50 protein-coding genes and 1 pseudogene are annotated in these 57,671 nt (G+C 61.9%); 28 read left to right on the top strand and 23 right to left on the bottom strand.

The features are described 5' to 3' along the window. Positions 1-526: pseudogene (locus QZ564_RS05655) on the bottom strand (GGDEF-domain containing protein); the annotation flags it as partial. 215 nt (positions 527-741) lie between these two features. Here QZ564_RS05655 and QZ564_RS05660 point away from each other — a divergent pair. Further along, the gene (locus tag QZ564_RS05660) at positions 742-3,261 is read left to right on the top strand and encodes a glycoside hydrolase family 2 protein (RefSeq protein ID WP_297106022.1); all 2,520 of its coding nucleotides are present in this window, start codon (positions 742-744) and stop codon (positions 3,259-3,261) included. Positions 3,262-3,359: 98 nt separating this feature from the next. After that, the gene (locus QZ564_RS05665) at positions 3,360-4,274 is read left to right on the top strand and encodes a DMT family transporter (RefSeq protein WP_297106025.1); all 915 of its coding nucleotides are present in this window, start codon (positions 3,360-3,362) and stop codon (positions 4,272-4,274) included. On the opposite strand, the gene QZ564_RS05670 is transcribed toward QZ564_RS05665, so the two are convergent. The 3 genes from QZ564_RS05670 to QZ564_RS05680 all read right to left on the bottom strand — a co-directional run bounded on the left by QZ564_RS05670 (position 4,271) and on the right by QZ564_RS05680 (position 7,502). Beyond that, a complete protein-coding gene (locus QZ564_RS05670) occupies positions 4,271-5,560 on the bottom strand; it encodes an NAD(P)/FAD-dependent oxidoreductase (RefSeq protein WP_297106028.1) in 1,290 nt (429 codons plus the stop codon). The genes QZ564_RS05665 and QZ564_RS05670 overlap by 4 nt on opposite strands. A 45-nt stretch (positions 5,561-5,605) precedes the next feature. Then, entirely contained in the window at positions 5,606-6,979 is a 1,374-nt protein-coding gene (locus QZ564_RS05675; protein WP_297106031.1) for an FGGY family carbohydrate kinase, read from the bottom strand. A 73-nt stretch (positions 6,980-7,052) separates the two neighbouring features. After that, the gene (locus tag QZ564_RS05680) at positions 7,053-7,502 is read right to left on the bottom strand and encodes a universal stress protein (protein WP_297106034.1); all 450 of its coding nucleotides are present in this window, start codon (positions 7,500-7,502) and stop codon (positions 7,053-7,055) included. A gap of 168 nt (positions 7,503-7,670) precedes the next feature. Between QZ564_RS05680 and dusA the strand changes: the two genes are divergently transcribed. After that, positions 7,671-8,693 (top strand): tRNA dihydrouridine(20/20a) synthase DusA, encoded by a 1,023-nt coding sequence (gene dusA / locus QZ564_RS05685; protein WP_297106037.1) that lies wholly within the window; start codon positions 7,671-7,673, stop codon positions 8,691-8,693. Here dusA and QZ564_RS05690 read toward each other — a convergent pair. Beyond that, entirely contained in the window at positions 8,690-9,376 is a 687-nt protein-coding gene (locus QZ564_RS05690; protein WP_297106040.1) for a TIGR02281 family clan AA aspartic protease, read from the bottom strand. The two genes, dusA and QZ564_RS05690, sit on opposite strands and share 4 nt — an antisense overlap. A 62-nt stretch (positions 9,377-9,438) precedes the next feature. Beyond that, on the bottom strand, positions 9,439-10,290 hold the full coding sequence (locus QZ564_RS05695; protein WP_297106043.1) for an adenosylcobinamide-GDP ribazoletransferase: 852 nt from the start codon (positions 10,288-10,290) through the stop codon (positions 9,439-9,441). Positions 10,291-10,354: 64 nt separating this feature from the next. On the opposite strand from QZ564_RS05695, the gene cobT reads away from it, so the two are divergent. Beyond that, on the top strand, positions 10,355-11,374 hold the full coding sequence (gene cobT, locus QZ564_RS05700; RefSeq protein ID WP_297106045.1) for a nicotinate-nucleotide--dimethylbenzimidazole phosphoribosyltransferase: 1,020 nt from the start codon (positions 10,355-10,357) through the stop codon (positions 11,372-11,374). 70 nt (positions 11,375-11,444) lie between these two features. On the opposite strand, the gene QZ564_RS05705 is transcribed toward cobT, so the two are convergent. Together QZ564_RS05705 and QZ564_RS05710 are read right to left on the bottom strand one after the other, a co-directional pair. Continuing rightward, positions 11,445-12,113 carry a DUF6683 family protein gene (locus QZ564_RS05705; protein WP_297106048.1) on the bottom strand — a complete coding sequence of 223 codons (669 nt, stop codon included), beginning with the start codon at positions 12,111-12,113 and terminating at the stop codon, positions 11,445-11,447. 74 nt (positions 12,114-12,187) lie between these two features. Next, a complete protein-coding gene (locus tag QZ564_RS05710; RefSeq protein ID WP_297106051.1) occupies positions 12,188-13,705 on the bottom strand; it encodes a HAMP domain-containing sensor histidine kinase in 1,518 nt (505 codons plus the stop codon). Positions 13,706-14,033: 328 nt separating this feature from the next. Here QZ564_RS05710 and QZ564_RS05715 point away from each other — a divergent pair, with 328 nt between their 5' ends. Both QZ564_RS05715 and QZ564_RS05720 read left to right on the top strand, forming a co-directional pair. Beyond that, a complete protein-coding gene (locus tag QZ564_RS05715) occupies positions 14,034-14,513 on the top strand; it encodes an Lrp/AsnC family transcriptional regulator (RefSeq protein ID WP_297106222.1) in 480 nt (159 codons plus the stop codon). Between the two features lie 9 nt (positions 14,514-14,522). Then, positions 14,523-14,924, top strand: coding sequence for a VOC family protein (locus QZ564_RS05720; protein ID WP_297106054.1), 402 nt, complete (start codon positions 14,523-14,525; stop codon positions 14,922-14,924). Here the strand turns inward: QZ564_RS05720 and moaA are convergent. Beyond that, entirely contained in the window at positions 14,921-15,934 is a 1,014-nt protein-coding gene (gene moaA / locus QZ564_RS05725; RefSeq protein WP_297106057.1) for a GTP 3',8-cyclase MoaA, read from the bottom strand. The two genes, QZ564_RS05720 and moaA, sit on opposite strands and share 4 nt — an antisense overlap. Before the next feature lie 91 nt (positions 15,935-16,025). Further along, positions 16,026-16,619 carry a L,D-transpeptidase gene (locus tag QZ564_RS05730; protein ID WP_297106060.1) on the bottom strand — a complete coding sequence of 198 codons (594 nt, stop codon included), beginning with the start codon at positions 16,617-16,619 and terminating at the stop codon, positions 16,026-16,028. A gap of 248 nt (positions 16,620-16,867) precedes the next feature. Here QZ564_RS05730 and rpiA point away from each other — a divergent pair, with 248 nt between their 5' ends. The 6 genes from rpiA to gltX all read left to right on the top strand — a co-directional run bounded on the left by rpiA (position 16,868) and on the right by gltX (position 24,189). Then, a complete protein-coding gene (gene rpiA, locus QZ564_RS05735; RefSeq protein WP_297106063.1) occupies positions 16,868-17,566 on the top strand; it encodes a ribose-5-phosphate isomerase RpiA in 699 nt (232 codons plus the stop codon). 20 nt (positions 17,567-17,586) lie between these two features. Beyond that, positions 17,587-18,114: a DUF2059 domain-containing protein gene (locus tag QZ564_RS05740; RefSeq protein WP_297106065.1), complete on the top strand. Its 528-nt coding sequence runs from the start codon at positions 17,587-17,589 to the stop codon at positions 18,112-18,114. Between the two features lie 130 nt (positions 18,115-18,244). Then, the gene (gene gor / locus QZ564_RS05745) at positions 18,245-19,618 is read left to right on the top strand and encodes a glutathione-disulfide reductase (protein WP_297106068.1); all 1,374 of its coding nucleotides are present in this window, start codon (positions 18,245-18,247) and stop codon (positions 19,616-19,618) included. 78 nt (positions 19,619-19,696) lie between these two features. After that, on the top strand, positions 19,697-21,073 hold the full coding sequence (locus QZ564_RS05750) for a class II 3-deoxy-7-phosphoheptulonate synthase (protein WP_297106071.1): 1,377 nt from the start codon (positions 19,697-19,699) through the stop codon (positions 21,071-21,073). Between the two features lie 123 nt (positions 21,074-21,196). After that, entirely contained in the window at positions 21,197-22,864 is a 1,668-nt protein-coding gene (locus QZ564_RS05755; RefSeq protein ID WP_297106075.1) for an NAD+ synthase, read from the top strand. Further along, positions 22,861-24,189, top strand: coding sequence for a glutamate--tRNA ligase (gene gltX, locus QZ564_RS05760; RefSeq protein ID WP_297106079.1), 1,329 nt, complete (start codon positions 22,861-22,863; stop codon positions 24,187-24,189). The genes QZ564_RS05755 and gltX overlap by 4 nt, the downstream gene beginning before the upstream one ends. On the opposite strand, the gene QZ564_RS05765 is transcribed toward gltX, so the two are convergent. Beyond that, entirely contained in the window at positions 24,134-25,273 is a 1,140-nt protein-coding gene (locus tag QZ564_RS05765) for a DUF2865 domain-containing protein (RefSeq protein WP_297106083.1), read from the bottom strand. The two genes, gltX and QZ564_RS05765, sit on opposite strands and share 56 nt — an antisense overlap. A gap of 162 nt (positions 25,274-25,435) precedes the next feature. On the opposite strand from QZ564_RS05765, the gene QZ564_RS05770 reads away from it, so the two are divergent. The 10 genes from QZ564_RS05770 to QZ564_RS05815 all read left to right on the top strand — a co-directional run bounded on the left by QZ564_RS05770 (position 25,436) and on the right by QZ564_RS05815 (position 36,194). Next, complete coding sequence (locus QZ564_RS05770) at positions 25,436-26,443, top strand: fumarylacetoacetate hydrolase family protein (protein ID WP_297106088.1); 1,008 nt, start codon at positions 25,436-25,438, stop codon at positions 26,441-26,443. A 109-nt stretch (positions 26,444-26,552) separates the two neighbouring features. Beyond that, positions 26,553-27,002: a cytochrome c gene (locus tag QZ564_RS05775; RefSeq protein ID WP_297106092.1), complete on the top strand. Its 450-nt coding sequence runs from the start codon at positions 26,553-26,555 to the stop codon at positions 27,000-27,002. Positions 27,003-27,333: 331 nt separating this feature from the next. Next, on the top strand, positions 27,334-28,713 hold the full coding sequence (gene cysS / locus QZ564_RS05780) for a cysteine--tRNA ligase (RefSeq protein WP_297106095.1): 1,380 nt from the start codon (positions 27,334-27,336) through the stop codon (positions 28,711-28,713). Between the two features lie 66 nt (positions 28,714-28,779). Beyond that, positions 28,780-29,163 (top strand): VOC family protein, encoded by a 384-nt coding sequence (locus QZ564_RS05785; protein ID WP_297106099.1) that lies wholly within the window; start codon positions 28,780-28,782, stop codon positions 29,161-29,163. Next, positions 29,150-29,629: a GFA family protein gene (locus tag QZ564_RS05790; protein ID WP_297106102.1), complete on the top strand. Its 480-nt coding sequence runs from the start codon at positions 29,150-29,152 to the stop codon at positions 29,627-29,629. The genes QZ564_RS05785 and QZ564_RS05790 overlap by 14 nt, the downstream gene beginning before the upstream one ends. Further along, positions 29,622-30,104, top strand: coding sequence for a GFA family protein (locus QZ564_RS05795; RefSeq protein WP_297106104.1), 483 nt, complete (start codon positions 29,622-29,624; stop codon positions 30,102-30,104). The genes QZ564_RS05790 and QZ564_RS05795 overlap by 8 nt, the downstream gene beginning before the upstream one ends. Positions 30,105-30,123: 19 nt before the next feature. Continuing rightward, positions 30,124-31,767: a citramalate synthase gene (gene cimA / locus QZ564_RS05800; RefSeq protein WP_297106107.1), complete on the top strand. Its 1,644-nt coding sequence runs from the start codon at positions 30,124-30,126 to the stop codon at positions 31,765-31,767. 149 nt (positions 31,768-31,916) lie between these two features. After that, positions 31,917-33,842, top strand: coding sequence for a LysM peptidoglycan-binding domain-containing protein (locus QZ564_RS05805; RefSeq protein ID WP_297106110.1), 1,926 nt, complete (start codon positions 31,917-31,919; stop codon positions 33,840-33,842). A 136-nt stretch (positions 33,843-33,978) separates the two neighbouring features. Beyond that, on the top strand, positions 33,979-34,299 hold the full coding sequence (locus QZ564_RS05810; protein WP_297106113.1) for a metalloregulator ArsR/SmtB family transcription factor: 321 nt from the start codon (positions 33,979-33,981) through the stop codon (positions 34,297-34,299). Next, complete coding sequence (locus QZ564_RS05815) at positions 34,299-36,194, top strand: ABC transporter ATP-binding protein/permease (protein WP_297106116.1); 1,896 nt, start codon at positions 34,299-34,301, stop codon at positions 36,192-36,194. The genes QZ564_RS05810 and QZ564_RS05815 overlap by 1 nt, the downstream gene beginning before the upstream one ends. A 34-nt stretch (positions 36,195-36,228) precedes the next feature. Here QZ564_RS05815 and QZ564_RS05820 read toward each other — a convergent pair whose 3' ends face one another. Continuing rightward, on the bottom strand, positions 36,229-36,636 hold the full coding sequence (locus QZ564_RS05820; RefSeq protein WP_297106118.1) for an MAPEG family protein: 408 nt from the start codon (positions 36,634-36,636) through the stop codon (positions 36,229-36,231). A 95-nt stretch (positions 36,637-36,731) separates the two neighbouring features. On the opposite strand from QZ564_RS05820, the gene QZ564_RS05825 reads away from it, so the two are divergent. Beyond that, positions 36,732-37,568, top strand: coding sequence for a LysR family transcriptional regulator (locus tag QZ564_RS05825; RefSeq protein ID WP_297106121.1), 837 nt, complete (start codon positions 36,732-36,734; stop codon positions 37,566-37,568). Continuing rightward, complete coding sequence (locus tag QZ564_RS05830) at positions 37,561-38,037, top strand: GNAT family N-acetyltransferase (RefSeq protein ID WP_297106124.1); 477 nt, start codon at positions 37,561-37,563, stop codon at positions 38,035-38,037. The genes QZ564_RS05825 and QZ564_RS05830 overlap by 8 nt, the downstream gene beginning before the upstream one ends. Before the next feature lie 54 nt (positions 38,038-38,091). On the opposite strand, the gene QZ564_RS05835 is transcribed toward QZ564_RS05830, so the two are convergent. From QZ564_RS05835 to QZ564_RS05870, 8 genes are all read right to left on the bottom strand, one after another. Continuing rightward, positions 38,092-41,427, bottom strand: coding sequence for an efflux RND transporter permease subunit (locus QZ564_RS05835; protein ID WP_297106127.1), 3,336 nt, complete (start codon positions 41,425-41,427; stop codon positions 38,092-38,094). A gap of 11 nt (positions 41,428-41,438) precedes the next feature. Further along, positions 41,439-42,704 (bottom strand): efflux RND transporter periplasmic adaptor subunit, encoded by a 1,266-nt coding sequence (locus QZ564_RS05840; protein ID WP_297106130.1) that lies wholly within the window; start codon positions 42,702-42,704, stop codon positions 41,439-41,441. Between the two features lie 15 nt (positions 42,705-42,719). Then, positions 42,720-43,268, bottom strand: a complete 549-nt coding sequence (locus QZ564_RS05845; RefSeq protein ID WP_297106133.1) for a PadR family transcriptional regulator — start codon at positions 43,266-43,268, stop codon at positions 42,720-42,722. 186 nt (positions 43,269-43,454) lie between these two features. Then, positions 43,455-44,276, bottom strand: coding sequence for a 3'(2'),5'-bisphosphate nucleotidase CysQ (gene cysQ / locus QZ564_RS05850; RefSeq protein WP_297106136.1), 822 nt, complete (start codon positions 44,274-44,276; stop codon positions 43,455-43,457). Beyond that, positions 44,276-45,151: a carboxylating nicotinate-nucleotide diphosphorylase gene (nadC, locus tag QZ564_RS05855; protein ID WP_297106139.1), complete on the bottom strand. Its 876-nt coding sequence runs from the start codon at positions 45,149-45,151 to the stop codon at positions 44,276-44,278. The genes cysQ and nadC overlap by 1 nt, the downstream gene beginning before the upstream one ends. An 82-nt stretch (positions 45,152-45,233) precedes the next feature. Further along, on the bottom strand, positions 45,234-46,019 hold the full coding sequence (locus QZ564_RS05860; protein ID WP_297106142.1) for an SDR family NAD(P)-dependent oxidoreductase: 786 nt from the start codon (positions 46,017-46,019) through the stop codon (positions 45,234-45,236). A 71-nt stretch (positions 46,020-46,090) separates the two neighbouring features. Continuing rightward, the gene (locus QZ564_RS05865) at positions 46,091-47,347 is read right to left on the bottom strand and encodes an AGE family epimerase/isomerase (protein ID WP_297106225.1); all 1,257 of its coding nucleotides are present in this window, start codon (positions 47,345-47,347) and stop codon (positions 46,091-46,093) included. A gap of 113 nt (positions 47,348-47,460) precedes the next feature. Further along, the gene (locus tag QZ564_RS05870; RefSeq protein WP_297106149.1) at positions 47,461-48,408 is read right to left on the bottom strand and encodes a class 1 fructose-bisphosphatase; all 948 of its coding nucleotides are present in this window, start codon (positions 48,406-48,408) and stop codon (positions 47,461-47,463) included. 339 nt (positions 48,409-48,747) lie between these two features. On the opposite strand from QZ564_RS05870, the gene QZ564_RS05875 reads away from it, so the two are divergent. The 4 genes from QZ564_RS05875 (at position 48,748) to QZ564_RS05890 (ending at position 51,639) form a co-directional block, all read left to right on the top strand. Continuing rightward, on the top strand, positions 48,748-49,530 hold the full coding sequence (locus QZ564_RS05875; protein WP_297106151.1) for a transporter substrate-binding domain-containing protein: 783 nt from the start codon (positions 48,748-48,750) through the stop codon (positions 49,528-49,530). A 69-nt stretch (positions 49,531-49,599) separates the two neighbouring features. Then, a complete protein-coding gene (locus tag QZ564_RS05880; protein ID WP_297106153.1) occupies positions 49,600-50,268 on the top strand; it encodes an amino acid ABC transporter permease in 669 nt (222 codons plus the stop codon). Further along, complete coding sequence (locus tag QZ564_RS05885; RefSeq protein ID WP_297106156.1) at positions 50,268-50,927, top strand: amino acid ABC transporter permease; 660 nt, start codon at positions 50,268-50,270, stop codon at positions 50,925-50,927. The genes QZ564_RS05880 and QZ564_RS05885 overlap by 1 nt, the downstream gene beginning before the upstream one ends. Beyond that, positions 50,905-51,639, top strand: a complete 735-nt coding sequence (locus tag QZ564_RS05890) for an amino acid ABC transporter ATP-binding protein (RefSeq protein ID WP_297106161.1) — start codon at positions 50,905-50,907, stop codon at positions 51,637-51,639. The genes QZ564_RS05885 and QZ564_RS05890 overlap by 23 nt, the downstream gene beginning before the upstream one ends. A gap of 12 nt (positions 51,640-51,651) precedes the next feature. On the opposite strand, the gene QZ564_RS05895 is transcribed toward QZ564_RS05890, so the two are convergent. From QZ564_RS05895 to QZ564_RS05905, 3 genes are all read right to left on the bottom strand, one after another. Then, positions 51,652-56,325: an NAD-glutamate dehydrogenase gene (locus QZ564_RS05895; RefSeq protein ID WP_297106163.1), complete on the bottom strand. Its 4,674-nt coding sequence runs from the start codon at positions 56,323-56,325 to the stop codon at positions 51,652-51,654. Positions 56,326-56,730: 405 nt separating this feature from the next. After that, positions 56,731-57,009 (bottom strand): hypothetical protein, encoded by a 279-nt coding sequence (locus QZ564_RS05900; protein ID WP_297106166.1) that lies wholly within the window; start codon positions 57,007-57,009, stop codon positions 56,731-56,733. An 88-nt stretch (positions 57,010-57,097) separates the two neighbouring features. Then, positions 57,098-57,649, bottom strand: a complete 552-nt coding sequence (locus QZ564_RS05905; protein ID WP_297106169.1) for a flavin reductase family protein — start codon at positions 57,647-57,649, stop codon at positions 57,098-57,100. Positions 57,650-57,671: the final 22 nt, after the last annotated feature.

Consider the following 57,671-nt stretch of genomic DNA (forward strand, 5'->3'; position numbering starts at 1 on the left):
AAATGGCGACCAGCGTCTCTTCGCCCGAAGATATGAAAAACGCGGTGAATGGGACGAGGACGCAAAGGCCCACGGCGAGAGCCGCGACGCGAACATGCATGAGGCAGAACATGCAGCCGATCGTGGTAATCCCCATGTAGAACGCAATTTGCGATCTGAGATAGGCATCTCCATAAGGGAACAGGCTGAAGCTCCAGCTTGTGAATCCCAGTGCCAGCGCCGCTCCGATCCAGATCATTGCCCGCAGATTGGCACGAGCTTTCGAAGGCTGGGGAATCCTGTGGCGGGTTCGCCACCAGACTACCGTTCGCACCGCGCACAAGACGGCGAGCGCCCCTGGAACATAAAGCGTCAATTCGATCGGGGCCACGCGCATATGCGTCCAAGCCAGGATCAGGGTATTCGACACCAGCATGATGTAAAGCAGCGGTATTTGCCGGCTGAGGGCGCGCCACTGTGCGAGGACGAGTTCGGGCGTGTCGGCTGGAGCCGAGACTATCCTGGAAAATCGCCTGAGCAGGGACATCAAGCACGCCTTTCGTGCGGGGAGCCTATGCGGAGAAGTCCTAATTTATCCGTAAAAACGTTTTCGACAGTTCGCATATGGTGGAACGTTTCCTCGGCGCCCTCCAATTGTCGTCAGTCCACCGAAGCTCGTTTGTAACGTTGCATTGAAATCGATTGCATTGGCTGGTAATTGGCCAACTTGCTTCGGCCCACGCCGAAATCGGAGGAACGCTCATGCCCGTACCAACTCACAATTCTGCCCTCGGCCTGGGCGGCGAATTCACGCTGACCGCAATCGGGCGTGACATTGCCACGACGATGTCCCTGCCGGGCGATGTGCATCACGCATTGCTGGCCGCCAACCTGATCCCCGATCCCTATTTCGGCGAGAACGAAAAGCAGGTGATGTGGGTCAATGAAACCGCATGGGTGGTCGAGCGCCGCTTTGTCGCGACGGAGGCTGACATCAATGGCTATCTGACCCTGACGCTGGCCGAAGTCGACTGCATCGCCACCATTTTTCTCAATGGCGAGGAGATCGCCCGCACCGACAACAGCTTCGTGCGAAACGACTTGGATGTGACCGGCAAGGTGCACGCGGGCGAGAACACCCTGCGGATCGAGTTTGGTATCGCGCCGGATGTCGCCAAGGCCCGCGCCGACGCCCATCCCTTCCCGATCCCCTTTACCAAGAACTACCAGACCAACGGGCTGAAGGGCATCCACATGAACTTCATCCGCAAGGCGGCCTGCCATGCCGGCTGGGACTGGGGCATCTGCCTGATGCCCATCGGCGTCTACGGCACCATGAGCCTCCGCAAGGCGCGCCTCGCCCGGCAGGAGAGCGTGCAGGTCGACCAGGTCCACGGGCAGAACAGCGTCGAACTCTCGATAAAGACTCTCCTTTTCGCCTTTGCTCATGGCGAGGTTGAACTCGAACACACGATCGACGGGCAGGTCATTACCGACAAGGTGGTAGTCCAGAAGGGCGAGAATCTCTTCACCCACAATGTCACCATCCGGGACCCAAAGATCTGGTGGCCGGCAGGGCAGGGTGCCCAGCCGCTCTACGAAATGTCGACCAATCTTGAAGGCGAAGTCACGACCCGCAAGATCGGCCTCCGCCGGCTCGACTGGGTGGTCGAAAAGGACGAGATCGACCACACCTTCAAGTGCCGCATCAATGGCCGAGACATCACCATGATGGGTGCCAACTGGATTCCGGCCGACGCCATTCCCAGCCGCGCCACGCCCGCCGTGGTGCGCGATCTGCTCGAAAGCGCCAAGGCCGCGAACATGAACATGCTGCGCATCTGGGGTGGCGGCCAGTATGAACCCGATTGGTTCTATGACCTCTGCGACGAGCTCGGCATTCTCATCTGGCACGACTTCATGTTCGCCTGCATGAGCTATCCGTCCGACCGCACCTTCCTCAAGAGCGTTGAAACCGAAATCACCCAGCAGGTGCGGCGCCTCAGCCACCACGCCTCGATTGCCCTATGGTGCGGGGACAACGAAGTCATCGGCTCGCTCACCTGGTATCCCGAGACCAAGGCCGACAAGGAGCGCTACATAGCAAACTACGACCGGCTGAATTCGATGCTGCATCGCATCGTCGAAGATGAAGATCCGGTCCGCCGCTTCTGGCCCTCTTCACCATCGCTGGGCTATATGGATTTCTCCGATGGCTGGCATTCCGACACCCGTGGCGACCTGCACTATTGGGACGTCTGGCACTCGGCCAAGAGTTTCGAGGCCTATCGCACGGTCAATCCGCGCTTCGCCTCCGAATTCGGCTTCCAGTCCTTCACCTCGATGAATGTCATCGAGACATTCTCGGAGCCGAAGGATCGCAACCCGTCCTCGCCGGTGATGGAGAACCACCAGCGCAACGCCGGCGGCAATGCGCGCATCCTTGAAACGATGACGCGCTACTTCCGCTTCCCGCGCGATTTCGATCAGATGGTGTTCCTCTCCCAGATCCAGCAAGGGCTCGCCATCAAGACGGCCATCGAATACTGGCGTTCCACCAAGCCGCGCTGCATGGGCACGCTTTACTGGCAGATCAACGATATCTGGCCGGTGGCGAGCTGGTCGAGCCTGGACTACGGCGGGCAGTGGAAGCTTATGCATTATATGGCGCGTCGCTTCTACAATCTGGTCAACGTCGTCGCTGTTCCCCAGATCACCGAGGTTGAGACCAATTCACGCGGTACGCCCGTCGAAGGCCAATTGCCCGATCAGATCGCATTGCGCGCCATCAACGATACCGGTCGCCCTGTCTCGATCAGCCTGGAGGTCATGGCGGTGAAGGTGACAGGGGAAAGCCGCACGGTTTTTTCCGGCAATTCGGCGGTGAGCGCGGACGCCGCAATCACAGTCACCGAAATTCCCTATGCTGACCTCGAAGAGGATGAATTCCTTTACTTCAGTTGGAAGGATGCTCACGGCAACCACCTGGGCAGCAACGATTATTTCCCCAAGCCCTACAAGGCCTATGAGCTGGTTGGTGCGGATATCCGCGCTGAATGGTCCGATCGCGATGGCAAGGCGGTTCTGTCATTGACGGCAGACCACCCGGCCTTCTTTGCGACGGCCTCGGTCGACGTTCCCGGCTATTTCTCGGACAACGCGCTGACCCTGTTGCCGGGACGAACGGTAGAGCTGGTGTTCGAGCCTCGAAACGGCGCCACCGTCTCGTCCGCAGAGCTGGCCGGGTCGCTGAAGTTGCGGCATCTGGCGGAGACCTTCTAGCTTCCATACAAGTTTTTGAGCGCGCCGCATTGACTTGCGGCGCGCTTCTGTTCAGCCTTTCTGGTGGCCGCCATTCTTGCCCGGCCACTGGAATAGCCATGTCACAACCCTATACCCCGCCTGCCGAGAGCCGACTGCTCGGTATCGGTTTGGCGCTGCTCGCCTATTTGATGTTCACCGGCATCGATTCCTCAGCCAAATGGCTGGGTCTGGTCGGTATTTCCTTCGTGCAAATCGTCTTTTTGCGCTACGCCGTTCACCTTGTGCTTGTGGCTGTGGTTCACCTCCCGCGGCACGGGCGCGCCATGCTTCGGTCGGCCAACACCAGGCTACAGATCTTTCGCGCACTGGCGCTGCTCGGCGCGACGGGCTGCAATTTCCTGGCCGTGCAATACCTCCCGCTGACCGTGACCGGCTCGATCGCCTTCACCGTGCCGTTGCTGATCTGCGCATTGTCGGTGCCGCTCCTGGGCGAGCAGGTCGGCTGGCGCCGGTGGAGCGCAATAGCTGTTGGTTTCCTGGGTGTGCTGGTTATCGTGCGGCCGGGCACCGACGCCTTCCATCCGGCCACGCTCCTCTCCCTGACAGCGGCCCTCAGCACGGCCTTCTACATGCTGCTCACCCGCAAGGTGGCCAGCTATGACAGCGCGGCGACCAGCCAGTTCTATGTAGGCATCTTTGCCACGGTCTTTCTGATGCCGGTCGTGCCCTTCTTCTGGTCGCTGCCGACCTCGCCGGATGGTTGGTTCGTTTTCTTCTCGATCGGTGCCTTTGGCTTTCTGGGGCATCAACTGATCACGGTCGCATCGAGCCTGGCGCCGGCGACGGTGCTGGCGCCGTTCTCCTACTTCCAGATTTTCTTCCTGGCCGCTGCAAGTTGGCTGATCTTCAACCAGCCGCCCGATATCTGGCTCTATGTCGGTGCCCCGATTGTTATTGGCTCGGGACTGTACATCTGGCTGCGCGAGCGCACGCTTGCCCGGCCACAGACCGTCATCGGTCCGGAACGTTAGTCTTCGTCCACTTCGTCCAGCGGCTTTTCGGTGGGCGCTGACCCATGGGTGATCAGCCGCGCGCTGCGCTGGCCGGTCAGGTAGATCCACAGCCAGCTCATGGTGATGAAGATGCGTGTGCGCGTCTCTACCAGGAAGTAGATGTGCGCGATGCCCCAGAGCCACCAGGCCGGCCAGCCCTTGACCTTGGTAAAGCCGAAATCGATCACCGCCGAGCTCTTGCCGATGGTAGCCAAGTCTCCGACATGCTTGTAGGTGAATGGCTCGATGGGGCGTCCCGCAAGCTTGTTGCTGATGGCCTTTGCCACATATTTGCCTTGCTGTTTGGCGGCCGGCGCCAATCCCGGCACCGGCTTGCCGTTCTTCTGCGTTATGCTGGCAACATCGCCAATGACGTAGACATTCTCCGGGCCTGCCACCGTCAGGTCTTCTTGCACCGGCACGCGGCCTGCCTTGTCGGCCTCAATGTCGAGCCATCGGGCCACTGGCGACGCCGCAACCCCCGCTGCCCAGATGACTGTGTGTGTTTCAAGCCTCTGCTTGCCGAAGGTGACGCCTTCGGCATCGATGCCGCTGACCATCTGCCCCAACTCGACCTCGACACCCATCTCCGTCAGCGCCTCGAGCGTGTAGGCCGAGAGCACTGGATCGAAGTTGAGCAGGACGCGATCACCGCCCTCGATCAGTACGACGCGGAGGTCCTTAGGATCGAGCGTATGGAATTGGCCCTTGATACTGGTACGTGCCAGTTCGACGATTGCCCCTGCCATCTCCACACCTGTGGGGCCGGCGCCAATGATTGCAAATGTCAGAAGCGCGCGCCTGCGTTCATCATCCGGTTCACGCTCGGCCGCTTCCAGCGCCAGCAGCAGTTTCCGGCGGATCGCCGTCGCGTCCTCGATTGTCTTGAGGCCCGGAGCGAAACGCTCCCATTCATCATGGCCGAAATAGGCGTGTTGCGCACCCGTAGCCAGGATGAGGCTGTCATAGGTCTCGCGACCGCCGTCCTTCAACTGCACCTGCTTGGTCGTGATGTCGACCCCCTTCACCGTGCCCATGAGCACGCGGACATTATCCTGCCGCCGCAGCAGGTGACGGATCGGCCAGGCCACTTCCGATGGGCTCAGAGCAGCGGTGGCTACTTGGTAGAGCAGCGGTTGGAACAGGTGATGGTTGCGCCGATCGATCAGCACGACGTCGACATCAGCCTTCGCCATTGCCTTGGCCGCTGCCAGACCGCCAAATCCACCACCCACGATCACGACACGATGTCTGGTGGCAGGCATGGACAGTCTCCTCAGCGTATTCGGGCGGCGCGGCAGGTCACAGATTCACTCTGCCGCTCGCTGTCTCCACCTCTCGACATAGGCATCCCAGCCTTCGGCTTGCAGTACCGGCAGCGCATGGCTGTCATCGCCAATGGTCAATGCCCCACCGAACAACAGGCTGGCCCCCAGGCTTGTTCCCGTGGCATCGCCGGAGGCCATTACCGGCACGCCTGCCAGTTGCGCCAATGCCGCACCAAACAAGCGGTTGCGCGCCAGCGGCCCCTCCAGCGTGATGCTGCGCCCCAAGCCGCAGAGCCCGAGGCAGGCCTCTGCCATTAAGGCGAGGTAGAGAGAGGCAGCTGCCGTCCTTTGCCCCGGTGTCAACGCATCGGGATCGACCGTCCAATTTCCCCGGCGTCGCCCGAAGGCCCCCACACCCGGCACAAAGCTGGGCAGCGCCTGCACATCATGGTCAATCACATGGGCCAGATCGGCCTCGGTCGGTTCGGCAATTTCGGGTACCAGCATGTCGAACTCGCGCCCGCCCATGAATCGCGCTGTCGGGACTGGCCGCCCATAGGCATCCACATTGGCCAGGCTGTCCTTGTTCGGGTCCAGGCTTCCAGTATCACCTCCCACCGTCATCAGGATTGTCCAGGTGCCGGTGGAGACGATGGTGAAGGGTGCTTCGTGACGGCCCAGATGTGACAGAAGGGAAGCATTCGAATCGTGAATACCGCAGGTCACCGGCGTTTCGGCCGGCAAGCTGGTCGCTGCCGCGAGCTCGGGCCTGAGCGTTCCCAATATAGTGGTGGCGGGCAAGACGTCCGGGAAGAGTGCACGCCAACCCAGCCCGTCGACCATGCTGGAAAATGTGCGGTGGTCAGGTGCCCAGAGGTCTGTATGGCAACCTAGCGACGTTACCTCGCTTGCGAGCTTGCCGGTCAGCCGCCAGGCCCAATATTGCGGATAGGGAACGATAGCTGTGACGCGCGCGAAAGCCTCGGGAAACTGCCGCGACTGCCAGAATAATTGTGCCCCCCAATTGAGCCCGTTTGGCAGCTTTGGCGACAGGCTCTCGGCAAACTCCGGACGCACCGATGCGTAGCTCTCGGTTACGCTTTCCGGGCCTTCGAACTCGTAGTCCAGCACCGGCAATGCCAGCTCGTCCCCTGCCAGCAGCGCGCCTGTGGCGCCATGGGTGGTGATCGAAATGCCATCCACGCCAACTTCGGTATGCAGTGCAGACAATGCTCCAATCATGAACTGCCAGAGCATATCTACGTCAGCGTGAGGATATGGCCCGTCCGTCCGGATGGTATTGGCAGTACTCCGCGCCCCCAACTGCTGGCCGGATTGCGTGTCTATCACGACTACCTTGGCGTTGGTCTTGCCAATATCGATAACGGCGACGCGACGCGGAGTGGTCTTGGTCATGACGTTCCCTTGGCGGATGGACACCAAGGGCTTAGACCATTTTTCGTCCGCGCTCCACCACTGACATGTTAGTTTATTTCACGACCAGCACCGGCAGGTCTGTATGCGCCAGCACTTCGGCCGCCTGGCTACCCAGCAGTAGTCGGCCCAGCCCCCGGCGGCCATGCGAACCCATCACGATCAGATCTGCTGAAATCTCCTTGGCGGCATGCAATAGGCCCTCGGCGGCCGGACTGTTCGCCACATGCATCACCGAGAGATGGACGCTGCCTTCGCTCGCGACCTTTTGGGCCGCGTCAAGGATGGCCTTGGCCGATTCCTCCTTTGCCTTGTCGAGATCGGCGATGATGGAGCTGGTGTCCACCATCATGATTTCGGCGCCCGGCGAGACGATTATGGAAGGCTCGGTAACAGTCACGGCCGTGACCTTGCCTCCCGTTTTTTCTGCCAATGCCAGTGCATGACGCAAGGCCTTGTGCGCAAGGTCGGAACCGTCGACACCGCAGACAATATTGGAATACATGACGAACTCCCCTGACGCTGATTGTGTTCACACACTGGAACAACGCACAGCGCTCGGCATTGATCCAGATCAGCTTGAACATTGCACATGAAGGATTCCCGCTCTATCTGGGGCGGTAGAGGATTGCGGGCCCGGCCGCACGGATCAGTCTAATGGAGCACCTTGTCCTTGGCCGACGCTAAGCCAGACAACGCAATCACGCTGGAGCGGTCCCGCCGCTTCTCTGTTGCGCCCATGATGGATTGGACGGACCGGCATTGCCGGTTTCTCCACCGCCTGCTGACCCGGCACAGCCTGCTGTTCACCGAAATGGTCAACTCAGGCGCGATCGTGCATGGGGACGCAGAGCGCCATCTACGCTTTGATCGGTGCGAATATCCAGTCGCCCTGCAACTGGGCGGCTCCAATCCAGCTGAACTGGCCGAAGCCACGCGCATCGCCCACAGTTTCGGCTATGATGAGATCAACCTCAATGTCGGCTGCCCGTCCGACCGGGTGCAGTCCGGCCGGTTCGGGGCCTGTCTGATGGCCGAGCCGGACCTGGTGGCCGATTGCGTGCTGGCCATGCGCGACGCCACAGATCGCCCGGTGACCGTCAAGTGCCGTATCGGCATTGATGACCAGGATACCGAAGAGAGTCTCGACCGCTTCGCTGATGCTATGGTCGCAGCCGGTGTCGACGCGCTTTATGTCCATGCCCGCAAAGCTTGGTTACAGGGTCTTAGTCCCAAGGAAAACCGGACGATCCCGCCGCTGGACTATCCGCGAGTACATCGGCTGGCGAAGCGCCTCCGGCCGCTGCCGACCATGATCAATGGCGGCATCGAAACCCTGGATCAGGCTGTCGAGCACCTCGATCACATGGACGGAGTGATGCTGGGCCGCGCTGCCTATCACAATCCCATGCTGCTGGCCGAGGTCGATGCGCGGGTGTTTGGAGACCCGCGCGCGGTTCCGGATCTCCCCGCGATTATGCAGCGGATGGCAGACTATGCCGAGGGCCAGCTGCGCGAAGGCGTGCGGCTGAACAATATTGCGCGCCATATGCTGGGCCTTGCCAATGGCCGCCCCGGCGCCCGGCAGTTTCGTCAGATCATGAGTGTGGATGCCTGCCGTCCAGAGGCGGGGCCGGAAGTCTTCTTTCGCGCGCTGGCCGTGGTCGAAGACCGGGCGCTGGCGGCAGTCGGCTAATCCACCAGTTCCAGCGAGTTCTGCGTGACGCTGTATCGGCTGAGCGTCTCGAGGAAAGTCATGCCCAAAAGGCCTGTCTCCAGCGCGCCGGCCTCCGTGACAAAGGCGGTCAGGTTTCGACGTACGATCCCGCCAACCTCGATACTGTCCAGGCGCGTTCTGGCAGCCATGCCCTGGCCATTGGCGGTCTGTACCGGCACGACATAGCGCAGGCCCTCCAGATCGACCCCGGCTGCCCGTGCGTCGGCGATGGTCAGCACCACGGCACTCGCCCCCGTGTCGAAGATCATCGGCGTCGTGTGGCCGTTGATGGTGGCATTGACCTCGAAATGACCACTCATCCCCCTTCGGAACGTCGCCGTGCCGGCGGCGCTATCCACTACGGCCATGCCGGGCTGCAGTTCACCGGCGACGCGCCCCACTACGCCCAGCAATTCGTCGCGATAGGCATAGGTCACCATGGCCACGGCAAACAGGCCAACCCAGAGCATCAGCCCCCCGACCAGCTCCGAAGCCCGATGGCGCCGCGCAAAAAGCCCGCTCGCAAACACGATGAGAAGAATCAAAAGGGGTACCAGCTGGGCCGTCTGCATCTGGTTCAGGCCGACGATACTGCCCGCATCGGCACTGATAAGGAGGACGATCCCCGCCGCGACGATAAGTGCGATGCCGATAAAGACCATATGATTGCTGCCCTCTTGTCCGTCCATTGGATAAAGGACCCGCTGGCGGCGATTTCAAGGCGTCAGGCAAAGATGAGCAATACGGCAAGTGCTGCGACTTCGCCCAGACCGGCTGCGGCGCCGATGAGGTCCCCAGTCTGTCCGCCTACCAGGCGGCGGCACAGCGTGGTCCAGCCCAGGACCACCAGCGCGACCGCCAAGGTGGCGGCGATCACGCCGAGCAGGCTCGATACCGGAGCGCCGATCACAAAGACCAGCAATAGCGCCAGGACCGTGCCAATGATGAAGCGAGAGAGGGGTAGCGCCCCGGCAGCCGCCGCGGCGCCGTCGGTCCGGGCGGGGGGCAGTTTGACCGCCAGCCAGAGGGCGCCCGATCGCCCCGCAATGTTGGCAGCCAGCCACAGGCCCGCAGCCATGAGTGGGTTGAGCGCCGCCACACTGCCGATGGCAGTGACCCGGAGCACCAGGAACAGGCACAGTGCCGCCACCCCATAGGTGCCGTGCCGGCTGTCCTTGAGTATCTCGAGACGCCTTTGGGGTGTTGTTCCCCCGAATAGACCATCGGCAGCATCGGCGAGCGAATCCTCCATCATCCCGCCACCGACCGCGACCATGGCAGCGACGCAAAGTGCAGCAGCAAAGAATGGTGGCAGGCCCAGCCAGACACCGGCCAGCAGCAGGATCGGCCCCAGCCCCATAACCACCGAGGCGAGGGGCAGGGCCATGGCGATCCGTCCCAGGTCGGGCCGCTCATGCGGCGCATCACCTGTTGGCAGGCGCGAGAAGAACCGGAGGGCCATCACTACGTCCGCCTTCAAGCCCATTCCGCTCCTTGGCGCATTGGGCCGATAGGCATCGCGACTGGCATTGTCGATGCGGTCGGCGGCGCCGGCTGCGGACCCTTCCTCGCTCAATTGCTTTTCGCTCCGTAATGGGCAACAAGACCCCGCCTTCCTAACACATCGCGCCGGACCTGCCATGCCACTCAACCCTGCCTTCGCCGACATCGTCGAATTGCTCGTGGCTGTGCCTGATGGTGATGAACAGGCGGTCGCTGCCGTGCGGCAGCGCGATGCACAATTGACCAAGCCGCCGGGATCGTTGGGGCAGCTCGAACTGCTGGTCGAATTCCTGGCCCGTTGGCAGCATCGGTCCCAGCCGCGTCTCGACAACCCCATGGTGACGATCTTTGCCGGCAATCATGGCGTCACCGAACAGGGTGTCTCCGCCTTTCCGCGCGAGGTTACGGCCCAGATGGTCGCCAATTTCACCAATGGCGGCGCTGCCATTTCCCAGATTTGCGGTCTGCATGAGATCAATCTGCGTGTGTTCGAGCTGGCCCTGGAACTCCCCACCGGCGATATCACCCAGGAACCGGCACTCGATGATCAGATGTGTGCGGCGACCATCGCCTATGGCATGGAAGCGGTAGCGGGCAAGCCCGACCTGATCTGCCTGGGCGAGATGGGAATCGGCAATACCACCATCGCCGCTGCCCTCTATGCCGCGCTTTATGGCGGCACCGGCGCCGATTGGGTCGGTCGCGGCACCGGCGTCGATGATGCGGGTCTCGCACGCAAGGCAGACGTCGTCGATCGTGCGCTCGCCCTGCATCGCGCCGAGCTTGACCATCCACTGGCCATTCTCGCCCGTCTGGGCGGTCGCGAGATTTGTGCCATGCTCGGCGCCCTGATCGCAGCACGCCACCAGAAGGTGCCGGTCATCATTGATGGTTATGTGGCTACCGCCGCAGCGGCCATCGCCCATGCCGTCAATCCTGCGGCCATCAATCATTGTCTGTTTGCCCATGTCTCGGCCGAAGGTGCGCATGCCCAGGTGCTGGAGAAATTGGGTCAGACCGGGCTGCTCGATCTGGGCATGCGGCTAGGTGAGGGGAGCGGCGCAGCGCTTGCCGCCGTCATGACCAAGACGGCACTGCACTTGCACAACAATATGGCGACCTTCGACAGCGCCGCCGTCAGCGGCAAATCCGGCTAGAACTGTTCGGGCAAGCGCACCGCTTTTTGCTGTTCGCGCCAAGTCAAAGAGATAGATCGTCCGTTCTCGTTCAGTCGGAAGGAGTGTTATGGTCTTCCTTCGTGCGGGCGACAAAGCCTTCCGGCCCGGGCACCACCGAGAGCAGGTCCACCTTCATTTGTGATCGGAAGCGGGCTGTCGCTGCGGTCCCCAGGCGGGTCAGAGCGGCAACGTCCTGCTGTTCGAGCGCCGCGTTGAGCGCGGCGTGTTCGAGCAGAAAGTTCAGGATATAGCCCTCGGCCATTTCCTGCCGTTGCTGGTCGCTGAGCGTGTGGAAGGTCGTGTCCTGGGCGAAGGCTGCGCGCAGCTGGCGCTGTATCGGCCGGCTGTCGATCTCCAGCGAATAGGCTCCGTTGGCCGCTACCCAGTTGAGCACCCAATAGGCGGTCAGGGCGTCCACAACATTGTTGGTTGTAAGGCCATCGGGTTCCACCAGTTCCTGCCAGATCTCGCTGGGCGATCGCTCGGCGAAGGCCGCAGCCAGGCTGTCGCGCGCCGCAACGCCGGCGGACCAGCGGATGCGGGTGAGAAATTCGCGCTGCAGCCGCGCCGAAACACTGGGCGACGGCCGGTAGCTGGCGTCGAACGCGATCTCGGCGGATGTTGCTGCTACTTCCCCAGATGCCCCGCTTTCCTGGGCCAGCGCGCCGACAGGCATGGCGCCGAGCAGCAAGACTATCAAGATCGTGCGTAGGGTCATCTGGCCTCCGAACGACCGATCCTCTTTGCGATCACGGCGAAAATGCGACCGCTGCGACACTGAGCAGCGCTTCGTCAGCCGGCTTCGGAATAGATTTCGAGCTTGTTGCGCTTCTCGACGACGGGTGCCAGCGCATCCATGACGCGGGCCCGCGGGAAGGTGGCGATGACTTCCGTGCCAAAGCGCAGCTTGGAGAAAAGATCGAACCGCCCCTGGTGCAGGTCCATGATTTTCTGGACGATCGGCAGTCCGAGGCCGGCACCCTGTTCCGCGGTCTTTTGCGCCAGCGATCCCTGACCGAAAGACGAGAGAACCGTCTCGATTTCGTTCTCAGGAATACCCGGGCCATTGTCCTTGACCGAGATGAGTTGCCCGCCATCGCCGCTGCGCTGCACCACCAGCACGATCTTGCCCTGCTGCGGGGTGAACTTGATGGCGTTCGACAACAGGTTGAGCACCACCTGGCGCACGGCGCGCTCGTCGCCCCACAGCTTGGGCAAATTGTCACCCACGCTGAACACCAGTTCGATATTCTTGGACTTGGCCCGCAATTCCATCATGCGCCGGCAATCATCTGCGATGTCGACCAGCGATATGACCTCTTCATTGAGTTCATACTTGCCGGCTTCAATCCGGCTCAGATCAAGTAGCTCATTGATGAGATTGAGCAGGTGCTGCCCGCTGGCGTGGATGTCTCCGGCATATTCCTTATATTGCGGCACCTGATGCGGTCCCAGCAATTCCGACTTGAGCACTTCGGAGAAGCCGATAATGGCGTTGAGCGGCGTCCGCAATTCGTGGCTCATCGTGGCCAGGAACTGGCTCTTGGCGATATTGGCCTGCTCCGCGTGGCGTCGCGCCTCGTCCGACATGTTGCGCGCCTCTTCCAGCTCGTAGATCAGCGCGTCCTTCTCGGCCTGGTGCGTGATGGTCTCAAGCTCGGAATTGTGCAATTGCCGGGCCAGGTAGACGAAGAAAACCTCGCCGCAAATGGCCACCGCGGCCAGCGTATAATTCAGTGTGCCGCCCAGAGCGATCAGCGAGGTGGATACTGTTGCCGTCACCGGCAGCGTGCTCATCAGCGTCGCAGGCGGCAGGGTATGAGTGGCTATGGCGTTGCTGGCGATGCTGACCAGCACCATGGCGAACATCACCGGCGCCAGTGCCTCAGGGTCGGTCACCAGCGTGAACAATGCCAGCAACGAAAGTGCCAACCCGCCCAGGCTCTCTGCCGCCACAAAGCTCGTGGTCCAGCGGGCAGCATTGAATTTGGCGGGCTCGGTGCCTTTGAAGCGGCGGGCCGTGACCACTACGACCAGCAGGCTGGTAATGACCAGTCCCGCCCAGATGGCCGTCACCATCACAGGGACCCAAAAGCTTGCCACTATGGCCAGGATGCAGACGATTGCCGCCATCGGCAGCGCAGCGCCAATGCGGGAGTCCGCATAGTCATGCATGAGTTCGAAGTCGAAATCGGCCCGGGTGCCCGAGCTCGATGTCAGCCGCTGGCGGGCTTCGCGCACGGCCTTCTGTGCTGTTCGCTTGCCGTCGCGTGCGGAACCTGCGCGGACACTGGCGTCGTGGACCGACATGAAAGACTTACTCGTTACTCAATGCTGCGAACAAAAAACGCGCTCGCGACGCTCCTGGTCCAACCTTAGAGGTGCCGTGGTTAACGGGGCGTGAAATCGGCCCCGGTCACCCATTGGTCTGCATTGCCAGAAAGCCGCACCCAAAGCCGCACCCGAAGAATGCACTGGCGAGCCGCACCACAACAGGGTTAAGGTCACCTTGCGGCTTCAGATCAATTGCGATGAGCAATATTATTGCGTAGGACCTGCTGATATGGCAGTGATGTTGTCGCTCGTCGGCGGAAACTGCTTGCGACGTGAAAACTGATTTCAAGAGAGCAAGATGGCCCTGGACAAGATCGACCGGAAGATCCTGACGCTCCTGCAGAAGGACGCGACCATGCCTGTGGCCGAAATCGGCCGAAAGGTTGGTCTGTCCACAACGCCCTGCTGGCGCCGCATCCAGAAGATGGAAGAAGACGGCATCATCCAGCGCCGCGTGGCCGTGCTTGATCCGGTCAAGGTCAATGTCGGAGTTACGGTCTTCGTCTCGGTTAAGACCAACGAGCACAACGACGCCTGGATGCGCAAGTTCTCAGGCGTGATCGATGAATTTCCCGAAGTGGTGGAGTTCTATCGCATGAGCGGCGATGTCGACTATCTGATGAGGGTGGTTGTTCCCGATATCGGCGCCTACGATGCCTTCTACAAACGCCTGATCAGCAAGATCAATCTGACCGATGTCAGTTCGGCTTTCGCCATGGGCCAGATCAAGTACACCACCGCCTTGCCCCTGGATTTTGCGATCATCAGCGACGACGACAAATAGGTCCCCGAAATGTTGCTCGGCTTTGAACATGTCGGGATGACGGTCAGCAACATGGAACGGGCCATTGACTTCTATTGCGGCCTGCTCGGGCTTCGAATGAAGTTTCGCCGGACCACCGCAGGTGGCGAAGCCGCTTTTCTCGATGCCGGAGGTGGCATGCTGGAGATTGAGGCTCCGGCCCGCGAGGTCGGGCCGTTTCGCGATGTGCCGCTGTCCGAGGCAGGTTTCCGGCACATCACCCTGGCCTATGACAATATAGATACCATGGTGGAAAGGCTCGAAGAGGCTGGTGTCCCCATTGTTGAGGGACCGCGCGTCGCCTTTAACAGCGAGATGTTCAAGCGAGTGGTCTTTGTCCGGGACCCCGATGGCATTCTGGTCGAACTGGTCGAACGCGCCGCCGGACGCTAGCCCCCCGTCACGCTCATATGCCGCGCGACGGCTGGTTCCTTCCGGCTGCGGTCCAACACAAAGTCATGCCCCTTGGGCTTGATGATCATCGCATGGTCGAGAGCAGCGTTGAGCGCTTCGGCTCCGCCAGTGCGCCAGGCGTCGCGCAGGTTGACCTGATCATCCTGCCCCAGGCACAAAAACAGTTGTCCGGTGGCGGTCAGCCTCACGCGGTTGCAGCTCTCACAGAAATTGTGGCTCATCGGCGTGATAAAGCCCAGCGTGCCGCCGGTTTCGGCCACGTGGACATAGCGGGCCGGCCCACCCGTGCTCTTGTCCAGCTTGGTGAAGCTGTAGCGTTGCGAGAGCCTTTCATACAGTTCGCGTAGCGGCAGATATGTGTCCACTCTGTCGATGCCGACTTCACCCAGCGGCATGCCCTCGATCAAGGTCAAGCCCATGCCGCCGCCATGGGCCCATTCCATCATGGTCTCGATCTCGTCGTCATTGACGCCGCGCATCGCCACCATGTTGATCTTTATGGCGAGCCCTGCGGCCTGGGCCTCACCGATCCCGGCAAGCACGTCCTTCAGGCGGCCTCGCCGGGTGATGTCCGCGAAGCGCGCTTCATCCAGCGTGTCCAGCGAAACATTGATGCGCCGGACCCCCGCCGCAAACAGCCCCTCGGCATGCTTTTGCAACTGGCTGCCATTGGTGGTGATGGTCAATTCGTCCAGGCCATTGCCGATCTGTCCGCCGAGCCTACGCACCAGCGCCATGATATCCCGGCGCACCAACGGCTCGCCGCCAGTGAGGCGTATCTTGGTCGTGCCGCGGGATATGAAGGCGCTGGCGATTGCCTCCACCTCCTCAAAGCTCAGGACTTCCTTCTTGGGCAGGAAAGTCATGTCCTCGGCCATGCAATAGACACAGCGGAAATCACAGCGATCCGTCACCGAGATGCGCAGATAGGAAATGCGTCGGCCGAAGCTGTCGATCAGGGGGCGGTGCGTTGGGGACGATCCTGTCATGCAGCCAGTTTATCTCCCCGTTTCGCTGGAGCAAAGCGCGCAAAAGAAAAGAGCCGCCAAATCGGCGGCTCTTCCCGAATTCTTGTGCCGGTCAGTGCCGGACAACGATCAGGGCGCCGACCTTCACGCGATCATAGAGATCGGTTACGTCCTCATTGGTGAGGCGGATGCAGCCCGAGGATACGGCTTGGCCGATAGACCAGGGCTCAGAGGTTCCATGCACGCGGTACAGGGTCGATCCGATATAGAGCGCGCGGGCACCGAGCGGATTGTCTGGACCACCGGGCATGTAGGCCGGCAGATCGGGAACGCGCTTGCGCATGGCCGGGGGAGGGGTCCAGCCGGGCCACTCTGCCTTGCGGGTGATGCGGTGCGTACCGGACCAACGGAAGCCATCGCGACCGACGCCAATGCCGTATTTCATGGCCTTGCCGTCTTCGAGCACCAGATACAACCGGCGTTCCCCGGTTTCGATGACAATCGTGCCCGGCTTGTAGTCAGTATCGTAGTCGACAATCTGTTTGCGAATTGGGCTGCCACCACGACTTCCACTGGCACTGGCCGCACGATCCTCGAACTTGTTGGTGTCGGGGTTGTACCACAGAGCCGCACTTGACGGCAGAACGGTGCTGACTGCCAGCAACACTGCCATGGCGAATGCCAATGCAATTCTGACGATGCTCATGCTTTCACTTGGCCTCTCAAATACGCTGCCGTGATTCGGATCAGCGACTATTTGCGCTACTTACTCGGTCTCGATCGCGGCCGGAAGGGACGTGCCCAGTTTCTGCCACATATGGGGTATCATCGCCTTATTGTGTTGCTAGTCGGTTACACTCGCGAGTCACCAATCCGTGAATGCCATACTTTCGGACGCTTGACAGGGGCCGCCGGCCCGGCCACACCCCGGCAAACGCGCGAAAGGATCGACCGATGAGTGAAGCGCTCAAGCGTGAGGCGGCCGCCCGCGCTGTCGCAGAAATCAGCTCAGGCATGAAGCTGGGCCTTGGGACCGGCTCGACTGCCCGGCACTTTGTTGAATTGCTGGGCGAGCGCGTGGCGGAGGGGCTCGACATTGTCGGCGTGCCGACATCGGAAGCGACCGCACGGCAAGCGCAGGAATGCGGTATTCCACTTTCCGATCTTGATACGCTTGATCGTCTTGACCTGACCGTTGATGGCGCGGACGAAATCGACCCATCGCTCAATCTCATCAAAGGGGGCGGGGGCGCGCTTTTGCGCGAGAAGATCGTCGCTGCCGCCTCAGATGCCATGATCGTCATCGCCGATAGCTCGAAGATCGTTGATGCCCTGGGGCGGTTTCCACTCCCCATCGAAGTCAACCGTTTTGGCCTGGGAGCGACCCGTCGTGCCGTTGCCGATATCATGCGGCGCCACAACGCTCAGGGTGAACTCAAGCTGCGCGGTCCCAGCGCCGAGGCCCCCTTTGTCACCGACGGTGGACACCTCATTCTCGATGCTTTTTTTGGCCGCATTTCGCAGCCAGAAGCGCTCTCAAGCGAGCTTCTGGACATTCCGGGCGTAGTCCAGCATGGACTGTTCCTCAAAATGTGCCGCAAGGCTTATGTGGCAACGCCGAATGGCGTAGAAACACTTCTCAAGGGCAATTGACCAGCGTGGGACGAGACAAGATGGCATTCTGGAATATTCAAAACTGGGCACGTGGCGTCCGTCTCATGATGGCGGCTGCGCTGGTCGTTGGCGCAGCAGGCGTTTCGCTCCCGGCCTTGGCGCAGGAAGTTCCGCCCGAGGAACTGGCAATGGCGCGCAAATATATCGATCTGACTGATCGCGGGGCGGTTTTCGAGACCACCGTCGTCGAAGTCGGCATCGACACCATGCGCCAGATCATCACCCAGAACCCCGAGATCCAGCAGCAGACCAGCGACGCAATCGGCGAGGTGATCAAGGAATATAATGGCCGCAAGGGCGAGCTGCTTGACCAGTTTGCGCGCGTTTACGCCATCAATTTCACTCTCGAAGAACTGACCGAGATCGTGGCCTTCTATGAATCTCCGGTTGGTCAGAAGCTGGCGACAGCCAATTCCCAGCTCAACGAGGACATCCGCCGCGTGCTTCAGGTTTACACCAATAATCTGCGCACCGAGTTCTTTGCCAAAGTGCGCTCCCAGTTGCGCGACCAGGGCATTGAGCTCTGAGGCCACGAGCGCATCTGACATTGACCCCGCCTTGTGCGGGGTCTTTTTTTGTGCGATGCCCGACCGTATTCATCGTCACTAGACGATGAAGCCAAATGGGCAAGAACTGGCAATCACGCAGGGGGCCGGAATGGACTTTGACTATGATCTGATCGTCATCGGTGCCGGCTCGGGCGGTGTGCGCGCCGCGCGCATGGCGGCCACCTATGGCGCCAGGGTGGCGATCATCGAGGAGTTCAGGGTTGGCGGTACCTGTGTGATCCGCGGCTGCGTCCCCAAAAAGCTCTACGTTTACGCCGCCCGCTTCCGGGATCAGTTCGATATCGCGGAAAGTTTCGGTTGGCAGGTCGATGCCAGCTTTGATTGGCCGACCCTGGTTGCCGCCAAGGAAAAGGAAATTACCCGGCTCGAGCACGCCTATGCGAGTAACCTCGAGAAGCCAGGCGTCGAAATCATCCGCGACCGGGCTGTGATCACCGGACCCAACGGCGTTCGGTTGGTTCGCGACGGGCGCGAGCTGAGCGCGAAGTACCTGCTCATTGCCACCGGCGCGCGGCCCTTCGTGCCCGACATACCCGGCGCCGAGCTGGGCATTACCTCTAACGAGGCCTTTGATCTGCCTGCATTGCCCCATTCCATCCTAATCGAAGGTGGCGGCTATATCGCGGTCGAATTCGCGACCATTTTTGCCGGCCTGGGCGTCAACACCACAATCATCTATCGCGGTGATTGCATCCTGCGCGGCTTCGACGAAGACATGCGCCGCGGCCTCGAAGCGGGGTTAATCGAGCGCGGTATCCGGATCATCTATCAGACCACCATCCGATCCCTGGCCAAAACCGGTGACGGCATTACCGCCACATTCAGCGATGGCGTCTCCGCGCCATACGGCGCCGTGATGTTTGCCACCGGACGCCGCCCGAACGTTGAGGAGCTGGGGCTAGAAACCGCCGGTGTGGCCCTGACTGAGCATGGCTCGGTGGTTGTCGACGAATACTCGAAGACCTCAGTCTCCTCGGTATATGCAGTTGGCGACGTCACCGGTCGGGCGCAGCTCACGCCGGTCGCCATCCGCGAAGGCTGGTATTTCGCCGAAACGGTGTTCAACAACAATCCGCTCAAGGTGGACCACTCCCTCATCCCCACGGCCGTCTTTGCCGAGCCGGAGATCGGCACAGTCGGTCTGACAGAGGCCGAGGCCGCCACGCATGGCGACATCGAGGTCTATATCTCCCGGTTCAGGCCCATGCAGAACACGCTTTCGGATCGTACCGAGCGCATGGTCATCAAGCTGATCACCGAAAAAGATGGCGGCAAGGTGCTGGGGGTCCATATTCTGGGACCAGGAGCGGCCGAAATGATCCAGTTGGTCGGCGTCGCTGTCAGCATGGGCGCCACAAAAGCCGATCTCGACCGCACCATCGCCCTCCACCCGTCGGCCGCCGAAGAGCTGGTAACCTTCAAGTCTCCGTCCTATGTCTATCGCGACTGCAAGCGCGTCTGACCCTTTCCTGCTTGGCACGGGCGCTCTGGCTTGCTAGATCGCCCGCACCCCTTCAAGCCGGCATAGACGAGACCGATCATGACAACCTGGACCCCCAGCTCCTGGCGCGACAAGCCGATCAAGCAGGTCCCCGCCTATCCCGATCCGGTCGCACTTGCCGAAGCGGAGCGCCAGCTCTCGACTTTCCCGCCGCTGGTTTTTGCCGGCGAGGCGCGCGAACTGAAAGCCCGCTTGGCTGCCGTTGCCCGTGGCGAGGCGTTCCTGCTCCAGGGCGGCGACTGTGCCGAGAGCTTCGCCGAACACGGCGCTGACCATATCCGCGACTTCTTCCGCGTCTTCCTGCAGATGGCAGTGGTGCTGACCCACGGCGCAAGCAAACCCGTGGTCAAGGTCGGCCGCGTGGCGGGCCAGTTCGCCAAGCCGCGCTCGGCCGATACCGAAACGATCGACGGCGTCGAGCTGCCATCCTATCGCGGCGATATCATCAACGACATCGCCTTTACCGAGGCCGCCCGCGTTCCGGATCCGAACCGCCTGCTGATGGCCTATCGTCAGTCGGCGGCCACGCTCAACCTGCTGCGCGCCTTCTCCATGGGCGGCTACGCCGAGCTCACCCGCATCCACGAATGGACCATGGGCTTCATGAAGGGCTCAAGCTGGGACGCTCGCTTCGAGGAAGTGGCCCGTCGCATCGACGACGCCATCACCTTCATGTCGGCACTTGGCATCACGCCCGAAAATACGCCGGCGCTCAAGCAGACCAGCTTCTACACCAGCCACGAGGCGCTCCTGCTGGGCTACGAGGAAGCGCTGACCCGCAGGGACTCGATCACCAATAACTGGTACGCAACCTCAGGCCACATGCTTTGGATCGGCGATCGCACCCGGGACCCCGACGAGGCGCATGTCGAGTATTTCGCGGGCATCCACAACCCGATCGGCATCAAATGTGGCCCCAGCCTGTCCAATGACGACCTGCTGCGCCTGCTTGATCGCCTCAATCCTACTGACGAAGCGGGCCGCATCACGCTGATCTCGCGCTTCGGCGCCGAAAAGGTGCAGGATCACCTGCCGCGGCTGGTCGAAACCGTGCAGAAGGCCGGACGGACAGTCGTGTGGTGCTGTGATCCGATGCATGGCAACACCATAAAGGCCTCGACCGGCTTCAAGACCCGGCCATTCGACCGCGTCCTGGCCGAGGTGAAGAGCTTCTTCGACGTACACCGCGAAATGGGCACCTATGCCGGTGGTGTGCATATCGAGATGACCGGCGATGACGTGACTGAATGCGTGGGTGGCGTTTCAGCGGTGACCGAAGCAACCCTCTCGGACCGCTACAACACCTATTGCGACCCGCGTCTCAACGCCAGTCAGGCCCTGGAACTGGCCTTCCTCGTCGCCGAGGAAGTGCATGCGCAAAAGCCGCCGCGCAAGCTGGTTGCCGCTGGCGAATAGCGACAGGCTCGCCTGTTCACCCGGTCTGTGCCGCTTGCCCTCATCAAGGCGAGCGGCTAATCCTTGCGCCGCCTCCGGCCAAGCGTCGGAAACATCTTCTTCCTGCACTCAGGCCAGTTTCTCGTGACCGATCAGCTCCGCATCGCGCTCGCCCAGCTCAACCCCAAGGTCGGCGACCTGACTGGCAACCTGGCCCTGGCGCGCCAGGCCCTGACGGATGCGTGGTCGGCCAAGGCCGATATCCTGATGCTCTCCGAGTTGTTCCTGACCGGCTATTTTCCGGACGACCTGCTGTTCAAGCCGCAGTTTATCGATGACGTCATGGAGACGGCGCGGGGTTTCGTGGCTGAAACCAGTGGCACGGACGTTGTTCTGATCCTTCCCACCATCTGGTGGGACGCAGGTGGCCTCCACAATGCCGTCCTCGTCGCCGAAAAGGGCGAAATCACCGCCATCCGCTACAAGCGTGAATTGCCAAACGACGACGTCTTCTACGAAAAGCGCTACTTTGCCGCCGGGCCGCTGCCGCTGCCGGTCACCATCAAGGGTGTCGAGGTGGGCATCCCCATCTGCGAGGATATCTGGCACCCCGCGGTCTGCGAGCACCTGGCCATGCGTGGCGCCGAGATCATGCTCTGCCCCAATGGCTCGCCCTACTGGACCAACAAGCAGCATATCCGCAAGGACCTGGTCCGCGCCCGCGTCGCCGAGGATGGCGTGCCCATGCTCTACCTCAACCAGGTCGGCGGCCAGGACGAACTGGTCTTCGACGGCGCCTCCTTTGCCATGGAGCCGGGCAACAAGCTGGTCCTGCAGGGCAAGAGCTTCGAGACCGACTTCATCGTTTCGGACTGGGTGCGCGGCGAGGACGGCTGGACCTGCACCAATGGCCGCGTCGAGGAATTGACCTCGATCGAGGAGGCCCCCTGGCGCGCCTGCGTGCTCGGCTTGCGGGACTATGTGCACAAGAACGGTTTCTCCCATGTCGTGCTGGGCCTGTCCGGCGGCATCGACAGCGCCGTGGTTGCCGCCATGGCCGCCGATGCCTTCGGCCCGGAAAAAGTCCACGCCATCATGCTTCCCTATCGCTACACCTCCGAGGCGAGCCTGCGCGATGCCAAGGATTGCGCCGAGCGGCTCGGGGTGCGCTATGACGTGGTGGCGATCGGCGATCCCGTGGATGGCGCGCTCAATGAACTGCAGCCCATCTTCGGCAATCGCCCCGTGGACACCGCCGAGGAAAACATCCAGTCGCGCATGCGCGGCACCATCCTCATGGCGGTCTCCAACAAGCTCGGCTCCATGCTGCTGACCACCGGCAACAAGTCCGAAATGGGCGTGGGCTATGCCACCATCTATGGCGACATGAATGGCGGCTACAATCCGCTCAAGGACATGTTCAAGATGGACGTCTATAGGCTCGCCGACTGGCGGAACAAGCACATGCCGGGCGATTGCCTCGGCCGGGCAGGGGAGGTCATCCCCCAGTCGATCATTGACAAGGCGCCCTCCGCCGAACTCCGCCCCGACCAGACCGACCAGGATAGCCTCCCGCCCTATCCGGTGCTTGACGATATCCTCACCTGCATTGTGGAAGAGGAAATGGCGCTTGGTGATATCGTCGCGCGCGGCCATGATGCGGCTCTGGTCAAACGTATCGAGCGTCTGCTCAACATCGCCGAATACAAGCGTCGCCAGTCCGCGCCCGGTCCCAAGCTCACGCCGCGCGCCTTCGGTCTGGGTCGTAAATATCCCATCACCAATGGCTACAAGGATCCGACAGTCGGATGAGCGTCACCGTTCGCTGGGCCCCGTCTCCTACGGGTCGTATTCATCTGGGTAATGCCCGCCCGGCACTGCTCAACTGGTTTTTCGCCCGGCGCCACGGCGGCCGCTACGTCCTGCGCATGGACGATACCGATCTTGCGCGCTCGACCCGCGAATTTGCCGACGGCATCGAGACCGATCTGGCCTGGCTGGGTGTCATGCCCGACCTCCTGGTCCGTCAATCCGAGCGCACCGCGCTCTATGACGCGGCCCGCGACAAGCTGATCGCCGCCGGGCGGCTCTATCCCTGCTACGAGACCGAAGATGAGCTTGACCGCAAGCGCGCCCGTGCCCGTCTCCTCGGCAAGCCGCCGATCTACGACCGCGCGGCACTCAATCTCACCGCGGAAGACCGCGCCCGTCTTGAAGCTGAGGGCCGCCAGCCACATTGGCGCTTCAAGCTGGACGGCCGTCCGGTCCACTTCGATGACCTCATCAAGGGCTCGCAGACGGTCAACACCGCCTCCATGTCCGACCCGGTGCTGATCCGGGCCGACGGCACCTATCTCTATACTTTGCCCTCGGTCGTCGACGACATCGACCTGGGTATCACCCATGTCATTCGCGGCGAGGACCACGTTTCCAATACCGGCACGCAGATCGAGATTTTCGAGGCGCTGGGCGGCGCGGTGCCGGTCTTCGGCCACCATAACCTTCTCACCGACGCGCAGGGGCAGGGCTTCTCGAAGCGCATGGGCAGTCAGTCCATCGCTGATTTCCGGGCTGAGGGCTATGAACCCCTCGCGATTGCCATCGTCGCCACCCTTACCGGAACCAGCCTTTCCGTCGAACCCTACGAAAGCCTGGATGCCATTGCCGAGAAACTCGATTTCACGATGATTTCGCATGGCTCAGCGCGCTTCGATCCGGCAGAGCTCAACACGCTCAATGCGCGCTTGCTGCACACCATGCCCTATGAGGAAGCCGCTTCCCGCCTTTCCGCCCTTGGGCTTGAAGGCGAGGCCATGTGGCTGCTGCTGCGCGAAAACCTGGTTCGTTTCCCAGACATCGTGGAGTGGTCGAAGCTGCTGACCGGGCCGGTCGAACCTGTCGTGGCCGAAGAGGATCGCGAATTCCTGGCTCTTGCCAAGGCGCTCTTGCCCCCTGAACCCTGGGACGAAACCACCTGGGCACACTGGACCAACGCGCTCAAGTCCAGTACCGGGCGAAAAGGCAAGGCGCTTTTCCTGCCCCTGCGGCTGGCTCTCACCGGACGCCCCGACGGGCCCGAGCTTAAGTCCCTGCTTGTCCTGCTTGGGCGTACGGCGTGTCTGGACCGACTACCCTGACAGTCTTGCCGCCCAGCTCAATGATGCGCAGTTCCGGTTCGGCCGGCGTCGTGGGTTGACGCGCAACCTCGCCCGGCCCGGCAGGACGCGGGCGGGGCAGAGGAACATCGACGAGAGCGACCGCCGCAACGGGCTCGATCGCGGCAACCTGTACCGGCGCAACACCGCGCGGATCGCGCAGCGGCATTGGAATGCGCTGGCCATTGATGTCGAGCATCGCCCGGCTGCTGCCATCGGCCATGTTGGTGAGGGTCACAGTGCCATCTGCAGTTGGTGTCACCGTGCAACTGGCAGACTTGTCAAAGTCATTGCGGTAGGCAAACGCCGTCGCCAGAGACGTGTAGGGCACGCCATTGATGCTGCGCATCTGCTCGGGCTCTTCGCCCGGATTGTTGTAATAGTAGAGTTCCACAGCTGTGTTGGGGCACATCTGCTGGCAGCTGATGGCATCGTTGCTGATATATTCAGGCAGCGTCGCATAGCTGATTGGCCAGAAATACCCATCACTCAGGCGCACACAGACCGTACGGACCGTGTTGTAGCCCTGATAGCCCCAGTAATCCCCACCATCGACGAAGTCCCCATTGGTGAAGTCGCCTTCGGAGGTGGTTCCGAAGATGCGGTCGAAAATGTTCTGGCGCTCTCTGGTAAACGTGGCCGTCGAGCCTGCATTGCACCCGAACCGCGCCATTTCTTGAAGGATCGCCTCGCGCTGCTGGGCAACGGCATTGGCGGTTTCTACCGACTGGCTGACACGCGCATAGTCATCGCGCAGGCTCAAGACGTCTCGGGCGATCAGCTGGCAACTGCGGCTGAGCACGCGGCCGGCGCGTGCGTCGTCATTGCAGCCTTCGCGAATATAGCGGCTTTCGGCTTGCTGCACCTGGCGCTGCAACTGCCGCGCGGCGTTGGAGTTGCTGCCGAGCTGGCGGAATTCGCTATTGCGGTCGAACTGCGCCAGCGCTGCCTGCAATTGGGCGCACTGCGCCGCCTGGGCGTGCGCCGCTTCAATATCCAGAGCCAGCATGATGGTCGCAAGGACCAGCAGTATAAGGGGCCTGAGCCCGCTTGAAGAGATATTCACGCCATATTCCCGATTTGGGCCGCAACCGCCTTCGACCCTTCAAGCATCCATTCCGATTCTCTGTCCGTGGAGAATGCTTTAACGTCCGTGCCAACATTATAGCCATGTGATTTGCGCCGCGGTAGCGCGTCCGGGCAACACCAAGACCAAGGAGAGACCGCCATGAGACTCGCCACCCTGCGGAACGGCCGCCCCGATGGCCAACTCGTGGTCGTTTCCAGCGATCTGTCGCGCTGCGTATCCGCAGGTCGTGTCGCTTCCGATCTGCAGGCTGCACTTGATGATTGGGAGCGGGCTGAGCCGGCCCTGGCCGATATCTCCCGGCAGCTTGATGCCAGTGAAATCGCTGGCCAGCCATTTGACCCGAAAGTGGCCGAGGCGCCTCTGCCGCGCGCCTATCAATGGATAGACGGCTCGGCCTATATGAGCCATCTCGAGCGGGTGCGCTCGCTCAAGGGCAGCAAGGACGAGGAACTGCAATCGATCCGCCCGCTGCTTTACCAGGGTGCCTCCGATTCGCTCTCGGCCGCCTCGGCGCCGATTGTCGTCCCGGCCGATGACCTCGCATTGGATTTCGAGGCCGAGGTCGGTGTGATCATCGGTCCAGTCCCGATGGGTGCAACGCGGGATGAAGCCAGCGCCGCCATCCGATTGGTCACCATTCTAAACGACGTTTCCCTGCGCAGGCTGGTGGTGGATGACCTCAAGAACGGCTTTGGCTTCTTCCATTCCAAGCCCTCGACGGCCTTTGCGCCCGTGGTGATTGCGCCGGCCAGCCTGGGCGGGAATTGGGGTGACAATCGACTGCACCTGCCCATCCGCATTGAGGTCAATGGCAAGCTCTATGGTCGTCCCAATGCCGGCGTCGGCATGCACTTCGATTTCGCTGACCTGATTGTCGAGGCTGCGCGCACCCGCAATCTGGCGGCTGGGACGATTGTCGGCGGTGGCACGGTGTCTAACCCCCACGACCAGACCTTGCCGCTCAAGACAGACGGGATCGGCTTTGCCTGCATCGCCGAGGCGCGCACGGCGGAAAAGGCCAAATATGGTCGCGCCCGCACGCCATTCCTGCAGGCCGGAGATACGGTGCGGATCGGAGCCCAAAATGCCGATGGCAAATCGATCTTTGGGGACATTGACCAGTCCGTCGTGTTGCGATCCCGATAATCGATAACTTTCCTGTGTTCCCGTTGGGCCGGTCACAGAGCCATGCAATCGTGCCGGCAGCGGGAAGAGGGGCCCGTATCCGGCGTATCAAATTGAGGGAAAACAACGAATGCTCAAACCTAAGGCTCCTGGTTTAGCCATTGCGGCCTTTCTGGCCATCGGCGTCGTGGCCGTAACGGCACAGGACGGCTTCACGCCGCCCGCAACGCCCGAAGAAGCCGTGGCAATGCGCCAGGCCCTGATGCGCGAAGATGGCGGAATTCTTCGCAGCGCCGGCAATCTTTCCGGGGCCGAAGCCGTGGCTGCCATGACAACCCTGCGCGACAATTACAGTCACATCCCCGATCTGTTCCCGGAAGGGTCGATTGTGGGGGACACCAAGGCCCTCCCGGCAATCTGGGAAAACTGGGAGGCTTTCGTGGCTATCGCCGCGACGGGCCAGGCCGCAGCCGAGGCCGGTTTGGCCGCCGCCGAAGCTGGAGATGCGGCTGGCTATGGCGCGGCTCTGCAGACCCTTATGGGTACCTGCGGGCAGTGCCACCAGCAGTTCCGCTCCTGACACGACCAGCACTGTCAGAATTATCGCCTCCAAAGCGATTGGGCGGCCTTCGGGTCGCCCTCTTTTGTCTCGTCTCTAGTTTTGGACTTGATTTCCTTTCTTAGCGCGGCCAATCTCCGCGCCATGAAGATCACGTGCACCATTACCTGCTGCATTATTACCTGCTAACCCAAGCGTTGGCGGAGCGGTCTTCTTCATCCTGAAATTGCGCAACGGATAGAGGCTCCCCGCCAGCGGAGCGTTCTCAGGAAAAGTGGGTGCCACTTTTCCGGTTCGAGAGCGCGACCACGAACGACCGAGAACCGAACGTGTCTGGCAACAGGACCTCTTTATGACCACGGCAACGCCGCAGCTTTCTCTCTACAACACGCTCACCCGTACCAAGGCGCCCTTTGTGCCGATGGACGAGAAAAACGTGCGTCTCTATGCCTGCGGCCCGACGGTCTATGACTTCGCCCATATCGGCAATGGCCGCGCCGCCATCGTCTTCGATCTGCTCTTCCGCGTCCTGCGCCATGTCTATGGGCCGGACCACGTCACCTATGTGCGCAACATCACGGACGTCGACGACAAGATCAACGCCCGCGCCCTGCGTGATCACCCCGATCTGCCGCTCAACGAAGCCATTCGTAGGGTCACCGAAACCACGGCCGCGCAATACCAGAAGGACGTTGCCGCGCTGGGCTGCCTCGAACCGACTATGCAGCCCCGCGCCACCGAGAACATTGCCGAGATGCAGGCGATGATCCAGCGCCTGCTCGACAAGGGCCACGCCTATCAGGCGGGCGGCGAAGTGCTTTTCGCCGTCGATTCCATGCCCGAATATGGCCGGCTCTCGGGACGCAATCTCGAGGACAATCTGGCCGGCGCCCGCGTCGCGGTGGACACGCACAAACGCAACCCGGCCGATTTCGTACTCTGGAAGCTGTCTTCGGCCGAAGAACCCGGCTGGGATAGCCCCTGGGGCCGCGGTCGCCCCGGCTGGCATATTGAATGCTCGGCCATGTCTGAGCGCTATCTGGGTGAAACCTTCGACATCCATGGCGGCGGGCTCGATCTCATCTTCCCGCACCACGAAAACGAAATCGCCCAGTCCCGCTGCGCCCATGGCTCACACGCCATGGCCAATGTCTGGATGCACAACGGCTTCCTGCAGGTGGAAGGCCAGAAGATGTCCAAGTCCCTGGGCAACTTCTTCACCATCCACGACCTCCTCGAAACCGAAGCCTTCGGTGGTCGAGCGTGGCCAGGGGAAGTCCTGCGGCTGGCCATGCTGATGACGCATTACCGCGAGCCAATCGACTTTTCGCAGCGGCGGCTGGAAGAGGCCGTCAATTTACTCGAGAAATGGGAACGCGCGGTCGGAGATGCTGAGCCGTCCGTTCACCTGCCGGCCGAATACTTTGATCGTCTCGCCGACGATCTCGACACTCCGGCTGCCATCGCGCGCATCCATGCTCTTGTCATGGATGAGGGGAAGGCTGCCGAGGGGCTAGCTCTGGCCGACCTGATGGGGCTGCGCATCAAACGTGACGTCGAGGTTGATACGGCCGTGCCCAGTCTGGTCGCCGCCCGCCTCGCCGCCCTCAACGCCAAAGACTTCGCCGAAGCCGATCGCATTCGTGCCGAGCTCGCTGAACAGGGTATCGCCCTGATGGATTACAAGGACGAAGCGGGTCAGCGCGCCACCAAATGGGAGGTCAAGCGGTGACCCTCCTGCCATTCCCTGTCAGCGGAATCGCTGCAGATCGCCACTCCACACACCGGAGATGCAATCATGCTTGATCACGTTGGAATTCTCGTCGCAGACTGGAACAAGGCCAAGGCTTTTTACGATGCCGCCTTCGCCCCGCTGGGCATCACGCTTCTCAACCTCGTGCCCGAACAGTTCACTGGCGGCGTCAAGGTCGGTGGCTATGGCCGCACCAAGCCAGACTATTGGCTGACCCAAAGCACCGAAACCGGCCCTGGTCGTCACTATGCTTTCTCCGCCAATAGCCGCGCCGAAGTTGACGCCTTTCATGCGGCGGCCGTGGCGGCTGGTGGCAAGGACAATGGGGCCCCTGGGCCGCGCCCGCATTACCACGAGAACTATTACGGTGCCTTTGTCATCGATCCCGATGGCAACAACATAGAGGCGGTGTGTCATGCCCCAGGCTGAGGCCCTTGCCGGCGGCTGCCAGTGTGGCGCGGTTCGTTTCCGCGTCACCCGGCTCGGTCGCCCATCCATCTGTCATTGCCGTATGTGCCAGAAGGCCTTTGGTAGCTTCTTTGGCCCTCTGGTCACGGCGCATAATGCTACCTGGACCCGCGGGGAGCCGAAATGGTTCCAGAGCTCCAACGCCGCCCGCCGCGCCTTTTGCGGAGATTGTGGCACGCCGCTGGCCTATGAGACCCGCTATGGGCTGGAACTGGCCATTGGCGCCTTTGACGATCCCACCGCAGCGGCCCCGGTTATCCAGGTCAACCTGAATGACCGGCTGCCCTTCTTTGCCGGCCTCAGCACCTTGCCCGAGCGTACCGAAGTCAGCGACGAATGGCGCGACTTCATGGCCGGTATTCATTCCCACCAGCATCCCGACCACGACACGACTGATTGGCCCCCTCAGGGAGGTCGCGATGTCTGAACACTGGTCCGGCGGCTGCCAATGTGGTGCCGTCCGCTATCGCTTCAGCCAGCGTCCGAAAGGCGCCCATATCTGCCACTGTCGCATGTGCCAGAAGGCCTTCGGGGCGTTCTACGCTCCCCTGGTGGGTGGGCCATTGCCCACATTCGAGGTCACGCGTGGCGAGATTGCTCTATTCCGCTCGTCGGATCAGGTCGACCGTGGATTCTGCCGCCGCTGCGGCACGCCCTTGACCTTTGCCTATGTCGACGGGGACTGGATAAGCGTATCCATTGGGTCTCTGGACGACCCGTCGGCCTTTCCGCCCAAAGATCAGCATGGCATCGAGAGCCGCCTGTCGTGGGCGAACGGCCTGGGCCAATTGCCTGACCGCCCCACCACTGAGCAACAGGCACCCGACGTCGCCGCCTTCATCAAGTCCACCAATCACCAGCACCCCGACCACGACACTGATGTCTGGCCCCCCAAGCAGTAATCCGAGTTAGGCCCAATTCATGTCCCGCACCCGCCTCTATCTCTTCGACACAACCTTGCGCGATGGCGCGCAAACGGCCGGTATCGAATTCTCGCTGGAAGACAAGATTGCCATTGCCGGCATGCTTGAGGAACTGGGTGTCGACTATATCGAGGGCGGCTATCCTGGCGCCAATCCCGTCGATACCGAATTCTTCGACAAGAAACGGACCAAGAGGGCGGTCTTCACCGCCTTCGGCATGACCAAGCGGGCAGGGCGCTCTGCCGACAACGATCCAGGCGTGATGGGCCTGGTCAATTCGGCGGCCGAGGCCACTTGTTTTGTCGCCAAGGCCTGGGACTATCAGGTCGAGCTGGCCTTGGGCTGCTCGACCGACGATCACCTGGAAGGCATCAGTGACTCGGTGCGCACGGCCGCGTCAGCAGGCAAGGAAGTGCTGGTCGATCTCGAGCACTTTTTCGACGGCTACAAGGCCAATCGGGCCTACGCCCTCGACTGTGTGAAGACGGCGCTTGAGGCAGGCGCCCGCTGGGTGGTTCTTTGCGACACCAATGGCGGCACCATGCCTGCTGAAGTCCGTGAGATCGTGACGGACGTGATGAGCATCGCTCCTGGCGATCGACTGGGCATCCATCCTCACGACGATACCGGACAGGCCGTCGCCAACGCCCTTGCTGCCGTTGAAGCTGGAGTCTGCCAGATTCAGGGGACCCTGAATGGCCTGGGTGAACGCTGTGGCAATGCCAATCTGGTCACGCTTATCGCCACCCTGGCGCTGAAGCCCTATTACTCCGACCGCTTCGTGACCGGGGTGACCGCAAATCAACTCGAAAACCTGACCCATATCTCCCGGGCCTTCGACGATCGCCTGAACCGCGCCCCGGCGCGGCAGGCGCCTTATGTCGGCGCCTCCGCCTTTGCGACCAAGGCCGGTATTCACGCCTCCGCCCTGCTCAAGGACTTTTCGACCTATGAGCATGTGCGGCCCGAGAGTGTCGGCAATGAGCGGGCCATCATGGTCAGCCAGCAGGCCGGAAAGTCCAACCTGCTGACCGCCCTGGCACGTCACGACATCAGGCTCGAAAAGGACGATCCGCGCCTAGAAAGGCTCCTTGCGACCGTTAAGGAACGGGAATCGCGCGGATACTCCTATGATGGCGCCGACGCCTCATTCGCCATCCTTGCGCGACGGGTGCTCGGCACTTTGCCGGACTTCTTCGATGTCGAAAACTATCGGGCCATGGTCGAGCGGCGCCACAATGCCATGGGCGACGAGGTGACTGTCACCGAGGCGGTCGTCAAGATCAGGGTCGACGGCGAGTTGCTGATGTCGGTGGCCGAGGGTAATGGCCCGGTCAACGCACTCGACCAGGCGTTGCGCAAGGATTTGGGAAAGTATTCTGCCCGAATCGAGGACCTCGAACTGGTCGACTTCAAGGTGCGTATCCTGGACGGCGGCACGGGCGCGGTCACCCGTGTACTGGTCGAAAGCCGTGATGGTAGCGGCGAGCGCTGGGTAACGATCGGCGTCTCGCCCAATATCATTGATGCCTCGTTTGAAGCTCTGTATGAATCAATCACATACAAGCTGTTGAAGACTGAAGCGGCGCAGGACTCAACACTGGGGGCAAATGCCAGCCCCGCGAGAGCAAGCGCGGGCTGATTGAAAATTACCGGGAGGGCAAACTGGCCGAATCCGCTCCGAAACGACCTCTGGCTCTGACTATCGGGGCAGCGGCAGTCACTCTACTCGTTGTTCTAGGCGTTCTGTCCGGTCCATCGATTGTCTCCTGTTTCAACAGCCCCGATGGCATGGGGCAGTGTCTGCGCGGCAAAATGGCGGAGGTTGGTCTCATCCCGGCCGCGCCCGCGCCTGCTGTCGCCGATGCGGAAGCACCTGCCGAAGAAACAATCGCTGCGGTAGAAGAGGGGACCGTCCCCGCTGAACCCGCCATGGACGTCACACCGCCTGTCGAGACCGCGGACATGACAGCCGAAGTCGACCAACTGGTCGCTGCAACCTTTGGTCTCCTGCGCGCAGAACCGGATGGCTCGGTTGTCATTGCGGGTAGCGGCACACCCGGCAGCCGGGTCGAGGTTTTCGCCAATGGCGAACTGCTCGGCACGGTTGAGGTCGAGTCGAGTGGCGACTGGGTGTTCGTGCCCGATACACCGCTGCCACCCGGCGGTCTTGAAATCACGCTCGGAGAAGAAGGCAAGGACGGCACGGCCGAGGATTCCTTCATTGTCGTGATCAATGAGGACAAGACCAGCCAGCCGCTGGTCGTCGCCAGCAAGCCGGGAGAGGCGAGCGAAGTCCTCCAGGGCCTGACGCCAGCCCAGGTGGCGGCCGCCCCGGCAGCCGAAACATCGGCAGCGCCACTGGATCCGGCAGCACCCACATCCGAAGAATCCCTGTCCCCGGCGGCACCCGCCGCCGAACCCGCAGAAGTGACGGAAACCGAAGTCGCTGAGGCTACTGCTGAGCCCGCCGAAGCGCCAGCGGTGACCGAGCCAGCTGCAACCACCGAAGCCGAAGCTGTCGAGGGTCAGGCCGCGAGCGAATCCACCATGCAGGTGGCTGCATTGCCCGAGGCCCCGGAGACCGAACCGGAAGCCGAACCCACCTCGGCCGTGGCCGCGCCAGTGGAGTCGACAGAAGCAGAACCGGCTGCTGCTCCGGAAACCGGCGCCGAGCCTGAAGCTGCCCAACCCGCGGACGAGGCTGAACAGACTTCCCAGCCAGAGAGCCAGGCCGGTGCAGTGGCCGCAACCGCAGTAGCACAGGATACCCCTGCCTCCACCGCGGATGAGCCGCAGGAGACGGCCGACGCCATCATTACCGAAGCGCCCGTAGTCGAGCCGGTACCGGTTCAACCGGCCGCCGTGCCGCCGACCATCGACGCCATCGAGATCGAGAACGACCGGACCTTTTTCGCCGGTGCCGGTCCTGATGGTGGCGTCATCCGCCTTTATGTCGACGACGCATTCGTGGCTGATGCCACTGTCGAAGCCGGCCGCTGGCTGGTCGAAGCGGGGCCGGTTCTTGATGCGCCCAGCCAGCGAGTACGTGTCGACCTGCTGGAACCTGGTTCCGCTGACGTCGTCGCGCGCGCCGAAGTGGATTTTGTGGTCGACGTCCCGGCAGTCGAAGAACCGGTGGCAGTGGCAGAAGCACCCACTCCTGCAACCCCAGTGACCCCGGCCCCCGAAACGCCTGCGGATGTGACAGCTCCCGAGGATGCCTCGGCTGACGCCGCTACCACGCAGCCCGAAACGGATGTGTCGGCGCTGACCGAGCAGCCGGCTGCTGCGAACCCTCCCACGAGTGCGGAAGATACTGCCGCCAACCAGGCACCGGTGACGGCCGAAACCGCCCAGACCACCGAACCGGCCACCGAGCCTGCGTCGACCCCCGAACCGGCGTCTGCGGTTCAACCGGCACCGGAACCCGCCGAGGAAACGCCTGTTGTAGCAGAACCGGCCGCCGAGCCGGACGAACCGGCAGTGCCGACCATGGTGGCGGTGTCCTTGGGTGATCCCGAGGCGCAGCGCTTTGCCTCGGGCAAGGCGATCATCCGTCGGGGAGACAATTTGTGGACCATTGCCCGCCGCGTCTATGGCGAGGGGCTCAAATACACCACCATCTATCAGGCCAATACCGGGCAGATTCGCGATCCTGATCGCATCTATCCCGGTCAGGTGTTCAACCTGCCAGAGGACATCGAGCCTCAATAATCCACATCGAAACGGCGCCGAAGGGCGCCGTTTTTGCATGCCTATTGATTTTCGGGCCAACTGCCCCCATCTTTCATCGCAATTCACCGATTGATCGGATCGCACTTCGCGGTCGCCACCTGCCGAGCCCTGCGCCATGCATGACGATGACATTGCCAATATCATGCGCGCTCTTGGTCACCCTGTCCGGCTGGAAATTCTGCGCATCCTGGCCACCCAGCAGCAGGGTCAGTGTTGCTGCGCCGATGTCACCGACAGCCTCACCCTGGCGCAGTCCACAGTATCCCAGCATATCAAGGTCCTGCTCGACGCCGGCCTGATCGAGCGCAAGCCGCACGGCACGCGCAACCGCTATTGCATCCGCCATGACAGACTGGCCGATTTGAACTCGGCCTTTGGCGGTCTCCTCAAGGGGCTGGCGCCCGTCGCCGCCAACAAGGAAACGGAACAGGCCTGATGGCTATAGACAGCACCGGTAAAAAGCCGTCCGTCAGCGCGGACGAGGGCTCGGTATTCTCGACCATTCGCAACCTCTGGTCCTATATGTGGCCGGACAACCGACCCGATCTCAAAATGCGGGTGGTCATGGCATTGGCGGCACTGCTGGCGAGCAAGGTGGCCACCACGCTTGTTCCCTTCGCCTATAAAGGCATCATCGACAGCCTCGATGGCACCAGTCCCGACCGGGCACTAGTCCTTGGTTTGGCGGTGCCGCTCGTGCTCGTCATCGCCTATGTGCTGGGCAACATCGTGGATGCCGGCTTCCAGCAACTGCGCGATGTGTGGTTTGCCAGCGTCGGTCAGCACGCGGTGCGCAAGCTGGCCCTGCAGACCTTCCATCACATGCACCGCCTGTCACTGCGCTTCCATCTGCAGCGCCGCACAGGCGGGCTCAGCCGTGTCATCGAGCGCGGCACGAAAGGCATCGAGACGGTTGTCCGTTTCGCCATGCTCAATATCGCTCCCACCCTGGTTGAATTCGTGGTGGTGGCGGTCATTTTTGTCTGGCTCTTCGGGATCAGCTATCTCGGCGTACTGGTCGTGATGATCTGGGCCTACCTCTATTTCACCATCAAGGCTTCCAACTGGCGCATTTCCATCCGGCGCGCCATGAATGACAGCGATACGGACGCCAATGGCAAGGCGATCGACAGCCTGCTCAATTTCGAGACGGTGAAGTATTTCGCCAACGAGGATATGGAGGCCCGGCGGTTCGACAAGGCCATGGAGGGATATGAGCGCTCCGCCATCCGCATCTGGAGTTCGCTCGGTTTCCTCAACTTCGGCCAGGCGGTCATTTTCTATGGCGGTTTTCTTGTCATCTCCATCATGTCCATTCAGGGGGTCATGGATGGAAGGCTGACATTGGGCGACTTCGTTCTGCTCAACACCTTCCTGATGCAGATCTACCGGCCGCTCAATTTCATCGGTTTCGTCTATCGCGAATTGCGCCAGGGCCTCACCGACATCGAGGAAATGTTCAAGCTGCTCGATCAGAATCCCGAAATCGAGGACCGGCCGGGTGCCAAGCCGCTTGCCGTCTCCGGACCGGTTATCCGCTTCGAGGACGTCAGCTTCCACTACGACCCCGACAGGCCGATCCTCAAGGGCGTGAGCTTCGAGGTTCCCGCTGGCAAGACGGTTGCCATTGTCGGGCCGACCGGGGCGGGCAAATCCACCATTTCCCGGCTCCTGTTCCGCTTTTACGATGTCACTGGCGGTCGCATCACCATTGATGGTCAGGACCTGCGCGACGTCACCCAGGAAAGCCTGCGTTCTGCTATCGGCATGGTGCCGCAGGATACCGTGCTGTTTAACGACACCATTGGCTACAACATCGAATACGGCCGTCCCGGTGCGACCGACGCCGAAGTCCAGGACGCGGCGCGCATGGCCCAGGTTGCCGGTTTCATCGAAACCCTGCCCAAGGGCTACGACACGCCCGTCGGCGAACGCGGACTGAAACTCTCCGGCGGTGAGAAGCAGCGCGTTGCCATTGCGCGCACCATTCTCAAGTCACCCTCGATCCTCATCCTTGATGAAGCGACCTCGGCGCTCGATACCAAGACCGAGCGCGACATCCAGGCAGAACTCGAGGAAGTCTCTCGCGATCGTACCACGGTTGTCATCGCCCACCGGCTCTCCACGGTCGTCAATGCCGATGAAATCCTAGTGTTGAGGGACGGCCAGATTGCCGAGCGCGGCAACCACTTCGACCTCCTTGCACAGGAGGGGCTCTACGCCCAGATGTGGAACCGTCAGCGCGAGGCGAGCGAAGCTGCCGAGCTTCTGGCCCGCACCCAGGACGATCCGGATGGTTTTGTCAGGCGCGGCGTTCCGGCGGCCGAGTAGCGTCGCCGCCGGATGGTTATCCCCGCAAGGTGTCTCAACGCAGCCCCATGAGCATGGCCAGACCCGCTTGCGCCGTGAGCACGGCGATGCTCCCCATGCCGACGCCCCAGAACAGTGAGCGCAACTTGCTGATCCCCGCCCAGTAACTCAGGGTGAAGCCGATCCGGGCCGCTGCATAGACAAGGGCAGCTCCAGTCACCAGCGCATTGCTCACGCCGAGAACGGCGAGGATGGTTGCGGCCGGAACCACCATCCCTGCCGATTCAAGATTGTTCTGCAGGGTGCGCGCGGCCCGTCCAGCAAACCCCTCCCGACTGAGCGGCGCCGCCCGGTCGGTGAATATGAACGCCAGGCCCTTCGAGCCGACTGTGTTGAGATGTTGCACCGCGGCCGATACGAAGACGAGAAGGCCGGCGGCAAACAGGGCGGCAAAGGCATGCATGGGTCGATATCCTCACTGGTCATGCCCGCAATATTCTGGTTCACTCATGCACCGTCAACGCGCACATTGGCGCTTCAAGTGTGCAGGAATGTTCAGTGCAACCGACCGACCTCAGCATCATTGCCGCGCTGGAAAGCGCCGGGACTTTCACCGGCGCCGCCCGGGTTCTGGGCGTTGCGCATACCACCGTGTCCCGCAAACTGAAGGATCTGGAGGCCCATTTCGGCGCGCTTCTCGCCGAGCGCCGCGATGATGGTGTGGTCTTGACCCCCGAGGGTGAACGGCTCTTGGAAAGTGCCCGCCGCATCGAAGCTGAGTTGGCGGGGCTCGAGCGCGACATTGCCGGGCGCGACCACCGGCTGACCGGACACATCAAGCTGACCACAGTCGACGCGCTGGCCTGGCTCTACCTCCCGGTCCTCACACGATTTCGCGCCCGCCATCCGCAGATCGAAGTCGCAGTGGAAGTGGGGTCTGAACTGCGCAGCCTGTCGCGCCGGGAAGCCGAGGTGGCGCTGCGTGCCACCAATAGTCCGGACGATCATCTGTTCGGTCGCCAACTGGGCAGTCTGGACTTCTATCCCTATGCCCATGCCGAACTGGCCTCCAGCCCGGACGCCATGCCCTGGTTGGAATATGGCAATCGCGATTGCAGTCAGCCGGCATCCCGCTGGTTGCGCCGCACCCACCCCACGGTGCGTCCGCAGGCCAGTGTCCCCACCCCGCTCATGATGTTTCGTGCGGTAGACACGGGCCTGGGTGCGGGGCTGGTCCCTTCCGCACTGGCGGATGCATCTCCGGCTTTGGTGCGTCTGGCCGACGAGCCGGCCTTTTCCATCGCCATCTGGCTGCTGACCCCGATGGAACTTCGGCAGACCGCCCGCATCAGGGCGTTGTTCGATGCGTTCCAGGATAGGCGGACACATGCCTGAAATTGCTCTTCGCGCCGCGACGCTGGCCGACAGGCCGCTTATCGCAAATCTCGTTCAGCTCTACCTCTATGACATGACCGAGTTCATGCCGTTTCCAGTCGGTCCGGATGGACATTTCGAATATGGTTTCCTGGATCGGTTCTGGCGGCATCCCTACACTATCATGAGCGGTGACGAGATCGCCGGCTTTGCGCTGGTCGTGGACGAGTGCCCGCTAACGGGCAGGGCGCCATGTTGGTTCATGGCCGAATTCTTCGTACTCAGGGCCTACCGGAAACGAGGTGTCGGCAAGGCGGCTCTAGATCTTGCATTCGCGGCTCATCCCGGCCCCTGGCACATCGCGGTTCCCCAAGCCAACCGCGCTGCCCAGGCCTTCTGGAGCAAGGTGCTTGTGGAGAGGGCAGGGATCCTAAGCGACATCCATTTCGACGGCGATGACTGGAGCCTCCACGCGTTCACCACCGGATGAGAAAAAGGCCCGTCTCGGGACGGGCCTTTTCGAAGTTCGCAATAACGCGGCGGTCTACTCTGCCGCATCTCTCCGGCTCACCACCGTGACGCCATTGGCTTCCTTTTCCGTCAGCCCGGCATCTTTGGACACGATATAGCGCTTGGCGCTGTCCGCATCTTCCGGAATTTCCACGGCCATGCCGTCGAAGCCGGCGGGCGCAGCGACCTCCTTGCTGCGGAAGGGGCTGGCAATCCATGCCCCCAGTGCCGCAAGCATCGTGCCCAGCCACTTGATCTGGCTCCACATCACGGTCGGCGCAGTGATCATCACCGGCACCATGACCAGGGTCAGGGCTGTCGAGAAGAACAGGCCCGACACAAGGGAGGCCGAGAGGTGGATAAACCAGGAGCCGGCAATGCCGCCCACCACGATTTCGCGGCGGATGAAGTCGAACTCGACATTGGCCCACATCGGGATCACGCCCAACGCGGTCAGGAACGCGGTCAGCAGCACCGGCCGCACACGCTGGCTCACGGTCAGCAGCATGGCCTTCACGGCTTCCACATTCTGGTGCCGGTGGTAGTCATTATAGGTGTCGATCAGCACGATGCCGTTCTTCACCACAATGCCCGCCAGCGCCACAATGCCCAGCCCGGTCATGATGGCCGAGAAGGTCATCCCGGTCATCAGCATGCCCAGAAGCACCCCAGCCACCGACATGAACACGGTCGTGAGCGTCACCAGCACCTGATAGAAGCTGTTGTACTCCAATAGCAGCACGAAGAAGATGATGGCCATGGCCATGACGAAGGCCTGACCGATAAAGGCGTTTGCATCGCCCATCTGCTCCTCGGCACCACCGAACTCCACCGACACACGGTCAGGGAAATTCTGCTCGGCGATCCAGGCCTGCAACTCTTCCACCTTGTCGGCGACATAGACACCTTCGGGTAGATTGGTGAGACCCGCCGCCACGTTCATCGTATAGACCTGGTTGCGCCGCTGGATGTTGGCCACCTTGGGCACGGCCTGGCGTTCGATGAAGTTGGAGACCGGCACAAGGCCCTGAGCGGTCGCGATGCGCATGGAATCCAGGGCATCGAATGTCCGCTCGTCTTCGGGCAGCCGAACACGGATATCGAGTTCATCGCCCGTGATTGCATCCCGGTAGGTGCCCAGCTTCACGCCCGACGTCACCAGCTGCACATAGGGCGCCAGCTCTCGGACACCGATGCCATACTTGCCGGCTTCGGCGCGGTCGATGGTGATCTGCCAGTCAATGCCAGGTGAGGGGCGACCGTCTTCCAGGTCGACTACTTCCGGCCAGCTGGCCAGTTCGTCGTGAATGGCAGCAACCACGGGCACCAGGTCATCATAATTGGTGCTCTCCACCCGCATATTGATGTCCTTGCCCGCCGGTGGCCCGCTTTCGGCGGCCAGCAACTGGATGTCGAGCCCGGCAAAGTCCTTCACCCGCTCGCGGATGTCGGCAAAGATCTGCTCTGCCGGCAGGCGCTCGCTCCATTTGGTCAATTGCAGCTGGAAATTGCCAATCGTATCGGGCGGCATGGTGCCGAAGGCGCCAGTCGTGCCGAACTGCATGATCACGTCCTGGATGCCCTGGACCTGAATGAGTTCGTTCTCGATCTCCACCAGCATGTCGCGGATTTCTTCGGGCGAGTAATTACCACGGCCGACCACGGCCACAGTCGCAAACTCGGGTTCGGAAGCCGGGAAAGCCTCCGAGCCGGTCGGGTTCATCGCATAGGACACGAAGATGGTCGCAATTACGCCGAAGCCGACTGCAAGCGTGGGCAGCGGCCAATGCAACAGCTTTTCCATCACCCGCACATAGATACCGGTCAGCCCCCCCACCTTCTTGGAGTCGAACTTGTCCGGATACATGACGATGTCGGCCTTGGCCTTCTCCTTCTCGTCCACATGGGTCGAGGCGATCAGCGAACCGATGACCGGCATGAAGATAAGCGCCGAGATGAAGGAAGCGACCATGACGATGATCACGATGGTCGGCAGGTAGCTCATGAACTTGCCGATGATGCCCGGCCAGAACAGCAGCGGGATGAAGGCGCCCAGCGTGGTCGCGGTCGCACCCACGACGGGCACGAACATCTTGCGCATGGCCATGATGAAGGCTTCCTTTTTGGGAATGCCTTCTTGCAGCTTGCGTTCGGCATATTCGACCACCACCACCGGGTCATCCACCAGCACGCCCACGGCGATGACGAGGCCGAACATCACCATCATGTTGATGGTCATGCCCAGGCCCTGGGCAACCAGGAAGGCCATCATGAACGAGAGGGGGATGGACATGCCGATCATGATGGCCGGGCGAACGCCTAGCGTGGCCACACAGGTGATCAGCACCAGGGCCACGGCGGTGAGCACGGCAGCCTCGAGCGAACGGAACAATGCGGTGGTCGTCTCGGCCTGGTCCAGGAAGAACGAGTAGGTCACCCCGCTGGGCCAGTCCTTGGCGACCTCGGCAGTCACTGCCCGCACGGTGTCGGATACGTCGATGATGTTGGTGCCGAGCTTTTTCGAAATGCCCATGATCAGGGCAGGGGAGCCGTTCACATGAGTATATTCGGTCGCATCGGCCAGGGTGCGGGTGATCGTCGCCACGTCGCCAAACGTCACCACCGTATTGCCATCGGTCTTCAGCGGCAGGCTGAACACATCCTCCGCGGTGGTGATCAGGCCCGGCACTTCAACATTGAAGGAGCCTTGCCCAGTATTGAGCGTCCCACCCGCGACAACCATGTTGTTACGCGACAGGGCGTCGAACAGCTGATTGGCTGTCAGGCCATAGGCCTCCAGGCGAAGCAGGTCCACGCGGACTTCAAGCTGTTCCTTGCGCGCGCCGGAAAGCTTGGCCTCACGCACTTCAGGAATGGCTTCCAGAGCATCCTGCAATTGCTCGGCGCGCCGGACCAGCTCTTTCTCAGGCGCCGAGCCGTAGACGGCCACCGACATGATCGGGCCGATGAAGTCGATTTCCGAGACCGTCGGATCGTTGGCATCGTCGGGCAGCTTAGCCTTGACCGCGTCCATCTTGGCGCGGGTATCCTGCAGCGCCTGATCCTTGTCGGTATTGATGTCGAACTCGAGGAAGATCGAGGCGTGACCGGTCGTCGATGTCGAGGTGATATTGTTCAATCCCGGCAGGTTGGACAGCTCTTCTTCGGCAGGCTTGGCCAGGAGGTTCTCGGCGTCGCGCGGGGAGACACCTGATTGGCTGATCGAGACGTAGAGATAGGGAACGTCAATGGCCGGGAAGCTTTCCTTGGGCATCGACATATACGCGCTGGCGCCAGCGGCCAGCACGATGACCATGATCGTCAGGACAACGCGCGGCATCCTGAGGACTTTTTCGATGAAGTCGAGCATGCTCTGCGTCCCTAGCTGGCGGTGGCTTCAGTGGTGGCCGAAACCGGGCTGGCGTCTACAGCCTGTCCGGCATTCACGTTCTCCTGACCGACCGTGATGACATCGGCAGCCAGTGGCAGGCCCGTGACCCACACGCCTTCCCGCGTGTCGCTCACGATAGTGATCGGGTAAAAGGCGACCACACCATTCTCGACGGTGCGAACACCCAGTACGCCTTCATCGTCCAGAGTCAGGACAGATTGCGGCAGCAGATGCCCGGGCGCAGTGCCAATATCCACGATGGCCTCGGCAGTTACGCCGTCACGAATGGCAAAATCTTCGTTGGGAATCTCGATTTCGGCTGGGAAGGCGCGCGTGGCGTTGTCGGCGACGGCGGACACATAGGTCACCTTGCCGGTCACGCTTTGTCCGGTCACCGTCTTGATTGTGGCTTCAAGCCCGGTCTTGGCGAGACCGATATGGGCTTCCGGCACCATGCTGGTGAAAACGATGGGGTTGAGCTGCACGATCGTGGCACAGGGCGCGCCAGGATTGAGCATGGCGCCCTCCACGGCAATCGGGTCCTGCACCAGGCCAGCAACCTTCGCCACGATTTCAGTGCGCTCCAGCTCTGCCTCGGCATTGTCGAGTCCGGCTTCCGCCTGGCTGACACCAGCCTTGGCCTGTGCAAGGGCAACTTCGACCGCATTGGCGGTATTTGCCGCAGCCAAACCGCGTTCGCGCAGGTCGGCATTGGTGTCGTAGTTCAACTGAGCTTGGGCCAGGGCCGCCTGGGCCTGCGCCAAACCGGCTTCGGCCTGCGCCACGGCCGCAGCCCGGGTACCCTGATCCAGCGTGCACAGGGCATCGCCTACATTGACCCGTTCGCCCTTGGTGACATGAACCACGTCCACGGCGCCTGAGGTTTCCGCTACGGCCGTCACTGTGGCCTTGGCCTGGGTGCGGCCGCGCAACGGCACCTCGATCGGCATCGGCTGGGCGGTAAAAGTCTGGGTGCGGACGCTCTGCAGCGGCGCGCTGGCGCCCGTGGTGGTCTCGTTGCGCTGCGCGATCGTCAGGGCTGGGTCGACTTCCGGTTCGTGATGCTCGGCAAGGACGCCGGCCTCGCCCAGAGCTGTCGCGATCGGACCATGCTCCTCACCCTCAATGACCGAGATGATCGGCTTCTCGCCATTGCCTGGCCCCTGGCCACCCTGAACCAGTGTCCCGGTTGCCAGCCAGCCGCCCGCCAGAAGCAGGATTGTGAAGGCCAAGCCATAGGAAAACAGTGCACGCATAGTTGAATTTGCCCCTTATTCAGCCGCGTCTTTTCGTGGCTCGGCTCGCGCCATTGTGATCAGTTCGTGCATATGGGTGCGGAAATGTTGTTCCGCAACCTCCAATACTGCACGTCCGTAATTGATGACCCACATGTCTGCTGCATTGCAGCAATGCTCCTTGGGTGCATCATCGAGTTTCTTGCGGTCGGCGACAGTTCGCGCCAGAAATTCGTTGCACCGCTGTTCCACCAGGTCGCGCGGCAGAATGTGCGCAAATCGTGCAAACAGCAGGAACGGGCTGCGGAACATGTCTTCGCCCAGTGGCTCGGCCAGTTCTGCGGCGAAGGCCGTCTTGCCCGCTTCGGTAATGGAATAGACCTTGCGAGCCGGTTTTCCGGGCTGTTGCTCGGTACGGCTTGCCACCAGCCCGTCGTCCTCCAGGCGCGCTAGCGCAGGATAGATCGAGCCATAGCTGGCCTCCACAAAGTAGGCGAAATTGCCTTCCGTGCACATCCGGCGAATGTCGTATCCACTGGCCTCGCCGTCATAGAGAATGGAGAGACAGAGCGTTCTGACGTTCATGCAAATGATCCCGTAACCATATTCCGGTCCGATATATGCTCGGCGTATATATGGTGTCACTGTTCGCTTCAAGCTTAACGAAGGGAAACAATGCGCAGATCAGTTAAGCAGTCATTGCATATCGCTCAGCGGACCGCCCGCGATGCAAGTCTGCATCGTCCTCGCCCGTCTGCTCGCGATCCTGGACTATGAGGGGATCAGGCGCTGCATCAGTTCTGCGGCGGTCAGCGCCAGTTCTTCACTGGCGGCCGCCACGAAATAGGGATTGAGGTATTTCAATTCGCCCTTGCCGTAGCGTAGTGGCGCGCCATCCAGTGTCAGCAGCGCCCCCCCCGCAGCTTCAAGCACGGCCTGTCCGGCGGCGGTATCCCATTCGCAAGTGGGGGTGAATCGCGGGTAAAGCTGGGCATCACCTCGGGCCACCAGGCAGAATTTGAGCGAAGAGCCGATGGACACGTCGCTCTCCACGCCCATGATTTCGCGCAATTGCGCCAGCGCCGCATGACCATGGCTTCGACTGGCCACGATATGGGGCCCTGCAGACGGCGCGACCTTGATGGGACGGCGATCCACGACCTTGCCGGCAACGACCTTTCCGCTCCACGCGCCGTTGACATCCCCCACGAATAGGTCGCCCGTGGCCGGCGCCAGGACGACACCCATGATGGACCGTCCGTTCTCGACAAGCGCGATGTTGACCGTGAACTCGCCATTGCGCTTGATGAATTCCTTGGTGCCATCAAGCGGGTCGACCACGAAATAGCGCTCGCCCAGCACCGGAATGACACCGGCCGCGACGCTCTCCTCGCCTAGCGTGGGCAGCCCGGTGACCTCCAGGTGCTTGATGATGACGGCCTCGGCGGCCGCATCGGCCTCGGTTACCGGTGAGCCGTCCTCCTTGGTGACCACGTGAATGGGTCGGTCATAGACCGCGCAGATGACATCGGCGGCGGCGATTGCAGTCTCAATGGCAATCTCGGTGATGGATGAGGCGGCTGCCATCGGCATCATGCTGTCTTGCCGTCCCGAATGACGACGTCGAGCCCGAGGTCGAGCGGCGCCGCTCCCATGGTGATCTGGCTGGTGGAGATGAAGTCGACACCGGTTTCCGCAATCGAGCGGACGCGATCCAGCTTCACGCCGCCAGAAGCCTCCAGTCGCGCCCGCCCGGCATTGATGGCGACGGCCTGCTTGAGGATTTCATTGTCCATATTGTCGAGCATGATGACACGCGCGCCCGCCGACAAGGCCTCCTCCAGCTCCTGCAGGGTGGTGACCTCTATCTCAATGGCAACCAGATGCCCGGCGAAGCGCTCGGCCGCCTTGTAGGCGGCAGTGACGCTACCGGCGACCGCGATGTGATTGTCCTTGATCAGGATCGCGTCATTCAGGGCAAAGCGATGATTGGCGCCGCCACCGCAGCGGACAGCATATTTCTCGAACGGCCTGAGCCCGGGTGTGGTCTTGCGGGTGTCGCAAATGCGGGCTCCCGTGCCCTCAATGGCATCAGCGAAGCGGCGCGTCATGGTGGCAATGCCGCTCAGATGGTTGAGGAAGTTCAGCGCCACCCGCTCACCCGACATCACCAGCCGCGCCGGCCCCGATATCTCGGCCACCATGCCACTCGCCTCAATGCGAGCCCCATCGGCAATCTTGGCTCTGAATTGCACGCCATCTCCCACCAGGCGAAAGGCTGCGGCTGCCAGGTCCAATCCGGCGATGACCCCCGCCTCGCGGGCCGAGAGGGTCGCGACCGCCTCCGCATCGGGCGACAGCGTCGCCTGGCTGGTCAGGTCCCCCGCCAGTCCCAAATCCTCTTCGAGCGCCGCGGATACGGCGCGCTCTACCAGTAGGCGCGGCAATTGGGCGGGCAGGGCGGTCATGTCGGTTCACCGGAAGTATCGATTGCCCGTGCTTTACGACGCGCACTCCCGCCTGACAACCGCCACGGGTCTCCCGGGCCGTCTAGCGCAGCAATCCTTGTCCGCCGTCGATCCAGACCGGGCTCCCTGTCACGTGCCGCGCGCCATCGGAAACCAGGAAGGCGATGACGTCGGCGACATCCGCCGCCTTGCCGCTCGCACCACCGGTTAATGGGATGTCGCCCTCGGGGAAATGCACCGGTATGGCGGCCTCCTCACTGGCGCGCCGGTTGGTATTCTCCTCGATATTGCTTTCAATGGCGCCCGGACAAACCGCGTTGATGCGGATCTTCTTCTTGCCAAGCTCCAACGCCAGTTGCTGGACCATGGCCAATTGTCCCGCCTTGGTTGCCGAATAGGCGCTGGCACCTGGCGTAGAAAAGGTGCGGGTGCCGTTGATCGAAGAAACCACCACAATTGCGCCTCCGCCGGCCTTCTCCAGGGCCGGAACCGTGTGGTGGATGGTGAGATATGTGCCCCTGAGGTTGACCGCGATGGTCTTGTCCCATTCCTCAGGCCTCAGCTTCGCGATGGGCGCCCACATACCGTTGATCCCGGCATTGGCCACCACAATGTCCAGGCGACCGAAGGTGTCGATCGTGCGCGCCACCAGGTCGCGCATGCCAGCGTCGTCGGTGACATCGCAAACCCCTGGCATGGATTGTCCACCGGCTGAACGGATTTCCTCTGCGGTGGCCTCGACCTCCTCGCGGGTCCTGCTCATGGCCACGACCGCGGCCCCTTCGCGCGCCAGCTTCAACGCCGTCGCCTTGCCTATTCCCGATCCCGCACCAGTCACCAGCGCGACCTTACCCTCAAGACTAGCCATTCCATCCTCCGTGCTGCAGCAAACCCAACGCGGCAGGACGGTAATGGTTGTCTCGAAGGGGCTGTCTTGCCTCAGAGCCGCTTGGGGTGGTCGGCCTCAATAATGCCGTGCGTCAGGCTCCCCGTTACTGGATAGAGCGGGATCAGGCAGGCCTGCAGCGCATGATACAGGTCCGGCTTGCCCACAAACAGGCGAGACGTCGGCACCAGCTGTTCAGTCAATTCGCTGTGCCAGCCGCCGCGTTCATGGTCGATGACGTGGTTCTCTGCGAAGTCCCAGAGTTTTCGGTACCAGAGCTGGTAGAAGTCGTCATGGTCGTAGGCGCCGATAAACGCCGCCGCGCCGATCGCCTCTGCAATCGGCCACCACAGTTTCTCGCGCATGATCGGCTGGTTGTTCCAGTCCAGGGTGTAGAAGAACCCGCCATGCACCTTGTCCCATCCCAGCGCGATGGCCTGGCGGAACAGGCCGCGCGCGGATTCGGTCATCCAGCTATGCTCCTTGCGGCACAGCACGAACAGCTGGAACAACAGCCGCGACCATTCCAGCGCATGTCCGGGCGTGGTGCCGGACGGACGGAACATCTCCGAGCCCAGATAGTCCTTGTCCAGGCTCCAGTCCTCGTGGAAATGCTCGGCCACGCGATAGTCGAGCCTGGCCGCATTGCGGTTGATGATGAGGTCGGCGATCCTGGTCGCCTTCTTGAGATATTCGGTCTCGCCGGTAGCCTCATAGGCCGCCATCAAGGCTTCAGTCAGGTGCATGTTCGAATTCTGGCCGCGATAGGTGCTGATCTGCCGCCAGTCATTGCCGAACTCTTCGCGGACAGCGCCCACCTTCTTGTCCCAGAAGCGGTTCTCGATCACCTCGGTGACATCGGCGATCACCTTGTCTGCGAGCGGATGACCCACCAGCTTGGCGCTCGAGCCGGCCAGCAGCACAAAGGCATGGCCATAGGCCTGCTTGCTGTCATCGGCATAACCCTCGTCATCGAGGGACCAGACATAGCCGCCGTGGCGCAGGTCGCGGTGCTTCTCCCACAGATACTGCATGCCATGGTCGACGATTTCGTCCGAGCCCGGGCGGCCGATAAGACTGCCGATTACCGCGCAATGGACCATGCGGGTGGTCACGTGGATCTGCCGGATGGCATTTTCCGGCGAGAGCGGGTGTCCGTCATCGGACAATTCGTAAAAGCCACCCCGGGGATTGAGTGAGGCCGCCTCGAAGAAATCAAACAACCGGCTTGCCTGCGTCATCAGATATTGCCGATGAAACGGCCGACGCTGCCACGCGCCCCAATTGGTTTCCGGCAATGTTTTGGCGATGGTGTCCAAGGCTTTCTCCCTACCGGCAGTTTCGGTCGACCGGTCCAATTGGGCACGGGTTCTAGCCAATCAATGAGAACGTTGCAAATCCTGACTGTGTGCCTTGCTCCGCGTCACCCCCGTCCATACCAATCCTCTACCCGTTTGACCTCTTCTGCCGAACCCAGGATCACCGGGACCCGCTGGTGAATATCCGAAGGCTCTACGTCCAGAATGCGCATCGTCCCCGTTGTCGACCGCCCGCCTGCGCCCTCAATCAGCCAGGCCATGGGATTGGCTTCATAGAGCAGCCGCAGCCGCCCGCCCCTGCTGATGGTCTCGCTATCGAGTGGGTAAAGAAAGATACCGCCACGCATCAGAATGCGATGGACGTCGGCCACCATCGAGCCCACCCAACGCATATTGTAGCGCTTGCCCAGAGCTCCGGTCTCGCCGGCCACGCTCTCTTTCACATAGCCGGTTGTGGCTGCATCCCAGAAGCGTTCGCGCGCCGTATTGATCGCAAATTCACCGCTGGCCTCGGGCACGCGCGCCGCCGCGACCGTCTGCACCCATGTGCCCTGTGCGTCGAGCGTGAACACGCTCGTTTCCCCCTTGATCCGCACCACAAGACTGGTCGCGGGTCCATAGGCCACATATCCCGCAGCCAATTGTTCCGTGCCCCTCTGCAACAGGCCGCCTTTGGCTGGGAGAACGGAAAAAATCGTGCCTACGGTGACATTTACGTCGAGATTTGAAGACCCATCCAACGGATCGGTGGCAACAATGAACTGCCCCTGACTCGACATATTAACGGCTTCATCCAGCTCTTCCGAGATCAGAATCGAAATGGCCGGATTTTCGCGCAAGTGATTCAAAACAATATCGTTTGAGATCACATCGAGCGCCTTCTGCGCCTCGCCCTGCACATTGTCGGATCCCGCCAGCCCCGTCTGCCCAGCGATGGGCGCCTCCCGCAGAACCCGCGCAATCTCGGCGCCGGCTGCTGCCATCGACTCGATGGCGCCGCCAAGGGCTTCGTCGGTCGTTTGGGCGCTGAGCCACTCTTTCAGATCGGTCATGTGGGTCTCCTTGTTGCCCTCACTGTCCAGAATGGCTTTGTCCATACAAGGTGGACTTTCGACCTAGGCGGCGGCAACGCGCGAGCCCGGGTTCCTCAGGGGCTGCAACCGCACCCATCGTCCCTCGGGCTGCATTGTGCTATCGAATTAAGCGCTGCCCAATACTTGAGCATAATTAAGACCCTCAGGCGGCAAACATAGCAAGTTGATCGCCATGCAGATGCAGGAGATGGGGCATGTCAGTGCTTTAGGTGCTGGCACGGCAATTGCAGAACCCTGGTGCAAGCAGCGGTCTCCTCGCCTCTGCCAATCGCATCGAAACAAGACAGGGACAACTCAATGCTACGCCGCACATTCATCGCATGCCTTGTAACTGGCCTCGCTGCCGCTACCACTGTTCCGGTTCACGCCGACGCTCTGGAGGACATTAAGGCCCGGGGCACAATTCGCGTCGCTGTGCCGCAAGATTTTCCGCCCTTTGGCAGCGTCGATCTCAGCATGGAGTCGGTGGGCTACGACATCGACATGGCAAAGGCCATTGCCGAACGGCTGGGTGTTGGCGTCGAGCTGGTGCCGGTCACCAGCGCCAATCGGATTCCCTATCTGCAAACCGACCGGGTTGATCTCGTCATTTCCAGCCTGGGCAAGAACGCCGAGCGCGAAGCGGTGATCGATTTCACTGATGCCTACGCACCCTTTTACAACGGTGTCTTTGGAGAGGCCGACCTCACCCTGGCGGGCCCGGAGGACCTCGCCGGCGTCAGTGTCGGCGTCACACGCGGCTCCGTCGAAGATCTGACGCTGACCGAATTGGTCCCCGAGGCCGTCGAGATCAGCCGCTACGAGGACAACAATGGCACCATCTCGGCCTTCCTGTCTGGCCAGGTGGACGTCATCGCCACCGGCAATGTCGTTGCTGCGGCAATCCTGGAACGCAACCCGCAGCGACGCCCCGAGCTCAAGTTCCTGGTCAAGAACTCGCCTTGCTATGTCGGCCTGAACAAGGACGAGCCAGCGCTGCTCGATGCGGTCAACACCATCATTGCTGAGATGAAGGCCGACGGATCGCTCAACACCATCTCGCAGGCCTGGCTGAAGGCTGACCTGCCCGCCGACCTCTAATGTCGTCCCAGGCCGCCCGGCCCAGACCGGGCGGCATTCCTGCAGGCGTTTCCGGGTCGGACGGGGTCAATGCAATATCAATGGAATTTTGACTGGCTGGCGAACTACATGCCGGTCTTCGTCAATGGTGTCGCCATCACCATTGAACTCATCCTGGTCGGGGCCGTGCTCGGCGTATGCCTTGGCATTGTCTGTGCGTGGGTGAGAGCGCTCGGTCCGGTCTGGCTCAAGCCCTTCGTCGCCGCCTATGTGGAACTGATCCGCAATACGCCCTTCCTGATCCAGCTCTTCTTTATCTTCTTTGGCCTGCCCTCGCTCGGCATGAAGCTGACTGCCTTGCAGGCCGCCAACATTGCCATGGTCGTCAACCTGGGTGCCTATAGCTGCGAGATTATCCGGGCAGGCATACAGGCAACGCCGCGCGGCCAGTTCGAAGCTGGTGCAAGCCTTGCCATGACGCCGTTGCAGACATTCCGCCATGTCGTCCTCGTGCCGGCGCTACAACGCATATGGCCGGCTCTGGCGTCCCAGATCGTCATCGTCATGCTCGGGTCCTCGGTTGTTTCCCAGATCGCTGTCGAGGACCTGACCTTTGCCTCCAACTTCGTCCAGTCGCGCAACTTCCGCGCCTTTGAGACCTATCTGGTCGCCACGCTGACCTATCTGGCGCTGGCCATCGCGCTCCGGAAGGTCCTTGACGGTGTCGGCTGGGTGATCTTCCCGCGGAGGAAGGTGTGATGGCCCAGTTCACCGTTTTCGATATCCTGCGCAATCTTCTCCTGGCCACCCAGTGGACCGTTGTCCTGTCCATCGTGTCATTTATTGGCGGCGGGCTCGTGGGCATGCTTGTTCTGTTTGCCCGTATCTCCAATCGAGGCTGGTTGCGTCTCCTGGGGCGGGGCTATGTCGAACTTTTCCAGGGCACGCCGCTACTCATGCAGCTCTTCCTGGCCTTTTTCGGCCTGGCGCTGTTCGGCATCAGCGTGCCCGCCTGGCTCGCCGCGGGGCTGGCACTGATCCTGTGGACGGCGGCCTTTCTCGGCGAGATCTGGCGTGGCTGCGTGCAGGCCGTGGCAAAGGGTCAATGGGAAGCGTCGGCGAGCCTGGGCATGGGCTATTTCCAGCAGATGCAACATGTGATCCTGCCCCAGGCTCTGCGCGTCGCCATTCCGCCCACCGTCGGCTTTTCTGTGCAGGTGGTGAAGGGTACCGCGCTCACATCCATCATCGGATTTATCGAACTCACCCGCGCCGGGACGGTGGTCACCAATGCCACCTATCAGCCCTTCCTGGTCTACGGCCTGGTCGCGCTCATCTATTTCTGCCTCTGTTGGCCGCTTTCCAGGGCCAGCCAGATTCTGGAGAGAAAGCTCAATGTCGCTCATAGCCATCACTGACGTCCGCAAGAGTTTCGGCTCAAACGAAGTGCTCAAGGGCATCGATATCGATATTGCGCGGGGCGAGGTGATCGCGATCATCGGTAAGTCCGGTTCCGGAAAATCCACCTTGCTGCGCTGCATCAATGGTCTGGAGACCATTGATTCCGGGTCGATTTCGGTCGAGGGCGCCCAACTGCTGACGGAAGCCAGGGCGCTGCGCGAGCTGCGCCTGAAGGTCGGCATGATCTTTCAGCAGTTCAACCTGTTTCCCCATCTGACGGCTGGGCGCAACGTCATGCTCTCCCAGATGGTGGTCAAAAAGACACCAAAGGACGAAGCGGCCGAGATCGCCCGCAACATGCTGCAGCGCGTTGGCCTCGGTGAGAAGTTCGATGCCTACCCCGATCAATTGTCCGGTGGCCAGCAACAGCGGGTCGCCATCGCGCGCGCCCTGGCCATGCAACCCATCGCCTTGCTCTGCGACGAGATCACCTCGGCGCTCGATCCCGAACTGGTCGCCGAGGTTCTGGCTGTCGTCAAGGAGCTGGCAGCCGAGGGCATGACGCTGGTCATGGTGACCCATGAAATGCGCTTTGCCCGCGACGTCTGCTCGCGCGTGGTGTTCATGCATCAGGGGCGGGTCCACGAAATCGGTCCCCCCGAAGACGTGTTCACTAACCCCAGAACGCCTGAGTTGCAGCAGTTCCTGGGGATGAGTCAGGCGGCCTGATCGCGGTCGCCCTCAGCTCTCCCGCGCCAGATCCGCCAGAAGACCGGCCGCCACGCTGAGCCGCGACACTGTGATGCCCCCTTCCGTCAGCTCCTTGACCGCGGCGACGGTACGCGCCACCGCCACAGGCCTGTTGGCCGCATAGTCAGCCACTGATCCGGAGGAGATCACATCTGCGGTCAGGTCGCGCAGGGCACGCATCAGGTTGGCGAGCGCCCGGTCCAGTGCCATGCGATCGAACCGGTCGCCCAGAATGATCGCGCGGCCATCCTCAATGATACGGAACAGGTCGAACAGCCCGGCCAGACCAAAATAGGCCTTGGCCGCGGTCACCACATCGACGCCGCACCGTTCGGCTACAAGCACGATGTCGCTGGCATGGCTGAGAAAGGGCAGGGCGCCGATACGATAGGCGAGATCTTCCGGCACACCATGAGCCGTCAGGCCGCTGATCCGCACATCGAGCGCGTGACGCTGGTCTTCGGGCAGCAAGCCCTCGGTCTCAATCAACCGATCGACCCCGTTCCGATGCCGCTCCACCAGACTTGCCAGGCCTTCGGTTACCGAGCCATTGCGTAGGAACCACAGGGCTTCCTGCCGCAACAGGGCCTCGACTTGAGCATATAGAGCCAGTTGCACCGAGCCGGGAAGGGCGCCGTCCAGGGCATCGATCTCAGCGTTCAGCCTCGTCAGCCCATAGGCGTCCCGCACCGCCGCATAGGCCAACGCGACCTCTCCGGCGCTGGCGCTGGTAGCAGCCGTCAGCTCCGATACGAAGGCCGGCCCGCCGCGATTGATCATCGCATTGGCGAGCACGGTCGCGACCACTTCCCGCTTGAGCCGGTGGGTTTCGACCTGCTCGGGATAGGTCTGGTGCAGTGTTTCCGGGAAGTAGCGGAACAACTCACCGGCCAGGTACGGATCGTCGATGGCGGTGCCCTTCAGCAGATCGTCGAACAGGGTCAGCTTCGCATAGGCCAGGATCACCGCCAGTTCCGGGCGCACAAGGCCCTTGCCCTCGGCCGCCCGGCTGTCCAGCGTTGCATCGCTGGGCAGAAACTCCACGGTCCTGTTGAGGAGTCCCCGCTCCTCCAGGCCCTCGATGAGGACCCGATGATCCGGCAGTTCCGCCAGCCCGGCCCGCTCGGCCAGCGATATGGCGAGGGTCTGAAGGTAGTTGTTGCGCAGGCAAAGCGCGGCGACCTCTTCGGTCATCGAGGCGAGGAAGGCGTTGCGCTCCTCCATCTCAAGCTGCCCCGACGCCACGACCGACGACAGGGCAATCTTGATGTTGACCTCAAGGTCAGAGGAATTGACGCCGGCCGAGTTGTCGATGGCGTCCGAATTGATCCGCCCGCCATTGAGCGCATAAGCGATGCGCCCTCGCTGGGTCACGCCCAGATTGGCGCCTTCGCCCACCACCTTGGCGCGCACTTCTCCCGCCGTGACCCGTATGGCGTCGTTGGCGCGATCGCCGACGCGTGCATCATCCTCATCGGCGGCCTTGATGTAAGTGCCGATGCCGCCGAACCAAAGCAGATCGACCTGTGCCACAAGAATGGCGCGCATGATTTCGGCAGGCGTCGCTGCGTCCTGGTCGAGGCCGAGCAGCGTCCGCATCTGCGGGCTGAGCGGGATGGATTTGAGCGAACGCGAAAACACCCCGCCGCCCTCGGAAATCAGGCCCTTTTCATAATCCTGCCAACTGGAGCGCGGCAGCTTGAACAGGCGCTCGCGCTCCGCATAGCTGACCGCCGCATCCGGATCGGGATCGATGAAGATGTCGCGATGGTCGAAGGCAGCAACCAGCCGAATCTCGCGGCTGAGCAGCATGCCATTGCCGAAGACGTCGCCGCTCATGTCGCCGACGCCCGCCACGGTGAATGGCTCCTTCTGGATGTCGCGGTCCATTTCGCGGAAATGGCGTTTCACCGCCTCCCAGCCACCGCGTGCCGTTATGCCCATTTTCTTGTGGTCATAGCCGGCCGAACCGCCCGAGGCGAAGGCATCGCCCAGCCAGAAGCCGCGTCCGGAGGCAATGGCATTGGCGGTATCGGAGAAGCTGGCCGTGCCCTTGTCGGCCGCAACCACGAGGTATGGGTCATCGCCATCGCGCCGCACCGTATCGGCGGGAGGGACCACGACCCCCTCGACCAGATTGTCGGTCACATCGAGCAGTGCGCCGATGAACACCTTGTAGCTTTCGGTCCCCTCGGCCAGCCACGCATCTCGCGCCATGCCTGCGCTCAGCCGCTTCGGGACAAACCCGCCCTTTGCGCCAACCGGCACGATCACCGCGTTCTTGACCTGCTGTGCCTTGACCAGTCCCAGCACTTCGGTGCGGAAGTCCTCGGGCCGGTCCGACCACCGCAGCCCGCCACGGGCAATGGCACCAAACCGCAGATGCACGCCCTCCACGCGCGGAGAATAGACTGAAATTTCCCGGTAGGGCCGGGGTGCCGCCATACCCTCGACCTGGTGGCTGTCGAATTTGATGGCGAGCGCCGGGCGCCGGTGACCATCCTTGTCGCGCTGCCAGGCATTTGTCCGCATCGAGGCTTCAATCAGGTTCTGGAACCGGCGCACAATGGTGTCTTCGTCGAGCGACGTGATCTGGTCCAGCGCTGCAGCAATGTCCGCCCGCGCCACGGCGGCGGCCTCGTCATGGTCCGCCAGTTGGGGATTGTGCAGGGCAGCAAACAGCGAGACCAGAGCGCGCGCTGCCGCCTTTTGCGTCACCATGGCCTGGGCGATATAGCGCTGGGAATGCGAGGTGCCGACCTGCCGCAGATATCGTGACAGCGCCCGCAGCAGCGCCGCTTCGCTCCAATCCAGGCCGGCCAGCGTTACCAGGGAGTTGAGCTGGTCGCTTTCTGCCTCGCCCATCCACACCGCCAGGAGACCTGCCTCCACCGCCTCGGCCCGCGCCATCACATCGACGTCGGCGCCCTCGGGCAGTTCCAGCACCATGTCGTGCAGATAGCGTTCGACCCCGTCGCGCGGCACGATTGTATAGGTGCGCTCGTCGATCACCCGGAATCCGAAATGCTCCAGCATCGGCACGCGGTCCGACAGCGGAATGGCCGTGCCTTCATGGTAGAACTTCAGGCTCAGCGCGCCGTCCGTCCCGGTACGCGTGGTCAGGCGAATGGCAATGCCGTCGTCGCCCAGCCCCTCGAACACCGCAATGTCGCGCAGGGCGTCACCGGCATCATTGCGGCTCTGATAGGCCCCCGAAAACGCCTGCTTCCAGTTGCTCACCGCCTCCGGATTTGTGGCTGCCGCCATCAGCATGTCGGAGAAGTCATGGGTCAGTGCTTCGACCCCGGTCTCCAGCGCCCGCCGGTCCGGTACCGGCGTTGGCCCGCCATTCCGCCCGATGATGACATGCAGGCGGACCAGGTCCCCCTCTGGAAAATGCGGGTAGAATGCTGAAACACGGCCATCATAGAGCGCGCTCAGATAGCGGGTGATCCTGGCTCTGACATTGCCGTCATAACGGTCGCGCGGCACATAGACGAGGATGGACACGAAATTGTCGAACCGGTCGATCCGCGGCAGCACGCGCACGCGGGGACGGTCGTAAAGTCCGGCAATCGCGCCGGCAAATTCGGCGAGTTGCCGCGTGTCGATCTGGAACAATTCATCCCGCGGGTAGCTGTCCAGCGCACCGAGCAGCGTCCGGCCCGCATGGCCGAGCGGGTCGACGCCGGACTGCCGCATGACCTCGGCAATCTTGCGCCGGATGATTGGTACCTCGGTATGCGGCGTCGCCAAGGCCTGGGCCGTGTAATGTCCGACAACGCGCAATTCCCCGCTGACCTGACCCGCCGCATCGAACAGCTTGATGCCTACATAGTCCATATGGGTGCGCCGGTGTACGCGAGCGCGCACATTGGCCTTGGTCACCAGCAAGGGTTCGGGGCCCTGCACGAAATCGACAAGCTGAGGTGTGCTTTCCACATAATGCGGGCCGCTGCGCAGCACTTTCAGACTCTCGTCGCGGAGTATGCCCAGCCCCGTGTCGGTAACAGGGCGCAATTCGTCCGCCTCGATCCGATACTCGCGTGTGCCGAGGAAAGTGAAATTATGCTCGATGAGCCACTCAATGAAGCGTTCGGCCTCGTCTCGCTGTGCTGGGGGGAGCCTGGCCAAGCCCGCAGATGCGCGCCGTACCCGGTCCAGCATCGGCTGCCAGTCCGATACAGCCCGCGCCACATCTGTGAGCGTGGCGCGCAATTCGGCCAGCAATTCGTCGACATCAGCAACCGCATCGCTCTGGATATGCAGCATGCTGACCCGGTTGCCCCCAGTTGCAACCACGCTTCCATTGGCAACGTGCAAGACCGGGTGGGCAAACATCCGGATCGTCCCGCCCATGGCCCTTAGGCCGGCGAGCGCACTGTCGACGATGAACGGCATGTCCGGAGAGATGATATCGAGAAGGAGCGGGTCAGTCGGCCCTTGCGGCCGCGTGACTTCGATTCGGGTCGCCCCAGGTGATGTCGTGGTCAGACGCGCGTGGCTTGCGGTGAGGGCACTGATCAGCGCCTCTGGGTTCTGCCTTTCCAGGTCATCCGGATCGGCGGCGGAAATCGCCGCAACAAGCAGCCGCTCTAGACTTTCGTCTCCCGCCGCCCTTGTTTTGGCCAGCTCCAATACGCGCGTTTCCACCCTGTTCGTCATGCCCTGCTCCCCGTGACTCGCCGAGCCACCTTAGGCACCTGCGACGACACTGTCTCTACCTCGTTGGTAGTGATAGCAGCCACCATCCGGTGGCGTGGTGCCGAGCAAGTCATTTCATGGAAACGTAACAACTCGGCAAAGCGTTTTCTCACCCGGCATGGGCCGGGGTCGTTTACCCCTTGTTAAACTCTATCAATCTGGTAGTCTTTGGGTTACATCAAGAGCAGGACGTTCCATGCCCAAACTGTCCCAATATGTTTCCTATGCCGGCCTCGTCGCGGCGCTGGTCTTCGGCTTCTTCGTGACCGTTCATGCCGGAATGGTCTTCTAGGCCGCGCAGAACCATCTAACAGACTATATGCGGCGACCCCTAGGGGTCGCCTTGCTTTTGGGGCTTCGGAAAAACTAATGCACGGTGGCCGGTTCAATCGGCGTCGCTGGTCCGCTGCCGACCTTCGGGCCAGCCCAGAAAACGACATAGAGCAGGTCCTGACCCGCGGCGTCCTGAATCTCGATTGAGCGAGGCGCGTCCATTGCGCCCCCTTCACCCGCCACCTTTTCGATGATGGCTCGACCCATTTCGGCAGCCGATTTCTCGGCGGCTTCGAGATTGGCGTGTTCGCTGCCGGACTCGTCCCGGATCAGCCTGTCTTCGGTGCGGTAGTGAAAGTAATATCGCGGCACGATCTATTCCCGTTTCCCGGGTTAAACGTCCGGCGGCGGCATGGGTTGCCAAGGCCAAATCAATGTCAGTGTGGCACCAGTAGCCGCGTCAGTCGACCCCGCGCAGAGCGCGGTAGCCATGCCGGTGCCACAGGAGAGGGCTGGCCCCTGTTCGCGTCTCCGCATCGACAATTGCTCCGGCGAAAAGGACATGAGTGCCGGTTTCCATGGCCCCGATCACCTCGCAGTCCAGCGCTGAGACGGCCCCCTGCAGCAAAGGTTGCCCGGAGGGCCAGGCGTCCCAGTTCCCAACGTCGAAACGTTTTGCTGGCTCGACCTGGCCCGCAAAGGCGTTGGCGACGTCCTCCTGGCCTGTAGCCAACATGGCCATGGAGAAGCTTCCCGTCTTGGCGATGAGATCAGCCAGACGGCTGACGATGTCGATCGAGACCAGAATGGCGGGTGGCTGCGCGGACAGGGAAAGCACTGATGTCGCCGTGCGGCCGACGCGCTCATCTCCGCGCCGTGCGGCCACTACATGCACACCCGATGCCATGCCTGACATTGCGGAACGGAATTCGGCGTCATTTACGGCCGGGCGGCGCAGCGGCCTCAGGGCCATGGTATCGGGCAGATCGAAATCGGGCATAGGGATAGTCATGGTGGAAAGTCTGCCTGGGTGC

Source organism: uncultured Devosia sp., from assembly GCF_913055165.1.
Taxonomy (GTDB): domain Bacteria; phylum Pseudomonadota; class Alphaproteobacteria; order Rhizobiales; family Devosiaceae; genus Devosia.

What these genes read in the sequence shown, in the direction of transcription:
- QZ564_RS05705 (WP_297106048.1), bottom strand. Translation starts at nt 12,113, where the DNA reads ATGACCCTACGCACGATCTTGATAGTCTTGCTGCTCGGCGCCATGCCT.
- gltX (WP_297106079.1), top strand. Translation starts at nt 22,861, where the DNA reads ATGAGCGTCACCGTTCGCTGGGCCCCGTCTCCTACGGGTCGTATTCAT.
- nadC (WP_297106139.1), bottom strand. Translation starts at nt 45,151, where the DNA reads ATGACCGCCCTGCCCGCCCAATTGCCGCGCCTACTGGTAGAGCGCGCC.
- QZ564_RS05795 (WP_297106104.1), top strand. Translation starts at nt 29,622, where the DNA reads ATGTCTGAACACTGGTCCGGCGGCTGCCAATGTGGTGCCGTCCGCTAT.
- QZ564_RS05870 (WP_297106149.1), bottom strand. Translation starts at nt 48,408, where the DNA reads ATGACCGATCTGAAAGAGTGGCTCAGCGCCCAAACGACCGACGAAGCC.
- QZ564_RS05895 (WP_297106163.1), bottom strand. Translation starts at nt 56,325, where the DNA reads ATGACGAACAGGGTGGAAACGCGCGTATTGGAGCTGGCCAAAACAAGG.
- QZ564_RS05805 (WP_297106110.1), top strand. Translation starts at nt 31,917, where the DNA reads ATGGGGCAGTGTCTGCGCGGCAAAATGGCGGAGGTTGGTCTCATCCCG.
- QZ564_RS05770 (WP_297106088.1), top strand. Translation starts at nt 25,436, where the DNA reads ATGAGACTCGCCACCCTGCGGAACGGCCGCCCCGATGGCCAACTCGTG.
- QZ564_RS05790 (WP_297106102.1), top strand. Translation starts at nt 29,150, where the DNA reads ATGCCCCAGGCTGAGGCCCTTGCCGGCGGCTGCCAGTGTGGCGCGGTT.
- QZ564_RS05810 (WP_297106113.1), top strand. Translation starts at nt 33,979, where the DNA reads ATGCATGACGATGACATTGCCAATATCATGCGCGCTCTTGGTCACCCT.
- QZ564_RS05740 (WP_297106065.1), top strand. Translation starts at nt 17,587, where the DNA reads ATGGCATTCTGGAATATTCAAAACTGGGCACGTGGCGTCCGTCTCATG.
- QZ564_RS05905 (WP_297106169.1), bottom strand. Translation starts at nt 57,649, where the DNA reads ATGACTATCCCTATGCCCGATTTCGATCTGCCCGATACCATGGCCCTG.
- QZ564_RS05775 (WP_297106092.1), top strand. Translation starts at nt 26,553, where the DNA reads ATGCTCAAACCTAAGGCTCCTGGTTTAGCCATTGCGGCCTTTCTGGCC.
- QZ564_RS05680 (WP_297106034.1), bottom strand. Translation starts at nt 7,502, where the DNA reads ATGTATTCCAATATTGTCTGCGGTGTCGACGGTTCCGACCTTGCGCAC.
- QZ564_RS05890 (WP_297106161.1), top strand. Translation starts at nt 50,905, where the DNA reads ATGTCGCTCATAGCCATCACTGACGTCCGCAAGAGTTTCGGCTCAAAC.
- QZ564_RS05670 (WP_297106028.1), bottom strand. Translation starts at nt 5,560, where the DNA reads ATGCCTGCCACCAGACATCGTGTCGTGATCGTGGGTGGTGGATTTGGC.
- QZ564_RS05845 (WP_297106133.1), bottom strand. Translation starts at nt 43,268, where the DNA reads ATGAACGTCAGAACGCTCTGTCTCTCCATTCTCTATGACGGCGAGGCC.
- QZ564_RS05815 (WP_297106116.1), top strand. Translation starts at nt 34,299, where the DNA reads ATGGCTATAGACAGCACCGGTAAAAAGCCGTCCGTCAGCGCGGACGAG.
- cysQ (WP_297106136.1), bottom strand. Translation starts at nt 44,276, where the DNA reads ATGCCGATGGCAGCCGCCTCATCCATCACCGAGATTGCCATTGAGACT.
- QZ564_RS05840 (WP_297106130.1), bottom strand. Translation starts at nt 42,704, where the DNA reads ATGCGTGCACTGTTTTCCTATGGCTTGGCCTTCACAATCCTGCTTCTG.
- QZ564_RS05885 (WP_297106156.1), top strand. Translation starts at nt 50,268, where the DNA reads ATGGCCCAGTTCACCGTTTTCGATATCCTGCGCAATCTTCTCCTGGCC.
- QZ564_RS05750 (WP_297106071.1), top strand. Translation starts at nt 19,697, where the DNA reads ATGACAACCTGGACCCCCAGCTCCTGGCGCGACAAGCCGATCAAGCAG.
- QZ564_RS05830 (WP_297106124.1), top strand. Translation starts at nt 37,561, where the DNA reads ATGCCTGAAATTGCTCTTCGCGCCGCGACGCTGGCCGACAGGCCGCTT.
- QZ564_RS05875 (WP_297106151.1), top strand. Translation starts at nt 48,748, where the DNA reads ATGCTACGCCGCACATTCATCGCATGCCTTGTAACTGGCCTCGCTGCC.
- QZ564_RS05665 (WP_297106025.1), top strand. Translation starts at nt 3,360, where the DNA reads ATGTCACAACCCTATACCCCGCCTGCCGAGAGCCGACTGCTCGGTATC.
- QZ564_RS05820 (WP_297106118.1), bottom strand. Translation starts at nt 36,636, where the DNA reads ATGCATGCCTTTGCCGCCCTGTTTGCCGCCGGCCTTCTCGTCTTCGTA.
- gor (WP_297106068.1), top strand. Translation starts at nt 18,245, where the DNA reads ATGGACTTTGACTATGATCTGATCGTCATCGGTGCCGGCTCGGGCGGT.
- cysS (WP_297106095.1), top strand. Translation starts at nt 27,334, where the DNA reads ATGACCACGGCAACGCCGCAGCTTTCTCTCTACAACACGCTCACCCGT.
- QZ564_RS05675 (WP_297106031.1), bottom strand. Translation starts at nt 6,979, where the DNA reads ATGACCAAGACCACTCCGCGTCGCGTCGCCGTTATCGATATTGGCAAG.
- QZ564_RS05660 (WP_297106022.1), top strand. Translation starts at nt 742, where the DNA reads ATGCCCGTACCAACTCACAATTCTGCCCTCGGCCTGGGCGGCGAATTC.
- QZ564_RS05785 (WP_297106099.1), top strand. Translation starts at nt 28,780, where the DNA reads ATGCTTGATCACGTTGGAATTCTCGTCGCAGACTGGAACAAGGCCAAG.
- cimA (WP_297106107.1), top strand. Translation starts at nt 30,124, where the DNA reads ATGTCCCGCACCCGCCTCTATCTCTTCGACACAACCTTGCGCGATGGC.
- moaA (WP_297106057.1), bottom strand. Translation starts at nt 15,934, where the DNA reads ATGACAGGATCGTCCCCAACGCACCGCCCCCTGATCGACAGCTTCGGC.
- cobT (WP_297106045.1), top strand. Translation starts at nt 10,355, where the DNA reads ATGCCACTCAACCCTGCCTTCGCCGACATCGTCGAATTGCTCGTGGCT.
- QZ564_RS05835 (WP_297106127.1), bottom strand. Translation starts at nt 41,427, where the DNA reads ATGCTCGACTTCATCGAAAAAGTCCTCAGGATGCCGCGCGTTGTCCTG.
- QZ564_RS05710 (WP_297106051.1), bottom strand. Translation starts at nt 13,705, where the DNA reads ATGTCGGTCCACGACGCCAGTGTCCGCGCAGGTTCCGCACGCGACGGC.
- QZ564_RS05880 (WP_297106153.1), top strand. Translation starts at nt 49,600, where the DNA reads ATGCAATATCAATGGAATTTTGACTGGCTGGCGAACTACATGCCGGTC.
- QZ564_RS05690 (WP_297106040.1), bottom strand. Translation starts at nt 9,376, where the DNA reads ATGGTCTTTATCGGCATCGCACTTATCGTCGCGGCGGGGATCGTCCTC.
- rpiA (WP_297106063.1), top strand. Translation starts at nt 16,868, where the DNA reads ATGAGTGAAGCGCTCAAGCGTGAGGCGGCCGCCCGCGCTGTCGCAGAA.
- QZ564_RS05860 (WP_297106142.1), bottom strand. Translation starts at nt 46,019, where the DNA reads ATGGCTAGTCTTGAGGGTAAGGTCGCGCTGGTGACTGGTGCGGGATCG.
- QZ564_RS05720 (WP_297106054.1), top strand. Translation starts at nt 14,523, where the DNA reads ATGTTGCTCGGCTTTGAACATGTCGGGATGACGGTCAGCAACATGGAA.
- QZ564_RS05730 (WP_297106060.1), bottom strand. Translation starts at nt 16,619, where the DNA reads ATGAGCATCGTCAGAATTGCATTGGCATTCGCCATGGCAGTGTTGCTG.